Origin of the sequence: Pseudomonas sp. ANT_H12B, from assembly GCF_008369325.1 — a bacterium.
Taxonomy (GTDB): domain Bacteria; phylum Pseudomonadota; class Gammaproteobacteria; order Pseudomonadales; family Pseudomonadaceae; genus Aquipseudomonas.
This window is the reverse complement of the sequence record NZ_VOBI01000016.1, coordinates 115,344-159,900: the sequence shown is the minus strand read 5'-3', so window position 1 is coordinate 159,900 and position 44,557 is coordinate 115,344. Positions and strand designations below refer to the sequence as shown.

The following is a 44,557-nucleotide window of genomic DNA, read 5'->3' as shown; positions in this document are numbered from 1 at the left end:
CCGATCTCTCGTTAGCGGGAGGCGAATTCTACAGCGTTACTCGCTGCTGTCAACACCTCTTTTACACCGCTTTCGACCGAGAAGATCGAATCGTTAAAAGAGTCAAACAACCCTACTCTTTCAACTCTTTCTGGGCTTCGATGACCTGAAGCAACTCGCTGTCGAAAACTGCGCAACTCATTGTTTACCAAGGAGTTTTCCGTTTCGACTGCGCCGGAAGTGGGGCGAATTATAGACTTCCAGAATCTGCCGTCAACACCTATTTTCACAATTCTGTCATATAGGTCAAAAAAGCCCGAAAACACAAAGGCCGAGTCCTAAGGGGCTCGGCCTTCTGCCCTTCTACTTACAAGCTAGGGAATGCGAACTGCGAAGCTTCATGGCTCGCACGCTGCGGCCAGCGCTGGGTAATCGCCTTGCGACGGGTGTAGAAACGCACGCCATCCGGGCCATAGGCATGCAGATCACCGAACAGCGATCGCTTCCAGCCACCAAAGCTGTGATAAGCCACTGGCACCGGCAACGGCACGTTAACACCGACCATGCCGACTTCAATCTCATCGCAGAACAACCGCGCCGCTTCCCCGTCGCGGGTAAAGATGCAGGTGCCGTTGCCATACTCGTGATCGTTGATCAACTGCATCGCCTCTTCCAGGCTGTTAACCCGGACAACACACAGCACCGGCCCGAAGATCTCTTCTTTATAGATGCGCATCTCTGGCGTGACGTTATCGAACAGGCAGCCCCCCAGGAAGAACCCCTCCTCATGACCTGCCACGCTCAGACCACGACCATCAACCACCAAAGAAGCTCCGGCCGACACGCCGTCTTCTATATAGCCACTGACTTTGTCGCGGGCCTGACCGGAAACCAGTGGCCCCATGTCCAGACCGCACGAAGTCCCGGCACCGATTTTCAGCGCCTTGATCTGCGGTACCAACTTGGCCACCAACGCATCCGCCACTTGGTCGCCGACACACACCGCCACCGAGATCGCCATGCATCGCTCACCGCAGGAACCGTACGCCGCGCCCATCAGCGCGCTGACCGCGTTATCCAGATCCGCATCCGGCATCAGCACCGCATGGTTCTTCGCGCCACCCAGCGCCTGGACGCGTTTGCCGCGCTTGGTGCCTTCGGCGTAGATGTATTCGGCAATCGGCGTCGAGCCTACGAAACTCAACGCTTTGACTTCCGGCGCTTCGATCAGTGCGTCCACTGCTGCCTTGTCGCCGTGTACCACACTCAGCACACCTTTAGGCAGACCGGCCTCGATCAATAGCTGAGCGATCAACAGCGTCGAGCTCGGATCACGCTCGGACGGTTTGAGGATGAAGCAGTTACCGCAGACGATCGCCAGCGGATACATCCACAGCGGCACCATGGCCGGGAAGTTGAACGGAGTAATACCCGCCACCACGCCCAATGGCTGGAAGTCCGACCACGCATCAATGTTCGGGCCGACGTTACGGCTGTATTCACCTTTGAGAATTTCCGGCGCTGCGCAAGCGAACTCCACGTTCTCGATACCGCGCTTGAGTTCACCGGCAGCATCTTCCAGCGTCTTGCCGTGCTCTTCGCTGATCAGTTGAGCGATACGCGCTTCGTTCTGCTCCAGCAGTTGCTTGAAGCGGAACATCACCTGCGCACGTTTGGCCGGCGGAGTGTTGCGCCAGGCCGGGAACGCAGCCTTGGCCGAGTCGATGGCTTTCTGAATGGTTTCGCGGCTGGCCAATGGCAGCTTGTGAATCGCCTGGCCGGTCGACGGGTTGAACACATCGGCCGTGCGAACGTCTTCGGTCACCAGTTCGCCATTGATCAAATGCGGGATGAGGCTCATGCAGTGCTCCAGAAAAATTGTCCACAGGCGCCCATCAAAGGACTCCTTTATATAGAAGGGAAAATCAGTCGATCTTGTTCAGCACTTCGCCGACCGCGTCGAACAGACGATCAAGGTCTTGCGGCTTGCTGTTGAAGGTTGGGCCGAACTGCAGGGTGTCGCCGCCGAAGCGCACGTAGAACCCGGCTTTCCACAGCGCCATACCGGCTTCGAACGGACGCACGATGGCATCGCCGTCACGCGGCGCGATCTGGATCGCACCGGCCAGGCCGTAGTTACGAATGTCGATAATGTTTTTCGAGCCCTTCAGACCGTGCAGCGCATTTTCGAAATGCGGCGCGACTTCGGCCACGCTCTGAACCAGGTTTTCCTTTTGCAGCAGGTCGAGTGCTGCCAGGCCAGCGGCGCAAGCCACCGGGTGCGCGGAATAGGTGTAGCCGTGCGGGAACTCAACCGCATATTCAGGCGTCGCCTGGTTCATGAAGGTCTGGTAGATCTCGGAGCTGGCAATCACCGCGCCCATCGGGATCGCGCCGTTGGTGACTTGCTTGGCGATGCACATCAGGTCCGGGGTCACGCCGAAGCTGTCAGCGCCAAACATCGAACCGGTACGGCCGAAACCGGTGATCACTTCGTCGAACACCAGCAGGATGTTGTGCTGATCGCAGATCTCGCGCAGACGCTTGAGGTAACCCTGTGGCGGAACCAGTACACCAGCGGAACCGGCCATTGGCTCGACGAATACCGCGGCGATGTTTGAAGCGTCATGCAGTTCGATGAGTTTGAGCAGTTCATCGGCCAGGGCGATACCGCCCTCTTTCGGCATGCCACGGGAATAAGCATTGCTTGCCAGCAAGGTGTGCGGCAGGTGATCGACGTCCATCATCGCCTGACCGAACATTTTGCGGTTGCCGTTCACACCGCCAAGACTGGTGCCGGCGATGTTAACGCCGTGATAACCACGGGCACGGCCGATCATTTTGGTCTTGGTGGCCTGGCCTTTCAGTCGCCAGTAAGCACGAACCATCTTCACCGCCGTATCAGCACACTCGGAACCCGAGTCGGTGAAGAACACGTGGTTCAGATTGCCCGGGGTCAGGTCGGTGATTTTCTCGGCCAACTGGAACGACAACGGATGGCCGTATTGGAAACCTGGCGAGTAATCGAGGGTGCCGAGTTGCTTGGCGACCGCTTCCTGGATTTCCTTGCGAGTGTGCCCGGCGCCGCAAGTCCACAGACCGGACAGCGAGTCATAAACCTTGCGCCCCTTATCGTCGATCAACCAGCTACCTTCCGCCGCGACGATCAGTCGCGGATCGCGCTGGAAATTACGGTTGGCGGTGTAGGGCATCCAGTGAGCATCGAGCTTTAGCTGGCTGGCCAGGGAAGTCGAAGCGGTTTCAGGCAAATTCATGGGCAAAACCTCGCAGGGCAATAAGCGACATAGAGATCAAAAGCGTTCTTGCAGCTAAATTGACACGGGGATAAAGTCGGTGAAATCCAACTCTTCTAACGTTCAGTCAGGTCACCACTAAACTATGAGCAGCCGTCGCCCCGATCCGCTGGCGCAAGTCAGTGACTTTGATATCCGTTTGTTGCGCATCTTCCGCAGCGTAGTGGAGTGCGGCGGCTTCTCCGCGGCGGAGTCCGTTTTGGGCATTGGCCGTTCGGCCATCAGTCAGCAGATGAGCGATCTGGAACAACGCCTCGGTCTGCGTTTGTGCCAACGCGGTCGCGCCGGTTTTTCCCTGACTGAAGAAGGTCGCGAGGTCTATCACTCGGCGTTGCAGCTGTTAAGTGCACTGGAAAGTTTTCGCACCGAGGTCAACGGTCTGCACCAACATTTGCGTGGCGAATTGACCATCGGCCTGACCGATAACCTGGTCACCCTGCCCCACATGCGCATCACCCACGCGTTGGCGCAATTGAAGGAACGCGGGCCGGACGTGCAGATTCAGATCCGCATGATCGCGCCCAATGAAGTCGAGCAAGGCGTACTCGACGGTCGCCTGCACGTCGGCGTGGTGCCGCAGGCCAGCGCGCTGTCGGGGCTGGAATATCAACCGCTGTATAGCGAGCGCTCGCTGCTGTATTGCGCGGTCGGTCATCCGTTGTTTTATGTCGACGATAAACAACTGGATGACGAGCGCCTCAACAGCCAGGACGCCATCGCCCCGACCTTCCGTTTGCCTGCGGAAATCCAGGCGCATTACCAGGCGCTCAATTGCACCGCCAGTGCTTCCGACCGCGAAGGCATGGCGTTTCTGATCCTGACGGGGCGCTACATCGGCTACCTGCCGGATCACTACGCCAGCCTTTGGGTACAACAAGGTCGATTGCGCGCGCTTAAGCCCAAAGCACGGTTTTATGACCTGAGCCTTGCATCGGTCACCCGCAAGGGCCGTCGCCCCCACTTGGTGCTGGAAAGTTTCCTGGAGAGCCTGGCCGCGACGCGCTAGAAAGGCATTTATCAAGTCAGCACTTGTCTGAAGTCTGTGGGTGCGCTATCAACGCACTCGTTGCACCCACCTACCTGTTCGGAAGTGCCTATGACCTTTGAAGTCCCTGCTCACGGTGGCAAACCTGCCAGCCGCATTCGTCAGAAGAACGAAGAGACCATCATCAAAGCCGCCGAAGACGAGTTCGCCCGTCACGGGTTCAAAGGCACCAGCATGAACACCATCGCCCTGAATGCCGGGTTGCCCAAGGCGAACCTGCATTACTACTTCACCAACAAACTCGGTTTGTACGTGGCGGTGTTGAGCAACATCCTCCAGTTGTGGGACAGCACCTTCAACACCCTGACAGCCGAGGATGATCCGGCCGAAGCGCTGACGCGTTACATCCGCGCCAAGATGGAATTCTCCCGTCGTCAGCCGCAAGCCTCGCGGATCTTCGCCATGGAAGTGATCAGCGGCGGCGAATGCCTGACCGAGTATTTCAACCAGGATTATCGCGCCTGGTTTCAGGGCCGGGCGGGCGTGATCCAGGCGTGGATCGATGCCGGCAAAATGGACCCTGTAGACCCGGTCAACCTGATCTTCCTGTTGTGGGGCAGCACCCAGCATTACGCCGATTTCGCCACGCAGATTTGCCGTGTCAGCGGTCGCACCAAGTTGACCAAACAAGACATGGAAGATGCCGGCAACAACCTGATCCGCATCATCCTCAAGGGCTGCGGCCTGACGCCAACGATTTAAGACACTTATGCCTTTTACGCTCAGCGGTTTCTGCGAGTACCGCGAAGAGATTCGCAAAAGCCGTTTCATCACCTTCGCCGCACCGATCAGCAGCCCTGCTGAAGCCCAGGCGTTCATCGAACAGCACAGCGATTTGAATGCCTCGCACAATTGCTGGGCCTGGAAACTTGGCGACCAATACCGCAGCACTGACGATGGCGAGCCCGGCGGCACCGCTGGCCGGCCGATTCTGGCGGCGATCGACGCCCAGGATTGCGATCAGGTCGCTGTGCTGGTGATTCGTTGGTATGGCGGCATTCAACTCGGCACCGGTGGCCTCGCCCGGGCGTATGGCGGTGGCGCCAACAAGTGCCTGCAAGCGGCGCCGAAGGTTGAGTTGATCAGCCGGGTGCCGGTGAGTTGTGCCTGTGCATTTGGTGAGTTGGCACTGGTGAAGATTCGGGTGGCGGAACTGGGCGGATTGGTTGTGGAAGAAACGTTCACGGCCAACGGCGTAGAGTTGCAATTGGCGATCGGCGAAAGCCAGATCGATACCTTGCAAACGCAGCTGGCGGATTTGAGTCGCGGGCGCATTCTCTTGCAGCATTAATCGCACCAACACCGCCCACGCCCCTTTCGTCGACGTCACTTACTTGCCCACATCTACTGTGCACCCGGCTGTGGATAACCTGAGCACATCCGGCTGTAACCCTTCTGTCATGCGGCTTTGCGGGCTTTGATCACTTTTCGTCCAACGCACATCAAAAACGCTAAATCCACACAAAAACAAACAGTTAGAGCGGTTTATCACCTTTAGAAGAAAGCCACGCAATGCTTATGCCCGAGCTTCAGGCTTGCGCACAAATACTGTGGAGCAATCTGTGGATAACCCGTTCATGGCTGTCGCCGTCCCATGTCCGGCATGGCTTGCTGCGGGTTGCTCGTTTTTTGACCAAAACACCCTGAACAAAACCGGAGCCTGATCAACGGCTTCGCGCTCAAGTGGTGCCTGACTCGCCGCCGAGGGCTGCTGCATTCTGTTTATCAGCCACAAGCTCGGTGAAGTTCGCGCGTTGTGCCACAGTGCTACGGTGTTGCGCGGCGGTCAGGTGGCCGGGCATTGCGTGCCGGCCGAGTGTTCGGATCGGCAACTGGCACAGTGGATGGTTGGCGAAGCCGCTGCGCTGATTACGGATTATCCGAAAGTCACTGGGGCTAATGCATTCCTGAACGTGACGGGATTGTCCTGGCACAACCCGGACCCGTTCGGCTGTTCGCTGAAGGACATCGACCTTACCGTGCGCAGCGGTGAAATCGTCGGCATCGCCGGGGTGGCCGGCAATGGTCAGGACGAGTTGCTGGCCTTGCTCAGCGGCGAAGAACGATTGAGCCGCAACGATGGCGCGACGATCAGTTTCGATGGCCAACCGGTCGCCCATTTGCGACCCGATACACGACGCAAACTCGGCCTGGCCTTCGTGCCCGCCGAACGCCTGGGCCATGGCGCAGTGCCGGAACTCAGCCTGGCAGACAACGCCTTGCTCAAGGCTTTCCAGCAAGGATTTATCAGCAACGGGTTGGTCCAGCACGGCAAGGTCGAAGCCTTGGCCGAGGAGATTATCCGCCGCTTCGCAGTGAAGACACCCGACACCCGGACATCGGCGCGCAGCCTGTCCGGCGGCAACTTGCAGAAATTCATTCTCGGGCGGGAAATCCTCCAGCAACCGAAATTGCAGTGGTTGCGCACGCGTTCAATGCCAATGAAATCCTCATCAGCATCATGCTCAATTACATCGCCCTGAACCTGCTGCTGTTCTGTGTGCATGGGCCGCTGAAGGACCCGGCCGGGTTCAACTTTCCGGAGTCGGCGATGTTTGGCGACGCCAGCCGTTTGCCGCTGTTGATGGAGGATGTCCGGGTCCTTGCTCGCGTTGGTGGCGGTGTGGGTGTTGCTGCAGAAAAGCTTCGTCGGTTTCCAGATCAAAGTGCTCGGGCTGGACAAGCGCGCCGCCGGTTTTGTCGGCTTTCGCGAGAAGCGGCTGATTTGGCTGGTGCTGTTGATCAGCGGCGGTTTGGCCGGACTTGCAGGGGTTTGTGAAGTCACCGGGCCAATCGGCCAATTGGTGCCGCAAGTTTCGCCGGGTTACGGCTATGCGCGATCACCGTGGCGTTTCTCGGACGCCTGAATCCCAGATGAGCATGAATCTGCCGCAAGCCATCACCCAATTGTTCCAGGGGATGATGCTGTTTGGGGCGGTGATCGGTTTTATCGTCGCATTGAACAGCGGCAATCTCCGGCTCGGCGTGTTGCTGGCGATGTTGCCGTATGTGGCGACGATTTTGGTGTTGGTGCTGTTGTCACGCGATGCGGTGCGTACGCGGTTGTATGCGCCGGTGTCGTTGGGGAAACCGTGGCAGGCCGGGCATTAGAGACTGGCCGGGCTGGCCTCATCGCGGGCAAGCCCGCTCCCACAGGGTTCTGCAGCGACCAATAATCCTGCGGGCAACTCGGTCACTGTGGGAGCGGGCTTGCCCGCGAAGGCGTCCGGACAGGCAACACCTGAACAACGCCCCACGCCAATTCAAATAACAGGAAAATGACTAACAAAGAGCTGGCGCCATGGAGCAAGGCATACAGCTGCCAAGTGGCAAACAGGAATCTGCCCACTGCGTCATACCGCCCATACACCTGCTGCGGATCCCGAATCCGCAGCACCGCCCACACGCAGACAATCGACCCCAACAGATTCGCCATCAGCATGTGCATCGGCGCAAACGCCGGCAACTCACCGGGCAGGTCGAAGGCCTGACTCACACTCGCTAACAGTCCATGTAACGCCGCAAAACTCCACGGTGTGACAAACGCCACCGTGACGATCAAGTCGTACCACGCGCTGCCGCGCACCAGTTGACGATATTGCGTTGAAGTCCACATCCGTCTTGCTCCAGAAAATCAGGGAGCAACAAGGCTAAAGCCTGGAGTATGCTCCAGGGTCAAGCCCTCTCGAGACGTCATGATGCGCATCGGTGAATTAGCCCAGGCCAGCGCTGTCAGCCGCGACACACTGCGTTTCTACGAGCAGCGTGGCTTGATCGCCGCGCAACGCAGCGCCAACGGTTATCGCGACTATCCAGCGGACATGGTGCAACTGGTGCTGTACATCAAGACCGCTCAGCGATTGGGCTTTACCCTCGGCGAGATCGGCAACAGCGTCGCCGCGATAGGGCAGTCGCCCGATCCGGACAGCGCCGTCACCCAATTGCTGCAAGACAAACTCAAACTGATCGAAAACCGAATCGACGAACTCGGCGCGCTGCGTCAGGAGTTGCAGCAACGACTGGGTCAACGTTGTCCATTGAATCCGTGATTCTCATTTATCAAGGAAGCCACTTATGTCTACGGTAAAAACCGCACTCATCATCGGCGCCTCCCGAGGCCTGGGCCTCGGTCTGGTGAAAACCCTGCTGGCCGACGGTTGGCAGGTCACCGCCACCGTACGTAACCCGCAGAACGCCGAAGCCTTGCAGGCTTTGGGCAAGGTTCGGATCGAAAAACTCGACATGGACGATCAGCAAGCCGTCATCGCCCTGAGCCAGCAGCTCAAGGGTGAAGTGTTTGACCTGCTGTTCGTGAATGCCGGGGTCAAAGGCCCGGACGTTCAAACGCCGGGCGGCGCGACCCTGGCCGAAGTCGGCCAACTGTTCTTCACCAATGCAGTGGCGCCGATCAATCTGGCCCAGCGTTTTGTCGGGCAGATTCGTCCGGGTACCGGCGTGCTGGCGTTCATGAGTTCGGTGCTCGGTAGCGTCACCATACCGGATTCGCCGGAGCTGGCGTTGTACAAGGCCAGCAAAGCCGCGCTGAACTCGATGACCAACAGCTTCGTCACTCAGTTGGGCGAGCAGAAACTCACCGTACTGTCTCTGCATCCGGGGTGGGTGAAGACCGACATGGGCGGTGAAGGCGCCGACATCGATGTGGAAACCAGCACGCGTGGGTTGGTCGATCAGGTGAATGCATACACCGGCAAGGGCGGGCATCATTTTGTGAATTACCGGGGTGAAACCATTCCCTGGTAATCACCGCCGCACCCTGTGGGCGCTGGCCTGCCTGCGATAGCATCACCTCGGTATTGCTGAAAGACCGAGGTGCCTGCATTGCGGGCAAGTCGAATCGTCGCACCGCCGCTCCCACAGGGGTTTTGCATCATATGGTCGGGCGAGGCTTGCCCGCCGGCTGGATTTGTTTGAAACTCCGCACCTCGTCCCCCGCGGCGTCCCTGGATCAGCAGACAGGGTAATCACTGAGCTGGCTAACCTGAACCCAACTTTCAGAGGAGCCGGCCAACATGCCTGCGACCCGTACCTGGCTAAAAAATCCCCTCGCGATCTTCACTGCCAATGGCCTCGATGCCCGTGGCGGTCTGGTGCTGCAAGACGGTTTGATCGTCGAAGTGCTCGCCACTGGCCAGCAACCGTCCGCGCCCTGTGGACAAGTCTTCGATGCCCGCGAGCATGTGATCCTGCCGGGACTGATCAATACCCATCACCACTTCTATCAAACCCTGACTCGCGCCTGGGCGCCGGTGGTCAATCAGCCATTGTTTCCGTGGCTGAAAACCCTCTATCCGGTGTGGGCACGCCTCACGCCTGAAAAACTTGCCCTCGCCAGCAAAGTCGCGCTGGCCGAGTTGCTGCTGTCCGGCTGCACCACGGCGGCCGATCACCATTATCTGTTTCCCGAAGGTCTGGAAAACGCCATCGACGTGCAGGTCGAGAGCGTGCGCGAACTGGGTATGCGCGCCATGCTCACGCGCGGCTCCATGAGCCTCGGTGAAAAGGACGGCGGCCTGCCTCCGCAGCAGACCGTGCAGGAAGGCGAAGTGATTCTCGCCGACAGCCAGCGCTTGATTACCGAGTACCACGAACGCGGCGACGGCGCGCAAATCCAGATCGCCCTTGCGCCCTGCTCGCCGTTCTCGGTGACCCCGGAAATCATGTCGGCCAGCGCCGAACTGGCGAACACACTCGACGTGCGCCTGCACACCCACCTGGCCGAAACCCTCGATGAAGAAGACTTCTGTCTGCAACGCTTCGGCCTGCGCACCGTGGATTACCTGGACAGCGTCGGCTGGCTCGGCCCACGCACCTGGCTGGCCCACGGCATCCATTTCAACCCGGATGAAATCGCTCGCCTCGGCACCGCCGGCACCGGTATTTGCCATTGCCCGAGCTCGAACATGCGCCTGGCTTCCGGCATCTGCCCGACGCTGGACCTGACTGCCGCCGGCGCGTTGCTGGGCCTGGGTGTGGACGGCTCGGCGTCCAACGATGCATCGAACATGATGCTGGAAACCCGTCAGGCGCTTTACATTCAGCGGCTGCGTTATGGCGCCGAGAAGATCACGCCGGAATTGGTTTTGGGTTGGGCGACCAAGGGTTCGGCGCAGTTGCTGGGCCGTACCGATATCGGTGAACTGGCGGTGGGCAAGCAGGCGGATCTGGCGCTGTTCAAGCTCGATGAGCTGCGCTTCTCCGGTAGTCATGATCCGGTTTCGGCGTTGCTGCTGTGCGGTGCGGATCGGGCGGATCGGGTAATGGTTGGTGGCAAATGGCGGGTGATCGACGGGCAGGTTGAAGGGCTGGATCTGAAGGGGTTGATTGCGGATCACAGTCAGGCGGCTCGGCAGTTAATCAGCGGCGCCTGACCCAACGCTATCGCGGGCAAGCCCGCTCCCACAGGTTTTGCATCGACCTTGTGGGAGCGGGCTTGCCCGCGATGCTTTTAAAGCCCTAACAGCGACAACATGATGAACGTCGCAAACAGCACAAAGTGGGTCATGCCTTCGATAGCATTGGTTTCGCCATCGTTGAGGTTGATTGCGCTGACGATCAGGGTGAGGAAGATCATCACGGTCTGCACCGGGGTCATCGCCATCTGGAACGGTTGACCGGTGTAGAGCGCCATCGCTTCCATTACCGGCACCGTCAGGATCACCGTCGACAGCGACGCGCCCATGGCGATGTTGACCACCGACTGCATGCGGTTGGCCAGTGCCGCACGCAACGCGGTCAAAATCTCCGGCGCCGCCGAGATTGCCGCCACCACGATCGCCGTAATCACCGGCGGTGCGCCCGTGCCTTCCAGGCCCAGGTCGAGGGTCTTGGACATCACCTCGGCCAATGCGCCGATCACCACCACGCCGAACACCAATGTCCCGATGCTCAATGCCAGATTGACTGGTTCCGGCGCTTCGGCCGGCTCCTTCTTGCGGCGTTTTTCCGGGTAGCTGTAGCTGAAAAAATAACTGTGCGGCCCGACCTGCATCCTCAGAAACAAGGTGTAAAGCACGACCATCGCACCGATGGTGAAGGCCGAATAGAGCTTCCAGTTGGCCTCGGGAATGAACTCCGGTACTACCATGGAAACGCCCATCGCGGTGAGGATCATCACGCTGTAGCTGCGCGCCGAGTCATCGTTGTAGGACTGTTCGCCATGCTTGATCCCGCCCATCAACGCAGCCAGGCCGAGGATGCCGTTGATGTCGAGCATGACCGCCGAGTAAATCGTGTCGCGCACCAGCGTCGGCGACGCTTCGTTGCTCATCATGATCGCCAGGATCACCACTTCCACCAACACTGCCGCCAGGGTCAGGATCATCGTGCCATAAGGGTCGCCGACTTTTTCCGCGAGCAGTTCGGCGTGATGGGCGACGCGCATGGAGGCGATGACGATGAACGCGACCAGCACCAGGCCGGCCGTCAGCGCGATGGGCTGGCCGCTATGCAGCATCCAGTGCTCCATCGGGTAAGCGCCGCAAGCGGCGAGCAGGGCCAGCAGCAGAAACTTTTCTTGCTTGAGGAGTGTGAGCATTGCGGGCCTTTTTTCCGATTGGAGCGAAATCGGTGTGATGAGCTACTGACTGCGGGGCGGCGCTAACGTTTCGTTACACCTTAGCGCACCAGTGGATGGCGGCCGTGTCAGGCCATGCACTTTTATTGGCCTTGCGGGCCTCTTCGCGGGCAAGCCCGCTCCCACAGGACCTTCAGCGTTTTCAAAGATTGTGTATGAACAGCCTCCCATCATCGACATCGGCTCGCTCGACACCGATGACGCATCCGCCTGGCAATCAATCGCCACGCAAATCGACCGCGCCTGCAGCGAGTGGAGGGGTTTCTACATCAAGGGCCACCCGATCACCGCGTCGCGCATCGACGCCGTGCTCGACTGTGCCAAACGTTTCTTCGCGCTGCCCACCGCCGAAAAACTTAAGATCGACATCACCCAGACCCGCCACCACCGCGGTTCAAGGCGCCGGCGCCCACACCGATTACGGCGCGTTGGAGCAACGACCGTTACCTGTCGACGCCGCACCGGGTGATCAGCCCGCTGGGAGTGGATCGTTACTCGATCCCCTTCTTCGCCGAACCGCACCCGGACACGCCAATCGAATGCCTGCCCGGTCGTCAGGATGAACGGCACCCGGCGAAGTCTCCGCCCACCACCTGTACACAATTTCTGCTTTCGCGCTTCGCCGACACCTACGCTTATCGACGGGAACAGCAAGCGCTGTGATGAACCGGCTGGTCAGGTTTTACTAATTGTTTGCACGGGCATCTGTAGAATGCCCGCCATCTGCACCTGATGAGAAAAGACTATGTACGACTGGCTGAACGCCCTGCCCAAGGCAGAACTGCACCTGCACCTTGAGGGCTCGCTGGAGCCTGAGCTGCTGTTCGCCCTGGCCGAACGCAACAAGATCGCCCTGCCGTGGAGCGACGTCGAAACCCTGCGCAAGGCGTATGCCTTCAATAACCTGCAAGAATTTCTCGACCTCTATTACCAGGGCGCCGACGTATTGCGCACCTCTCAGGATTTCTACGACCTGACCTGGGCTTACCTGTTGCGATGCAAGGCGCAGAACGTGATTCACACAGAACCGTTCTTCGACCCGCAGACTCACACCGACCGTGGCGTGCCGTTCGAAGTGGTGCTCAATGGCATCGCCGCCGCATTGAAGGATGGCGAGCAGCAACTGGGCATCAGCAGCGGTTTGATCCTCAGTTTCCTGCGTCACTTGAGCGAAGAAGAAGCTGAGAAAACCCTCGATCAGGCACTGCCCTTCCGCGATGCGTTTGTCGCCGTCGGCCTGGACAGTTCCGAAATGGGTCACCCGCCGAGCAAGTTCCAGCGCGTGTTCGATCGTGCCCGTCACGAAGGTTTCCTGACCGTCGCTCACGCCGGTGAAGAAGGCCCGCCCGAGTACATCTGGGAAGCCCTCGACCTGCTGAAAATCCAGCGCATCGACCATGGCGTGCGCGCCATCGAAGACGAGCGCCTGATGCAGCGGATCATCGACGAGCAGATCCCGCTGACCGTGTGCCCGTTGTCGAACACCAAGCTTTGCGTGTTCGATCACATGTCCCGGCACAACATTCTCGACATGCTTGAGCGTGGCGTGAAAGTGACCGTGAACTCGGATGACCCGGCGTACTTTGGTGGGTATGTGACCGAGAACTTCCATGCGCTGTATACCGATCTTGGCATGACTCAGGATCAGGCCAAGCGCCTGGCACAGAACAGCCTGGATGCACGGCTAGTGAAACCCTAGTAAATGATCGTTCCCACGCTCTGCGTGGGAACGATCATCAGGCAACCGCTTCGCTCAACTCTTCCAGCGTCTTGCCCCGCGTCTCCATCCCGAACAGCCACACCACCCCCGCCGCAATCGCAAAGCACATGGCCCCCAACGCAAACACCCCGCCCTGCCCGGTAATCGGGAACACCAGCCCCGTCACCAACGGCCCCAGCAACGACCCCACACGACCAATCGCCGAAGCGAAGCCCGAGCCGGTGGCCCGCGCGGATGTCGGGTACAACTCCGGGGTGTAGGTGTAGAGCACCGCCCACATGCCGAACAGGAAGAATTGCATCAGAAGGCCCGAAGCGATCAGCAGGCTGACGTTGCCGCCAAACACCGCGCTTTGCCCATAAAGAAACGCCATCACCCCGCCGCCGAGCAACGTGACCACGCACACCGGCTTACGCCCCCAACGCTCTACCAGCCAGGCGGCCATCAGGAAACCGGGAATCCCGCCCAGGGAAATCAGCACGGTGTAATACACCGACTGGGTCACGGCAAACCCCGACTGTTGCAGCAAGGCACTGAGCCAGGAGGTCAGGCCGTAAAAGCCGAGCAAAGCGAAAAACCAGACGCTCCAGATCATCATCGTGCGCTGGCGGTACAGCGGCGACCAGATCTGGCGCAATGCAGAAAAGAAATTGCCCGGCTCACTCGCCACACGTGGCAGGCGAATCGGTGCAGGAAGCTCCGAACGTCCCAATGAAGCCCTGACCCGATCCTCGATGCGCAGCAATACCTTGTCCGCCGCGTCATGGCGGCCAGCCTGTTCCAGCCAGCGCGGTGATTCAGGAATAAAAAAACGAATTGCCAGCACAAACACCGCCGGCACTGCCAGGACGAGGAAGATGTCCCGCCAGCCAATCACCGGCAGCAGGAAATAAGACAACACCCCGGCCGCGACGAAACCCAGCGGCCAGAAACCGTCCATCAAAGCGATATAACGTCCACGTCCTTTGGCCGGAATCAGCTCGGAAAGCATCGACTGTGCGATAGGAAACTCCATGCCCATGCCGATCCCCAGCAGGATTCGGAACAACGTCAGCGTTTCGACCGTCTGGGCCGTGGAGCACAGGTAACTGGCGATGCCCCACAACACGATGCTCCACTGGAACACCGGTTTGCGTCCGAAGCGGTCGGCCAGCATGCCGGACAGTGACGCCCCCGCCACCATGCCGAAAAAGCTCGAGCTGGCGAGCAACCCGGCCTGTGCCGAGCTCAGGCCAAACTCGGTTTTGATCGAGCCGAGCAGAAAAGTCATCATCGCCAGATCCATGGAGTCGAAGAAAAACGCCAGGGCAATGATGATGAAAATGATGCGGTGATAACCGCTGATGGGCAGTCGTTCCAATCGTTCTGCCGCGCTGAAGCCTCGTATTTCCATGTCACATCCCCCAACCGAAAGTCCCTGGATCGAGTGTGCGCGATAGCGACCGGGGGTTATTGCTGGATGCGACCTGTCCACAACTCAGAGCGACGTCTGGGACTCCAGGCCCCGGACGTCGTGCTCAACGGGCTCTAAAGCGATACTTCCAACTCGTTTTCCTTGGCAAAACGATGGATTTCACGCTGCCCCGAGGTGGTGATCTGCAAGGCTTGCGAATGATTGGGCAGGCTCAACCAGCCGGACTGCATGAACAATTGCAGCAATGCCGCCCCCAGGGAGCCGCCCATGTGCGGGCGTCTTTCGCTCCAGTCGGGACACGCGCAGGCGACTTTGCCGTTGCGATGAGCCAGCGCCTGGATGAATACACCGCGAGAGGCCAGTTGCGTGGAGCCCTTGTGAGTGATCATGACCCGCTGATCGAACTGTTCGATCCAGCCCGCATCCAGCAGGCGCTGGTAAAGATCGGCGGCCAGGGTGCCGCCCAAATGATCATCGCAAAGCCTGGCACGCAACAATGACGAAGGAGCCGCCGGAGGTCTGCTGGTGGGCGTCGTGCGTTTGAAAATGTCCGGGAGTTCACGTGGCGTGCTGACCAGGGTGGCGCTGGCCAGTGCTTCTATCGCGGCACCGACTTCGGGGGCGGCAAGTCGGAAGAACCGCTTGCGCCCGCGGGATTCGACTTTCAACAAACCTCCGGCGGACAAACGCCCCAGGTGTGCACTGGCCGAAGACGGTGACAGGCCGGCCAACAATGCCAGCTCTTCGGTTTGCCGCGCCGAGCCGTCCATCAAGGCCCACATCATTGCGCTGCGCTTTGGGTCAGCCAGCAACGTGGCGATCTGGCTGATGCAAGGTGCATGTTCCATGTATTCACTCCCTGTTGAATCGTTTCGTCTACTGCTCAGAGACATCTTGACCAGTAATGTGTCGTCGGCCAAGACGTGGAAACCGCCATAAACCGGGCAAAGCCACCCACTCACACAGGCCGTTGCTTCGCAGATTTTGCAACGCTGCGGCGAATGACCGTGGGGCCTGGCCGACTCGGACGTGGACTCGCCATTGCGAGATCGACGGTGAGTACATGAGGCGGTCGCTAGTATATGCGGGTTAACCGCTGGTTCCTGCCCACGGGAAACCCTAGGTGCTGATAGTTCCTGAGTGAAATTTCTCTATTTGCCTGCGACTAATGATCGGCACCCGATAAGTTCGGATATTGACTGCTTAACCGAGTGCATCGGCTGGCGAGCATTTCGCGCAAAAGGTTCACAGGCTTACTCAACTGTGCGCGATGGGCGCACAGCAGATTCAGCGGTGCGCGCTCACAGAGCAGCTCCGGCATGAGCACTTTCAATCGACCGGCCAGCACATCGGCGGCCACATCGAGCCAGGATTTGTAGGCGATCCCGGCACCCGCCACGGCCCATAGGCGCACGACATCGGCATCGTCACTGAAGCGATCACCGCTGACGGTCAGGCTGACCTCGCGCTTGCCGTCGTGGAAACTCCAGTGATCGTGGACCCGGCTGCCGAGCATGAACAGCAGGCAATTGTGCTGAGCCAGTTGCTCCAGTTGCCGCGGCTCGCCATACCGGGCCAGGTAACTCGGCGCGGCACAGAGGACGCGGCGGTTCTGCGGGGCGATGGGCAACGCCACCAGGCTTGAGTCTTCCGGCTCGCCGTAACGCAGGGCGATGTCCACCGGTTGGCGGAACAGGTCGGCGATCCGGTCGCCCAGCAGCAACCGCACGGTGAGTTTCGGGTGCTCACGCTGAAACTCGTCCAGCCACGGCAGCAGCAGGTTTCGACCAAAGTCCGAAGGCGCCGACAGCTGCAAAACACCGCTGACCTGATCCTGACCGCTGGCCAACAGACGGCGGCCCTCATCCAGATTGCTCAGGGCGGCCCGAGCGTACTCCAGAAATCCTTCGCCTTCAGCGGTGAGCCGCAGGCTTCGGGTGGAACGGGCGAGCAATCGGGCGCCGAGTTGCTGTTCGATGCGCTTCAAGGCCGCACTGGCCACCGCCGCCGACATGTCCATCCCCCGCGCCGCCGCGGACAGACTGCCCAGGTCCGCCGCCCGAACGAACAACTGCAAGTCATCGAAACGCAGCATATTCAAACCCGATTATCAAAAAAATAATGAAAGAGACTGCTCTTTTAGCGGGTTTTATCTTCCATAGAAATAGCCAATCATCTGTCCCATCGAAATCATCCCGCTCCCGGAGTCGAACATGTCGCAGCCGTTTACCGCCATCGCCACCCTCATCGCCAAAGCCGGCCAGCAGGACACCCTCGAACAGCACTTGCGCGCACTGCTGGAACCGACCCGCGCCGAGGCCGGTTGCGGTCAATACGACTTGCACCAGGATCTCGCCAACCCTCAGGCCTTCTACATGATCGAGCGCTGGAGCAGTGACGAAGCCCTGCAAGCCCACGACGCCAGCGCGCATATCCAGAACTTCCGCGCCAAGGCCGGCGATTTCCTCGAACACTTCGACCTCAAGCGCCTGCGCCCCCTGGTCTGATCTTCCGCTCATTACTTTTTCAGGAGTCTCCATGAAAGCCATTGCCTACTACGCCTCGCTGCCGATCAGCGACGAAAAATCCCTGCAAGACATCGAACTGCCAGAGCCGGTCGCAGGCCCCAGGGATCTGCTGGTGGAAGTCAAAGCCATCTCGGTCAACCCGGTCGACACCAAGGTCCGCCAGAACGTCCAGCCTGAAGGTGGCGCAGCGAAAGTGCTGGGCTGGGACGTGGCCGGGGTGGTCAAGGCAGTTGGCAGTGAAGTGACGTTGTTCAAGGCCGGCGACAAAGTGTTCTACGCCGGCTCCATCGCCCGCGCAGGCGGCAACAGCGAACTGCACGTGGTAGACGAGCGGATCGTCGGCCATATGCCGAAAACCCTCGGTTTCGCCGAAGCCGCTGCCCTGCCGCTGACCGCTATCACTGCGTGGGAATTGCTCTTCGAACGCCTGCAAGTGCGCGAAGGCAAAACCGATGAAAGCCAGAGCCTGCTGATCGTCGGTGCGGCCGGTGGTGTAGGTTCGATCCTCACGCAACTGGCCAGTCAGCTCACCGGGCTGAACGTCATCGGCACCGCTTCCCGCCCGCAAACCCAGAGCTGGGTACGTGAGCTCGGTGCCGATCTTGTGATCGATCACAGCCAGCCGCTGAGCGAAGAACTCAAACGTGCCGGCCTCGATCATGTGACCCACGTCGCCAGCCTGACCCAGACCGATCACCACCTGGATCAACTGGTCGAGGCACTGGCGCCGCAAGGCAAACTGGCCCTGATCGATGATCCGAAGGCCCTCGACGTCACCAAACTCAAGCGCAAGAGCCTGTCGCTGCACTGGGAGTTCATGTACACCCGCTCGCTGTTCGAAACCGCGGACATGATCGAGCAGCACAAATTGCTCAACCGCATTGCTGAGCTGATCGACGCCGGGACGTTGAAAACCACGGTCGGCGAGCATTTCGGCACCATCAACGCGGCTAACCTGCGCCGTGCCCATGAACTGCTGGAAAGTGGCAAGTCCAAAGGCAAGATTGTGCTTGAAGGGTTCTAAGACGAGCTGACATCGGTGTCGTCCGTCAGTGGACGACACCGTCAGTCAGAGAGTTGAGCGTTGTCACAATAGCGATCGCATTCGGGTCTACAATCGAGGCCTCTGCGATGCAATCTTTTACGAAAGGAGGTCAGCAATGAAGATCCTGATAAAAGAAATGGCAAAATCCCAGTGGCAGGTCCGCCTGGACCAACATGCTGTGACATTCCGCAGCGAAGCCGAAGCTCGCGCCTTCACCCGCACCCTCGAAGCGCGCTTGCACGCACCCCATCAAATTCCCGACCATCAGCAGCGTGCTGCTGGCTGAGTCCATCCTCAGACCTGGGCTTGTGCCAGCGCCCGTGCATTTTGCAATCGTCGGGTGAGCATCGCTACGCTCACCACCAGAATCGCGCAAAGGCTGATGACTATGGCCATCGGCATGGCGCTGCCATCGTGTAAAACCCCGACCAGCGCTGCGGCACCGGCAGCGACGCTGAATTGCAGGCAACCGAGCATCGCCGAGGCGCTGCCGGCGCGGGCGCCCTGCCCGTTCATGGCGCAGGCCGAAGCATTGGGGAGGATGCAGCCGAGGCTGGCAATGCAGATAAACAGCGGAATCAGCAGTGGCCATAACTGCTCGGTGTGCATCGCACTGACGGCGAGCAAAGTCAGGCCTGCACCCAGGTAAATCCACACAGTTCGCGCCAGCAACACCGCCGGGCCACGCTTGGCCAGCAGTCGCGCATTGACCTGTGCCACCAGAATGAACCCCGCCGCGTTGGTACCGAACAGCCAGCCGAAATGCTCGGCCGGCACACCGTAGAGCTTGATGAAGACGAACGGTGAACCGGCGATGTAAGAAAACATCCCGGCGATGGCGATGCCACCGGTCAAGGCGTGGCCCAGGTACACCGGGTCCGACACCAGGCGAGCGTACTGACGCAGCGCGCCCGACAAGGGTTGACGCGGCACGTGGGCCGGCAGACTTTCCGGCAGCCCGAGCGCCACGGCCAGCGCCGCCAATGCACTGAAACCGGTCAGCACGAGAAAGATCGACTGCCAGCCCGTGGTATTGACCAGCAGCCCGCCCAGCATTGGCGCGAGAATCGGCGCCAGGCCCATCACCAGCATCAGTTGCGAAAAGACTTTCGCCGACCCCACCGCATCGCACTTGTCGCTGACAATCGCCCGCGCGATGACCATCCCCGCACAACCGCCCAACGCCTGGACGAAACGCGCGCCGATCAACCATTCGAGGTTTGGCGCATAGGCACAAGCCAATGACGCGACGGTGAACAGACCGACACCGGTCAACAAGGGAATGCGTCGCCCGAAACGATCCGCCACCGGGCCGTACGCCAGTTGACCGAGGGACAGGCCAAGGAAATATGCCGCCAGCGTCAGTTGAACGTGTTTTTCATCGGTGCCAAACGCGAGCGCCATCGCCGGGAACGCCGGCAGGTAGAAATCGATCGCCAGCGGGCCGAAAGCGCTCAGCGCGCCAAGAATCAAAATGGTACGGAAGTTCATCAGGCATCCAGTGGGGCGTAGGTCCGCAACGCGACAGTCTAGCCGCGCGTGGACGCCTTGAACATTCTGTTAGGTCGCTAACCATTAAAAACCCTCAGGCAACTGATGCCTGCCCGCTAAAACTCAGAATCTGTGGGAGTGAGCTTGCTCGTGATGGCAGTGGAACATTCAACATCTCAGTGACTGTTCTATCGCTATCGCGAGCAAGCTCGCACAGGGATTGCGCCTGACCTCAGGCAACTTTGGCGTCGTAGCCTTCTTCGGTGATCGCGGCGATCACCTGTTCGGTTGTCAATGCGCTTTCAACGCCAACTTCCTTGGCTGCCAGATCAACCCGCACGCTGGCTGCGGGATCTTTGGCTTGCAATGCCTGGGTGATCGCTCTGATGCAGTGACCGCAGGACATGCCTTGAACGTTGAACACTTGCATGGTGTAGCTCCTTTAATGAGGTTGCGAGCAGTCTCGGGCTTGCCACCATGGCAAGGTCAAGTTCTGAAGTAATCTGCCGGGCTGGCAATCGGCGCCGCGCTCGGCCAAGCTGCGCCCATCAATGACTCGACCTCAGGAGATTCAGCCATGCGCTGGTCAGCTCTCAGCCTGTTTGGCTTCCTCAGCCTGTTTGCCGCGACACCTTCGGTTCAAGCCGCCGGGGAGGACTATGGCGTATTGATCATTTCCCGCGAGCGCCTGGAAGTTGCGACCTCCTGCGAGATCGGCGTGTACATACACGATCAGCTGTCGGCGCGGTTGTTCCAGGAACAGAGCACCTCGTTCAACCTGCCGCCGGGCAATGTGTCCTTGCGCCTCAAACTGCTGCCGGGCCAGGCACCGGGTTGCAATCCGGGCATGCTCGCACCGGGTTCGCAGAACATCACGCTCAAGGCCGGTGACGTGTTGAAGTTCCGGATTGCGATGACGCAGGAAGGGATGTATCTCAAGCCTGCGGCCCTGGACTATTGATGATCGTTCCCACGCAGAGCGTGGGAACGATCATGCTGCGGTCTTTTGATCTGAATCATGGCGCTTGACCTTGCCCGCATGGCAAGGTTGATCCTGTAGGCATCTTCTACAGGGAGCGCGACCGATGTCCGAATCCACCACTTTCGATCTGCCGATTGCCGGCATGACCTGCGCCAGTTGCGCTGGCCGTGTCGAGCGAGCCTTGAGTAAAGTCATCGGCGCCTCCGCCGTCAGCGTCAACCTCGCCACTGAACAGGCCCGGGTTCAAGCGCCCAGCGACAGCCTCACGGCGTTGATGGACGCCGTGCACCAGGCCGGTTACAGCGTGCCGCAGCAGAGCCTGGAATTGAGCATCGACGGCATGACCTGCGCCTCCTGCGTCGGCCGGGTCGAACGTGCGCTGGCCAAGGTGCCGGGGGTCAAAAGCGTCAGCGTCAACCTGGCCAATGAACGTGCCCACCTTGAACTGCTCGGCCAGATCGATCCGCAAACCTTGATCGGTGCCGTGACAAAAGCGGGTTACAGCGCCAGTGTCTGGGAAGTCGAACACCCGCAAACCGACCATCAGCAACAGCGCCTGCACCGCGAGCGTTGGGCCTTGATCCTGGCGATCGTCCTCGCTTTGCCGCTGGTGTTGCCGATGCTGCTGCAACCGTTCGGCGTGCACTGGATGCTCCCGGCCTGGGCGCAATTCGCGTTGGCCACGCCGGTGCAATTCATCTTCGGCGCGCGTTTTTACGTCGCGGCCTGGAAAGCCGTGCGCGCCGGTGCCGGCAACATGGATTTGCTGGTTGCGTTGGGCACCAGCGCCGGTTATGGCTTGAGTATTTATGAATGGGCCACCGCCGCCGGGCGCATGCCGCACCTGTATTTCGAAGCGTCGGCGGTGGTGATTGCACTGGTGCTGCTGGGTAAATATCTGGAAAGCCGCGCCAAACGCCAGACCGCCAGCGCTATCCGTGCCCTCGAAGCCTTGCGCCCGGAACGGGCGATTCAGGTGATCGAGGGTCGTGAGCAAGATGTCGCCATCAGCGCCTTGCGCCTCAATGATCTGGTCATGGTCAAACCCGGCGAACGCTTCCCGGTGGACGGTGAAGTGGTCGAAGGCCAGAGTCACGCCGATGAAGCGCTGATCAGCGGCGAAAGCCTGCCAGTGCCCAAACAACCCGGCGACAAAGTCACCGGCGGCGCGATCAATGGTGAAGGCCGATTGCTGGTTCGCACTCAGGCGCTCGGTGCGGAAACCGTACTGGCGCAGATCATCCGCCTGGTGGAAGACGCTCAAGCGGCGAAGGCGCCGATCCAGAAACTGGTGGATAAAGTCAGCCAGGTGTTCGTGCCCGTGGTTCTGTTGCTGGCATTGGCCACCTTGGTCGGTTGGTGGCTCTACGGCGCCCCCATGGAAATTGCATTGATCAATGCCGTCGCGGTGCTGGTGATCGCCTGCCCTTGCGCTCTCGGGCTGGCCACGCCGACAGCGATCATGGCCGGGACCGGTGTAGCGGCGCGTTACGGGATTCTGATCAAGGACGCCGAAGCGCTGGAACGTGCTCATGAAGTCAGCGCGGTGGTCTTCGACAAGACCGGCACGCTGACCTCGGGGACGCCGCGTATCGCTCATTTGAGTGCTGTCGATGGAGATGAAGCCACCCTGCTGCAAATGGCTGGCGTCCTGCAACGCGGCAGTGAACATCCGTTGGCCAAGGCGGTTTTGGACGCTTGCGCCGAACGCAATTTGACCGTGGTCGATGTCACTGACAGCCAGTCGCTGACCGGGCGCGGCATTGCGGGCACCCTCAATGGTCGGCGGTTGGCGCTGGGCAATCGTCGTCTATTGGAAGAGAGCGGTTTGAACGCAGGTGAATTGGCTGATTCGGCCACCGCATGGGAAACCGAAGGCCGGACCCTGTCCTGGCTGATCGAACAAAGTCCCGAACCTCGGGTGCTGGGCCTGTTCGCCTTCGGCGACACCCTAAAACCCGGTGCACTGCAAGCCGTGCAACAACTCAACGCACGCAACATCAGCAGCCACCTGCTGACCGGCGACAACCGCGGCAGTGCCAAAGTGGTTGCCGAGGCCTTGGGCATCCGCGATGTCCACGCCGAAGTGCTGCCGGCGGACAAAGCGGCCACTGTGGCCACGCTGAAGAAAACCGGTGTCGTGGCGATGGTCGGCGACGGTATCAACGACGCCCCGGCCCTGGCCGCCGCCGACATCGGTATCGCCATGGGCGGTGGCACCGACGTCGCCATGCATGCGGCCGGGATTACCCTGATGCGCGGCGATCCACGGCTGGTTCCGGCAGCGCTGGAAATCAGCCGCAAGACTTACGCAAAGATTCGGCAGAACCTGTTCTGGGCCTTCGTCTATAACCTGATCGGTATTCCGTTGGCGGCGTTCGGTTTTCTCAATCCGGTGCTGGCCGGTGCAGCCATGGCGCTGTCGAGCGTCAGCGTGGTAAGCAATGCGCTACTGTTGAAAACCTGGAAACCCAAGGATCTGGAGGACACTCAATGAACATCGGCCAAGCGGCCCGCCAGAGCGGCCTGAGCGCGAAGATGATCCGTTATTACGAATCCATCGGCTTGCTCAAGGCTGCCCATCGCACCGACAGCGGTTACCGGGTGTACGGCGACGACGACCTGCACACCCTGGCGTTCATCAAGCGTTCCCGGGACTTGGGGTTTTCACTGGAAGAGGTCGGCAAACTGCTGACGCTCTGGCAGGACCGCCAGCGCGCCAGTGCTGATGTGAAGGCCTTGGCCCGCCAACACATCGACGAGCTGAACCAGAAAATCCGCGAACTCGGCCAACTACGCGACACCCTGCAGGACCTGGTTGAACACTGTCACGGCGATCACCGCCCGGACTGCCCGATCCTCAAAAACCTTGAGTCGGGCTGCTGCGCCGAACCCGCGCATCCCTGATTGCCAACCCCTTCAACACCAACAAGGTGCTGAGGGGAATGCCGTGGAACAGCAGCACCACGGCACCCGGCGTCCACCACGAATAGAACGGTGCGGCGATCAACATACCAACGCCGAACCCGGTCATTTGCAGCAGGGTCAGGAAGCTGAATATTGGCAGGCGCAAGCTGTCCGGCTCACGTTGCAGCCGCGACATCAGGCCGACTTCCGAGAAGCCATCACCCAATCCTGCCGGCAGCGAGAACAGCAGCAAACCGTAAAGGGTCTGCTGCTGGAACATCAGGATAAAGCCGCAGGACATCAGCAATACGCCGAAGAAAAACCGCCGCTCAAGGTGCACGTTTTCCGAGCCTTTCATCCGGCTGGCGATCCGTGCGCCGATGAGTTTCCCACCGGCCCAGACCGCCAGCATCAGCCTCAGCGTGGTGCTGGCGGACTCGGGCGTCAGCAGTCTGGAAATAATCGGAAAACCGACGTTATGCGCGGCACTGCCAAGGGTGTCGGCCATGGCAACCGCGAGCATTGCTGCCACCACCGGAGTACTGCGCAAGCCTTGGCCCAGGGCCGACCATTGACCCCGCCCATCGGCTGGCTCGGCACTGGCTGCTGGCCCGGTAAACCGCAACGGCACGATAAATAGCGCGGCCAGCAGATAAGTAATCACGTTCAACGCAAACACCGTTTCAAAGCCAAACGCGGCCACCAAAAGCCCTGCCACCAGGCTTCCACCCACCATGGCTGCCGACGACGCCGACGTGATCCAGGCGTTGGTCTTGAGCAGTTGCTCACCGTTGATCAGGTGCGGTAACTGACTGTTGAGACCGATGGCGAACATCGAATTGCCGAACCCCAGGCCGAAGGCAATCACCGGTAACAGCATCGCTTGCTGGGAGACTGGCAGTACCAGCAACAGGCCTAACAGCCCGGCGCGCAGGAGGTCGAAGGCAATCAATGGCATGCGCCCGGTCCAGCAACGATAAAACGCCGTGGCTATCAGGCTGGCAAAAATGCCTCCGGCCACGCGGCTGGCGAGGAAGATGCCGACGCTCATGGCGCTGTCGCTGAGGAGGTAGACGTACGTGGCCAGGGCGACCATGTTGAGGAAGGCGCCGAAGTCCGAGATCAGACGGGCGGCGACGATCAGTTGGGCGTTGCGGGTGGAGTTCACATTCAGTCCTTGAGTGTGGAGTGCTTTCGAATGCGGCCAGTATGTGGGAGCGAGCCTGCTCGCGAAAGCTGACTGTCAGGCAACATTGATGTTGGATGTGATTGCCTCATCGCGGGCAAGCCCGCTCCCACAATGATCTCCGGCACACACAATTTTGTGTCCGACACCGCTCCCACATTGAATCTCCAGCGCTTGGATATTTCGCTGGCAGGCACCCACAAAAAACCCGGCCGAAGCCGGGTTTTTCGTTAACCGATCACTGCATCCACGGCGGAGGCGGTTCTTCGGTTTTGCCAGGTGGCGCATCGTCAGCCGCGCGCACCGCTTGCTTGCGCTCTTCATCAAGGCGTGCGGCCTCGATTTCGCGGATAACACCGCCCACGTCCGCCAGCTCTTCCGGCTCGTCAAACTCACCGGTCAAGATGCTGGCCGGGTGCAAGGTGCCGGCCTCATACAAGGCCCACATTTCCTTGGCGTACTTGGTCTTTCTCAATTCCGGAGCAAATCGTCCGAAGTAAGAAGCCATGTTGCCCACATCCCGCTCCAACATGTTGAACGCGTGGTTGTTGCCCGCCGCATCCACCGCTTGCGGCAAGTCGATGATCACCGGGCCGGTCGGGGTCAGCAGCACGTTGAACTCGGACAGGTCACCGTGCACCAGACCGGTACACAACATCAGCACGATCTGCGAAATCAGAAACGCGTGGTATTCGCGCGCCTGATCCGGTTCCAGCACCACGTCGTTCAGACGCGGCGCGGCATCACCGTACTCGTCGGCTACCAGCTCCATCAGCAGCACGCCTTCAAGGAAGTCGTAAGGCTTTGGAACCCGCACGCCAGCGCCGGCCAGCCGGAACAAAGCCGCCACTTCGGCATTCTGCCAGGCGTCTTCGGTTTCTTTCTTGCCGAACTTGGAGCCCTTGGCCATTGCTCGAGCCTGACGGCTGTTGCGCACCTTGCGACCTTCCTGATACTCGGCCGCCTGACGAAAACTACGTTTATTCGCCTCCTTGTAGACCTTCGCGCAACGTAACTCGTTACCGCAGCGCACCACATAAACAGCTGCTTCTTTACCACTCATGAGTGGGCGCAGCACCTCGTCGACCAGACCGTCCTCGATCAGGGGTTCAATGCGTTTTGGAGTCTTCATCAGCTTTTATTGGGGGTCCTTTATTACCAAACACGCGAAAGTCATTCGTTATACGGCAATCCACTCATTCGGGGGAGGGGTTGCCGACCTATGAACGTTCCTGAGAACGTTTAGAAGCACACAAAGTGCCAGAAAATCCGGCAAACCCGACCACCCTGAGCGGTCACCCAAAATCATAGCCAAGCCTGCGTCACTTGTTGCGTAAGGGCAATGAGGGTTTTGGCGACAGAAGCTGACACCTCTATTCATACCCTTCGTAGGATTTTTCTTAATAGACTTCAATTTCCGTCTCCGCCAGCCGAAGTCATCAGAGACAAAGTGATTTGTCCGACAATCGTTCCAAGAACAAAAACGATGGCGCACTCACGGACCCGGGTCGATCAAACACGTTTACGACTGCCAATAATCCGCGAGTCATCTGCACTGCGTGGGCCTACAAGAGAAATCTGGAGCGCGGATGAACATCAAACAAAAGTTGACCTGGGCGTTTGCAATCATCGCCTGCTTGCCCGTGGTGCTGGTCGCCACCCTCGTTGTGCTGAATTTACGCAGCGATGCCAGGGAAGGTTTCGCCGACGGCAGTGGTCGCGAAATTCGTCAGGTCAGCAATGCCATGCAGCTGTTCTTTGACGGCATCAGCCAGAACGTCGATTACCTGGCGACCCAACCGCTGATCAAAAACTCCGACGACAGCCTCAAAACCTACATAGGCGCCAACGCCGAAAGCATTCCTCAGGGCGAGATGGACAAAAAGGTCTTCGCCCTCCTCCAGGACCTGGGCAACAGCCATCCGTCTTACGCCTACGCCATCCTCGGCACCGCAGCGGGCGGTTATGTATCCTGGCCGGACGATGCAAAACTGAACAATTACGACCCGCGCCAACGCCCGTGGTACAAGGCTGCCCAGGCCAAGCCCGGCAAGCCATTTCGCACCGAGGCTTATTATTGGGCTCAGGATGACGCGACTTACGTCAGCACCGTGCGCACCATCGACAACAAATTGGGCACCAACGGCGGCGTCGTCAGCATCGACGTGACGCTCAAACAACTCACCGAAATCGTCAAACAGATCAAGCTCGGTGAAACCGGTTACCTGATGCTGCTGGAAAACACCGGCACCGTGCTGGTGGATCCCAAGCAACCTGAACACAACTTTAAAGCCCTGAGCAGCCTCGGCGACGGCTACGCGCAACTGGCCAAGGCCGGTAAAGGGCTGGTGGAAGTCGAGCTGAACGGCGAACGCTACATGGCCAACGTCTGGCCGTCGGAGCAGTTGGGCTGGACCTTCATCGGCCTGATCAAGCAGACCGACGTAATGAGTTCGGCCACCCGACTGACCTGGTTGATCGCGATCATTGCCGCTGTGCTGGCCGTGTTCTTCGCCATCGTCGGCGCCAGTTTCGCCAGCCTCATCGTGCGGCCGATCCGCAGCGTGGCCAGTGGCCTGGAAGGCATCGCCCAGGGCGAAGGTGACCTGACCAAGAACCTGCAAATCCGCGGCAGCGACGAAACTGCGCAACTGGCTAACTGGTTCAACCAGTTTCTGGCGGCGATTCGCAATCTGATTCAGAGCATCGGCGGCGCCGCGACCAAGATCCTTGCCACCTCCAAGAGTTCGACCCAGGTGTCCAGCGACATGGCCGAAGCGGCCGGGCGCCAGCGTGAAGCGGTGGACATGGTGTCCACGGCATTCCACGAAATGGTCGCCACCGCCAACGAAGTGGCCCGCTCATGCAGCCAGGCAGCGGAATCGGCCGACAGTGGCCAGCGTCAGGCGCGCGAAGGTCAGCAGCAGATTGATGCGGCCGTGACCAGCGTCGATCGCTTGAGCCAGGAAATCGAACAGTCGGCGCAGTCGATGCAACAGCTGGAACGCGACAGCAACGACATTCAGTCGATCCTCGGGACCATTCGCTCGATCGCCGAACAGACCAACCTGCTGGCGCTGAACGCGGCCATTGAAGCGGCGCGGGCCGGTGAGCAAGGACGTGGTTTTGCGGTAGTGGCTGACGAAGTACGAGCGCTGGCCAAACGCACGGCCGATTCCACCGCGGAAATCGACGGGCTGCTGGGCAACCTCGCCAAGCGCACCAGCCAAGTGACTCAGCAGATGCACGCCAGCCTGGAAGTCTCCCAGCAATCGGTCACCCGCATCGGTGAAGCACGCAGCAGTTTTGGGCTGATTCGTGAGTCTGTGGATGTGATCCGCGACATGAACACTCAGATCGCTACCGCAGCAGAAGAACAGCATCAGGTGGCTGAAGACATCAACCGGCATATCAGCCAGATTCATGGTGATGCGCAATTGGTGGCGGAACTGGCGAACTCGGCGCGGCTGGATTCGCAGAGCTTGGCAGGGTTGTCGAATGAGCTGGATGGCTTGGTTCGACGCTTCAGAACTTGAGATGTTGATCGCTCCCACGCTCCGCGTGGGAACGATCAGTGTCTGAAGAGTTCACCGGGGGTAAACCCGAACAACCCCTTGAACGCCGCAATAAACGCCGAAGTCGAGTCATACCCGCAAGACAGCGCGGCATTGGTCACGCTGTCGCCCTCCTCCAGCAGGCTCAATGACGACAGCAACCGCATCCGCTGGCGCCACCCTCGAAAACTCAACCCGGTTTCGCGCTGAAACAGCCGCATCAAGGTCTTCTCCGAAGTGCCCAAGCGCTGCGCCCATTCCTGCAAGGTCACGTTCTGCTCGGGGTTTTCAATCAGCTCGTTGCACAAGCCGAGCAAACGTTCATGCCGGGGCAACGGCAGGGAAAACTCCACCTGCGGCAAACTCGCCAACTGATCCAGCAATACATTCACCAGCCGAGTTTCCTGGCTATCGCCCTGTGGATACTCCACGGGCAGCAAGCAAAAACGCTTGATCAGCTCCCGGGCCAACGGCGTCACTTCCAGCACCCGACAACGCCCGTCCGCCCACGCGCAATCCTCACGACGCACATACAGGCTGCGCATCTCGGCGCGCATCGAGGTCACCACTTGATGTTCCAGATCGGCAGGAATCCAGATCCCCCACTGCGGCGGCGCAAAGAAACTGCCCTCGGCGGTGTGCACACCGAGCACGCCACTGATGGCGTAGGAAAACTGCACCCAGTCGTGACGATGAGCCGGCGTCCATGAACCGGCGTTAAGACTTTCCACTCGGGCAAACAACGGACGCGGCAATGCCGTCAGCGCTGGAATGGACCGCTCGAGGGAAAGTTGTCCGTTGGACGTCATTGATGAGCCTTATGTCGCAAGACGGTAGATAACGCCGACGTTAGGCTAAGACTTCTTTTCTTACAAATGTATTCGCAACAGAGAATTCCTATGTAGGAGCGGGCTTACCCGCGATGGGGGACGGCTTATCCCGCGTCTCTGTTGTCTGACACACCGCTATCGCGGGCCGCTCCCACAGGTTTTCACCCACGTTCAACGATCAACGCTCGATAATCGCCGTCACACCCTGACCACCGGCAGCGCAGATCGAGATCAAGCCTCGACCCTTGCCCGCACCGTCGAGCAACTTGGCCAGGTTGGCGACAATGCGCCCGCCGGTGGCGGCGAACGGGTGCCCGGCCGCCAGTGAACTGCCTTTGACATTGAGCCGGCTACGGTCGATGGAACCCAGCGGCGCGTCGAGCCCGAGGCGGGTTTTGCAGTAGTCGGGATCTTCCCAGGCCTTCAGCGTGCACAGGACTTGCGCGGCGAAGGCTTCGTGGATTTCGTAGTAGTCGAAGTCCTGCAAGGTCAGGCCATTGCGCGCCAGCAAGCGCGGCACCGCATACACCGGCGCCATCAGCAGGCCTTCGGCACCGTTGACGAAATCCACTGCCGCCGCCTCGCCGTCGCGCCAATACGCAAGAATCGGCAAGCCACGCTCCTTCGCCCATTCCTCACTGCCCAGCAGCACCAGCGACGCACCGTCGGTAAGCGGCGTGGAGTTGCCTGCCGTCAGAGTGCCCTTGGCACTTTTCTCGAAAGCCGGTTTCAGTGAGGCGAGTTTGTCCAGCGTCAGGTCCGCGCGCAAATTGTTGTCGCGGGTCAGGCCGAGGAATGGCGTCATCAGATCGTTGTGCCAGCCTTCGATGTAGGACGCGGTCATTTTCTGATGGCTTTCGAGGGTCAACTGATCCTGTTCGGCGCGCGGAATGCTCCAGGTCTGCGCCATCAACTCGCAGTGCTCGCCCATGGACAGACCGGTGCGCGCTTCGCCGTTGCGTGGCAGTTCCGGGATCAGGTGACGGGGGCGCAGTTGCAGGAAGGTTTTCAGTTTGTCGGCGGTGGTCTTGGCGCGATTGGCTTGCAGGAGGATTTTGCGCAGACCTTCGTTGACACCGATCGGCGCGTCGGAGGTGGTGTCGACGCCGCCGGCAATGCCGCAGTCGATCTGACCCAGGGCGATTTTGTTGGCCACCAGCAACGCCGCTTCCAGGCCAGTACCGCAGGCCTGCTGGACGTCATAGGCCGGGGTGGTCGGCGACAGCCGCGAGCCGAGCACGCATTCGCGGGTCAGGTTGAAATCCCGGGAGTGCTTGAGCACCGCGCCCGCCGCCACTTCGCCCATGCGCAAACCGTGCAGGTTGTAGCGTTCGATCAGGCCTTCGAGTGCGGCGGTGAGCATCGCCTGATTACTGGCGGTGGCGTACGGCCCGTTGGAACGGGCGAAGGGGATACGGTTACCCCCGATAATCGCAACGCGGCGCAGCTGAGTCATGAAAAGCTCCTGGTGAAATATCTGGAAGTTAAACCGAATTCCTGTGGGAGCGAGCCTGCTCGCGAAGAGGCCAGCACATTCAACATCTATTTCGCCTGACACTCCGCCTTCGCGAGCAGGCTCGCTCCCACAGGGTTTGCATTTCTCTGATAGTCCTGCCAAACCGGGGTTCAACTACTCTGCTTTGATCAAGCGTAGGCCTAATCTCGTGGATCGAACGACTGATCGCCATTCGTGGTCCACACTTTGAACCCCAGCTGCTGGAGCGCGTTCCATGTCTGACCGCTATATCGACTTCGCCAATTCGTCCATCGGCCATCGTTTGGTCGGGGCCCTGGGTCTGCCGTCGCCGGTACGACTGGAGCGCTGGCAAGCAGGCCGGCTGCGCCCTGTCGAAGGGGCGCTGTTGTTTGGCGGTGGCCCGCTGACGGAGAAAATCAGCGCCTTCGCCAATCGCCTGACCGACGCGATTTACAGCTACGGCACCGAACCTTCACTGGCCACCGCGTGGATTCCCGGCCACGGCCCCAAACTCAAAGCCGTGGTGTTCGACGCCAGTGACCTGGTGCAGACCGATCAGCTCAAACAGCTGCGCGAATTCTTCCAGCCGCTGGTGAAAAACCTCGATCACAGTGCGCACATCGTGATTCTGGGTCGCGCGCCAGAGACGTTGAGCGATCCGTTCGCCGCCAGTGCCCAGCGTGCGGTGGAAGGTTTCAGCCGTTCGCTGGCCAAGGAACTGCGCAGCGGTGGCACCTTGCAACTGATCTATGTCGGCGACGGTGTCGAGGATCAACTGGAAGGCCCGTTGCGCTTTTTCCTCTCGCCCAAAAGCGCTTTCGTGTCCGGTCAGGTCATTCGCCTGAATGCCTGCGACACTCCCGTCCAGGACTGGACTCGCCCACTGGCCGGCCTCAAGGCGCTGGTCACTGGCGCTGCGCGCGGCATCGGTGCCTCCATTGCAGAAACCCTGGCCCGCGACGGTGCCGACGTCATTCTGCTCGACGTGCAACCAGCCAAGACCGACCTCGAAGCCCTCGCCGCACGCCTCGGCGGGCGCAGCATTACCTTGGACATTTGCGCCGACGACGCCGCCGCGCAGTTGGTCGAGCAACTGCCCGACGGCATCGACATCGTGGTGCACAACGCTGGCATCACTCGGGATAAAACCCTGGCCAACATGACTCCGGAATTCTGGGACGCGGTGCTCGCGGTCAACCTCAATGCGCCGCAAGTGCTGACCAAGGCATTGCTCGACAACGGCACCCTGCACGACAACGGCCGGGTAATCCTGCTGGCGTCCATCAGCGGCATCGCCGGCAATCGCGGGCAAACCAATTACGCGGCGAGCAAGGCCGGGCTGATCGGCCTGGCCCAAGCCTGGGCGCCGCTGCTGAGTGAGCGCGGCATCAGCATCAATGCGGTGGCACCCGGTTTCATCGAAACCCAGATGACCGCGCATCTTCCGTTCGGCGTGCGTGAGGCCGGGCGACGCATGAGTTCGCTAGGCCAGGGCGGCTTGCCACAAGACGTCGCCGAAGCGGTGGCGTGGCTCGCTCAACCGGGTACCGGGGCGTTCACCGGGCAAGCGCTGCGAGTGTGCGGGCAAAGTGTTTTGGGGGCTTAGGCATGATCATCGATTGGCACACACTCAACCGCGAACCGAGTCTGCCGGAGTTGTATGTGCGAGCGGCGACGCGACGCAAAATCACTGGCACCACCCTGCCCGATTCGGGTTTGCGCTGCTGGATCAATGTCGACCCTAAACACCTGGCGGACTATCGCAAGGTCTGCGGTTTTGCCGAGAACGGTTTGCTGCCACCCACCTATCCACACATCCTGGCGTTCGCTTTGCAAATGCAATTGCTGACGGCCAAGGAATTTCCATTTCCGCTGCTGGGGTTGATTCACCTGAGCAACCGCATTCGTATCTTTCGCCCAATGGGCGGCGTGAATCGTGTGCGCGTCAGCGTTCAGGTGCAAAACCTTCAGCCTCATGAAAAAGGCGCGACGTTCGACTTGGTGACGACACTTGACGATCAGTTGGGGGCGTTGTGGGAAGCTGAAAGCCAGATGTTGTGCCGCGCAGTCAAACTCGCAGGCGAGCCCGTCGAAGAAGTGTTGGCATCGACCCTGGAAATGTCAGAAGTGGCCCACTGGAAAGCGCCGTCGGACATTGGGCGGCAGTACGCCAAAGTGTCCGGCGACTACAACCCGATTCACCTGAGTGCCGTCAGCGCCAAACTCTTCGGTTTCCCGACGGCCATCGCCCATGGATTGTGGAACAAGGCCCGTACGTTGGCGGCGCTAAGTGAGCACCTGCCGGCAGCGAATGTCGAGATTGCGGTGCAGTTCAGGAAACCGGTGCGGTTGCCCAGTGAAGTGACGTTGCTGGCCAGCGCTGCGGGGTCCAGTGGGGATTTGCTGTTGGTGGGTGCAGGGGATTTGGAGCATATGGCGGGGCATTGGCGGCCGGTCGCCTGACCCGATCATTCCTGCGCTCTGCATTCGGCTCTTGGGACGCGGAGCGTCCCTGGCTGCACCACGCAGAGCGTGGGAACGATCTATCACTGACTCACTAAATTCAAGCGCGGCTGCGGAAACAGGTTATTCAACGTTTCCAACAACCGCACGTGATAAATCGGCTTGCGAAACAGGTCGAGCACCTGCAACCGCAACATGTCGCTGACATCCTCCATGTCCGCATGCCCCGACGTCACAATCACCGGCAAATGCTGGCGGGACGTGTGCTCGCGCAACCGCTTGATCAACGACATGCCGCTCTCCTCCGGCATCCGCAGATCAGTGATCACCAACGCAATATCAGGGTGGCGCGTCAGGTGTTGCAGCGCGAGTTTGACTGAGGTGGCGGTAAAGCAATTGAAGCCCTCGCCCTCCAGCAACTCCGCCAATTCGAGCAACGCATCCTCCTCATCATCGACCAGGAGAAGCTGTTGGCGTGGAAGTGAGGGAGCGTTCATGGGCAACACCTGCAATGGACGAAGCGCTGACGTTAGAAGCCCTGAGGCGCATTAGCAAGTTACGGTGTACCGCCCAATGCCGTAGTGATTCTTCCGAAGATATTCGTGATCGTAGTGCCCATTCCCGCGCTGAGTCCGGCAATCACCACCGCGACCATGGCTGCAACAATCGCGTACTCGATACCAGAAGCGCCCTCAGTGTCTTTGGCCAAACGTTTGTAAAAAGCGATTTCGGATTTGATCTTCTGAGCAATCTTGGTGAAGGACATGGCAGTTCTCCTGAAAGACGGAGGGTGTTGCACGGTCGCAACATGATTCCCCTTTGCCAGCATCAGCATTGTCGGCATTCCCCTAACCAACAACTGTAAGAACGAATTATCACTAAAGTATTAGTTGTCTTATTGACGCCAAAAAAGTCACGTTTTCACCCTGGCTACTTACTTTCGTTAGTTTCAGTCCCGTAATGGCTTTTTGCTCTAACTGAGCTACCTTCAAATAGCCAAATAGTTCCATGTTCATAGCTGCCTGATTGCGAAGTTGTCTCGTTGGATACGACGAGGTTTGAAGCAGCAGGAAAGGGAGAGCCGTCATGAACAGTCGTATCACTCTGGGCCTGGCCGGTTTGTTTCTGGTGGGCGCCATTATTGCCGGTTACTGGGGCCTCACGCTGAGCCGTCAACCCGTTCCCGAGCCTGTCGTGCAACCCGGGATCGTCACGCCTGCACCCATCGCCCAGACGCCAGCCCCCGCGGACGATCCCATCCGCCAACCGGTGGTGGTGCTGCTGCATGATGTGCCACCGTTCATGCCGATCAGCGCCGCCGACGTGACTCTGGAACAACTCCGTACCGTCCCGGCCGGCAGCCTGAGCCGCCTCGATCAAGCCATTGGCCGCACGCCCTGGCGCGCCCTCAGCGCCGGCACCTGGCTCAATGATGAAAGTTTCGAAGCCGGCGGCAGACTGGCGCGGATGATTCGTCCCGATGAACGCGCCCTCGCCGTCGCGGTGGATGAAGTGATCAATGCCGGCGGGCAACTGACACCGGGGGACTACGTCGATGTGCTGCTGTTTCTGCGCATGGACAACAACAACCTTCAGCCGTCGGCGCAACTGGTGGTGCCGGCCTTGCGGGTGCTCGGAGTAGGCGAACAGATGGGGTTGACCAACGACGGCCAACCCGCAAGCCCGGCCCGCAGCAACGAAGAAAAACTCAGGCAGGAACAAACGCGCGCCAGCGCCCGCAGTGTCTTGCTTGCCGTCCCCGAACAACTATTGAGTCGCCTGATGTTAGCGGCCCAGGCCGGCGTGTTGCGCCTGGCCGTACGCAGCGCCGATGAAAAGCGTCTGTCTCGTTACTGGGCTGGCGAAAGCGATTCATCGGCCAATCTTGCCAGTGCCAACCGCGAGTTGATCCAGTTCAGCCAGCTGGCCATGACGCCCCCACCCAAACCTGTCGTCACCTACGGCAGCACAACACCGCGCAAGTCGAGCGTGGAAGTCATCCGCGGCAACGAAATCACCCAACAAACCCCCTGAATCGAGCAAGGACGCATCTAAATGCGCAGTCGTTCCATGCCCCTGTTTCAAGGCCTGCTCTGGGTCTCTTTACTGAGCGGTGTGCCGCTTGGCGTAACGTTCGCAGCGTCAGGCAATTGCGCCGCGCTGGGTTCGTTGCCTGCGGTGCTGGAAGTCGGTGAAGGGCTGCAACAGGAGGTGCAATCACCGGTGGCGATCACTCGGGTGGCGGTGGGTGACCCGAAAATCGCCGATGTGCGAGTCAACGGTAATCAAGCGTTTTTGCTAACCGGAATGGCCTCCGGCGCTACCAGCCTGATGATCTGGACCGCCTGCGCCAGTGCTCCGCGCCAAAGCATGGTATTCGTTCAGGGCAAGGCCACCGCGGCGATGACCACCGCGACACGATTACCCTCTGATGACCCACTGCTACCGTCGCAAGTACAGACCGACATTCGTTTCGTCGAAGTCAGTCGGACCAAACTGAAAGAGGCCGGCACGTCGATTTTCGGCAAGGGCTCGAACAACTTCCTCTTCGGCGCCCCCGGTACGGTGCCCAACACGGCCGTGACGCCGGGCGTGGTGCCGCTGTTCAACATTGATCCCCGGATCGCGGTGCCCAGCATTCCGCTGCTCAACGACAGTTTCAACATTGTCTGGGGCGGTGGCAGCAGCAAATTCCTCGGCATCGTCAACGCCCTGGAAGGCAGCGGCTTCGCCTACACCCTGGCACGGCCGAGCCTGGTGGCCCTCAGCGGGCAGAGCGCTAGCTTCCTGGCCGGCGGTGAAATTCCGATCCCGGTGCCCAGCGCCAACAGCAACAGCTACTCCATCGAATACAAGGAGTTCGGCATCCGCCTGACGCTCACGCCGACCGTGGTCAGCCACGATCGCATCACCCTCAAAGTGGCGCCGGAGGTCAGCGAACTCGACTACAACAATGGTGTGACCATCGGCGGTACCACCGTGCCGGCGTTCACCATTCGCCGCACCGATACCAGCATCTCGCTGGCCGATGGCGAGAGTTTCGTCATCAGCGGTTTGATCAGCACTCACAACAGTTCGCAAGTCAGCAAGTTTCCAGGCCTGGGCGATATCCCGATTCTCGGTGCGTTTTTTCGCAACTCAGCGGTCAACCGCGAAGAGCGGGAGTTGCTGATGATCGTCACGCCGCACCTGGTTCAACCGTTGGCTGCCAACGCACAACTGCCGTCATTACCAGGTGAAAAGCTGCGCAACTATGACCCGAACTGGTATCGCCTGTACTTCCTCGAAAACGGCAACTTCGATAAACGCAGCGGATTATCGCAATGAGCCAGAGCCAGAACCTGAGCCAGACCTTCCTCGCGATCACGCGCAACAGCACCGACCTTGAGTGGCTGCAAGGCGCCCTCGCCCCGCTGGGCCAAGTGGTCAGCGCTGGCACTGGCAGCCTTGACGAATTGCTGGCGCTAGTGGACGTGACCTTCGCCAGCCTGGTGTTCATCGGCCTGGACCGTGAACACGTGGTGGCCCAAAGCGCACTGATCGAAGGTGTCCTGGAAGCCAAACCGATGCTGGCGATTGTCGCGCTGGGCGATGGCATGGACAACCAGCTCGTGCTCAATGCCATGCGCGCCGGTGCACGGGATTTCGTGGCCTATGGTTCGCGCTCCAGTGAAGTCGCGGGGTTGGTGCGACGGTTGGGCAAACGCCTGCCGCCCGTGACCCCAAACACCCAGCTGGGTAGCCTGACGGTGCTCTACGGTGTGCAGATCAACGCCGACGGCGCGCTGCTCGCCACGCACTTGGCGCAAGTGGTGCAAAAGAGCGGACAGCAAACGCTGTTACTGGACCTGGGCCTGCCACGCGGTGACAGCCTGGCCTTGCTCGGGCTGGAGAGTTCGTTCCACTTCGGCGATGCACTCCGGCACTTGCGGCGACTCGACGCGACGCTGATCGACAGCGCGTTCACCCACTGCGCCGCCGGGTTGCGGATCCTCGCCTACGCCAGCCACGATATGCCGCTGGAACATACCAGCACCGCCGAGTTGTACATGCTGCTCAGCGCCCTGCGCCAACACTTCCAGCACATCGTGGTGAACTTGACTGGCCAGCCGGACAGCGAAGCGCTACGCACCTTCGTCACCCATTGCGACAAGTTGCTGTGGTACACCGATCAGAACGTACTCGACTGCCGTCGCAACCTGGCGGTACTCAACCAGTGGCGGGAAAAAGGAATGAAGCTCGATCACGCCAGACTGCTGGTGGACCGCTACCTGCGCAACGTCGCACCGGATTCCGACACCCTGAGCAAAAGCTTCGGCATGGAGATCATCGCGACCCTCGTCTACAGCCCGGAAGTTCGGCTCAACGCAAAGAATCAAGGTATGACGCTGTTTGAACTGGCCCCCCGCGAAGCCCTGACTCAAAGCCTGGGCGCCCTCGGTTGTCGGTTGGCCAAGCGCTCCGAGGACCTGGCCAAGCCCAAGTCTGGCTGGTTCAACCGGTTGAGAGGTGCGCAATGAGCGGTGAAAAACTCTTCGGTGCCCCTGTGCGCGCCACCAGCGGCAACACCGATCACGAAGGTCTGAAACTGGTGCTGCACCGCTACATCATCGACGCCATCGAGGAGTCCGGCAAAAACCTGCTGGAGGATTCACGGCAGGTGCTCTCGCAATTCGTCATCGACAAGGTTGCCGAGTACATCGCCCGGCTGCACCTGGCGATTTCCCGCTATGAAATGGAGCGCCTGGCCGAAGAAATCGTCGATGAACTCACCGGTTTCGGCCCCTTGGAAGTGCTGCTGCGGGACCCGTCGGTGACAGATATTCTGGTCAACGGCCCGCACCGGGTGTTCATTGAACGCGACGGCGTACTGCATCAAAGCGACCTGCGTTTCATCGATGCGCATCACGTCGAACGGGTCATGCAACGGATTCTCGCGCCCCTCGGTCGACGACTCGATGAGTCGTCGCCAATGGTCGACGCACGACTGCCCGACGGTAGCCGGGTCAACGCGATCATTCCGCCGATTGCGCTCGATGGTCCCTGCCTGTCGATACGTAAATTTCGCAAGGACATGCTCAAAAGCTCGGACCTGATGGCGATGCAAACCATCGATCAGGCGATCTTCGACTTTATTCAGGAGGCCGTGGGCAAGCGCTGCAACATCCTGATCAGCGGCGGCACCGGCACTGGCAAAACCACGCTGCTGAACATTCTCAGCCAGTTGATCAACCCTCACGAGCGAATCGTCACCATCGAGGACGTCGCCGAACTGCAACTGGGCCACCCTCACGTGGTGCGTCTGGAAACCCGACCGCCGAATGCCGAAGGCCATGGCGAAGTGAAGGCCAGTGACCTGATTCGCAACGCCCTGCGGATGCGACCGGACCGAATCATTCTCGGCGAGATTCGCGGCGTCGAAGTGGTGGACGTACTCACCGCAATGAACACCGGCCACGACGGTTCCATGAGCACCGTGCACGCCAACAACGCCCAGGATGCGCTGTTGCGCCTGGAGACATTGGTGGGCCTGACGGGCCGCACCATCGCCGAACGGACCTTGCGGCAAATGATCTGCGCCGCACTGGATGTAGTGATCCAGCTGACGCGCATGCCCGACGGCCGCCGCTGCGTCAGCGAAGTGGTGGAGGTGATCGGCTTGCGCGATGACGTGTATGTCACCAACACGTTGTTCCGGCTCGACCGGCGCAGCGGTTTTGGATTCCTGCGCGAAGCGGTCAACCCCGCCGGCGACAAACTGCGCCGTGAGTTGGCGCTCTCTCCCCCTGCGTACTGAAGGCCACGGCATGCTCAAACCGGTGCTGCTCATCCTCATTTGCCTGGTCTTGCTCGGACTGTCGATCCGCCTGTTTTATCGCGGTTTGCGCCAGACCGGCACCGACCGGGTACTGGCGCGCCTGACCCAGGGGCAACCGCAGCCGGTACTGACGAAAACCTCCTGGGCGGGTCTGGATCGGGCCTTTCTGCGGGCCGGCCTTGGGCGTCCCTCCGAGCGTCTGGGGGTGTGGCTGCTGCTTTGGGCCTTTGGCATCTTGCTCGGATTTGCCGCCGGTGGCTGGTTCGGCTTGCTGGTGCTGTTACTGCTACCGCCGCTGATACTGCGTCTGTATGTCAATTGGCGTTATCAGCGCCGACTCCAGCGCATGATCGAACAACTGCCGCAAATGCTCGATCACACCGTGCGCAGTCTGAAGTCCGGGCGCACCCTGGCCGATGCGGTGCTGGGCGCCATCGACACCGCTGAAGACCCGCTGAAAAACGCCATGGGGCGGGTTCAGCGCAACGTGCAGTTGGGGGTCAGCCTGCCGGATGCCGCGACTGACCTTGCCGAGCTGTATGAGAAAGACGAACTTCGCCTGTTCGCGCTCGGGTTGAAGGTCAATCACCGCTATGGCGGCAATGCCAGCGAATTGCTGGAAAACCTGATCAAGATGATCCGGGAGCGCGAGCAGGCTGCGCGCCAGCTCAGGGCCATGACCGGTGAAACCCGGGTGACCGCGTGGGTCCTGGGCTGTTTGCCGATTGGCCTGGCCGGCTATTTCCTCGCGACCAACCCACATTACTTGCTCGCCATGTGGCACGACGACTCGGGGCAAATCATGCTCGCGTCCGCGTTTGGATTGCAGGTGATCGGCAGCCTGGCGCTCTGGCACATGTTGCGTAGCGTATGAAAGTGCCATTGCTGATCTGCGCATTGCTGTTTCTGGGGGCAACGTTGTTGCTGCTCAGCGGTTTGCTGGAGCACCGTCGGCGGGTTCGCCAGGTGGCACAACGACTTGATGGCAAACTGGCAAACGATCACCGCGTCGATCAGTGGCTGCAAATGCTGGGCAGCAGCCGGATCGGTCAGCGCTCGGTCAACCTGGATAACGAAACCCAGGCATTGCTTAACCGTCTCGGCTGGCGCAGCGCCCGGCGACGGTCACTGTTCGCGGCCTCCCAGATAGGCGCCCCGGTGCTGGCGCTGGCCCTGACTTTGCTGATCCAGGGCGTATTCTTCCCTCACACAGACAACCACTGGATGGCCCCGGTGCTCGCCACCGGCATCGGCTATCTATTGCCCAAACGGTTGCTGGCCGCTGCCGCGCTGCGTCGGCAAAAACAACTGGCGACCGAGATATCCACCTTCATTCCGCTGCTGCGCATCCTGTTCGAATCGGGCATGGCGGTGGAGCAGTCGCTGCGAGTATTGAGCAATGAAGGCAAACAATTATTGCCGGCCCTGACCCATGAACTGCGTCTGGTATTGGTCCGGGTCGATTCCGGCCTGGAACTGGGCGAAGAACTGCACAAAGCCACGCGATTGCTGGCCGTCGACGAGTTCACCGACACCTGCGTCATCCTTGAGCAGTTGATCCATCAGGGGGGCGGTGCGATGAAATCCCTGCTGACCCTCAAGCAATTGCTCGATGACCGGCGCCTGACGCGCTTGCAGGAATACATCTCCAAGATGTCCGCCAAAATGTCCGTCGTGATGATGTTGTTTCTCTTCCCGGCGTTATTGATCGTACTGGCCGGCCCGGGCTTCACCGCCCTGTCCCATGCCTTTGGTTCTTAGAGGGATCGTTATGAAAGCAATAATTGCCGGTTTGATGCTGCTGTTATTAGGCGGTTGCGCGAGCAACGGTGCGACGCCCTGGAGCGCCCTGACCAACACGGCCAGTTGCGCCAAGCTGACTTCCGAGGAACAGCTGTCGCTGAACCTTGCCGATGACATGGCCAATGACGGCAAACTGCACGCCAGCCTCGCCAACCTGCAAAGCCTGCCCGACAACCTCGCCGACGTGCGCTTGCGCAAGGCCAAGGTCTATCGACTGTTGGGCCGCAGCGAAGCCGAGCCGTTGTACCGCAGCCTGCTCGGCAGTTGCCTGGCCGCCGAAGCCGAACACGGCCTGGGCCAACTCGCCGCCGCCAAGGGCGACAACGGCCTGGCACAAGCTCACTTGCAGCGGGCCGCACGGCTAGCGCCGACCGACGAGAAAATCCGCAACGACCTCGGCGTGGTGTACCTCAATCAATTACGCGTCGAGGATGCGCGCTTTGAATTCCTGACAGCCATGGAACTCAAGCAAAGCGATCAACTGGCAGCGTTGAATCTGGTGACGCTACTGATCTACCAGGACGACTGGAGCCGCGCGGCCGAACTCGTCAGCCGTCTCGGCCTGAGCCCTGCCCAAGTCACCGAAGCCCAGGCCCGCGCGCAAAGACTCAAGACACCGAGCAAGTCCGGCCCGACCGCCGTAAACCATGTCGCTGTCGCCACACCGACGATTCAATAAGGAGAGGCTTTTGATGAAAACGACCATCCTCTGCTGCCTCGGCCTGCTGGCCTTGCCCCTCACCGCTCACGCCATCGACCCCGGCCCCGCTTCGGCCCAACAACAGGAAACCGAAGGCTGGCTGCAGCTGCAAAGCAGCAACAAGGCGGCTTCCCAGAAACCGCAAACCTCAACCGCGACCGAGCGCGAGCTGAGCATGCAGCGTTGGTTGAAAAGCTATCAGCATGAGATCCCGGAGTACTTTGATCAGTATGAGAGCGGGCAAGTGGACGGTGGGACGGGGGGGTAGTCTTGATCCAGGCAATTTCGATCGAGACACTTCTTTTGTAGCAGCTGCCGATCAGCTGCTACAGATCGCGTTACGGCTTAACACACTCCAAAAAGTGAGTTGAGGTCGTTACCGCTAATGCGCAGTCACCCCCTGATGCAATCCAGAATGGCTGGGTAACAAAGCCAGCGCCAACTGCGTCCGATTATGCATATGCGTCAGCCGCAAAACCTGCGACACATAAAGCTTCACCGTGTTCTCGGTAATCCCCAACTCACAGGCAATCTGATAATTCGTCTGCCCTTTCCCCACCAACCGCGCCACCTCCAACTGCCTTGGCGACAGGTGACTGAAAATCGCCGGAATCTCAACCCGACCCACAGCGATGACATCCTCATCAGTGAAAACCGATAACCGCGGCCCACGCCGAACCTTATCCAGATCCTGATACAGATCATCGATCGACTCGGCAAGGTACTGCAGCTTCTGATCCAGATGCCCCAGCTGCACACTCTTCTGCCGTTCCTGCAAAACCACTGCCTGACGCGCAATCCCTTCGAGCAACTCACCCAGGTTAATCGGCTTCTGGTAGTAATCGGCAAACCCGGCCCGCAAGGCCTTGATCACATCCTGCTTGTCCGCGCGCCCAGTGAGCATGATCGCTTCAAACACACGGTGCTTGCCGGATAACCGTTGCAGCGCCTGGACCAGTTGAATCCCGTCCAGACCGGGCATGTGCAAATCGCAAAGCACCAGGCCAATCGCTTCGTCTTCATTGAAACGCTCGACGGCCTGATTGCCAGTCTCACAAGACACGCAACGGTAACCGCGGCCTTTAAGAAACTCACAGAGTTCTGCGGCAATAAACGGTTGGTCGTCGACCACAAGGATTTTTACTGCCGAAGAAAGCTTGTTCACGTGCGACTCCCTGCAAGGTCAAAGTTGACCGTTCCTCTACCAGCCACAGGCTGTACAACTACTGAATTGAAAGTAGTCGTACTTTCCGACTCTGTATATAGAACTGTCGGCTAGTGAAACCAGGCAAGTGTGAGCAACAGGCCCACCAATACGAAGGGTGCAAAGGGCTGTTTCTTTGACATTCCAGGCCCCAGGTATCGAAGATGATTTCTAAGCCCTTGGCCCATATGAAGCCAGACTCTTGGCGCCAGCAGCAGCCACAGCACACTGGCCAATCCGGCACCGATGAACACGCCGAGCAGGTGCATGCCGTCTGTCGCCAGCCCCAGGCCGGTCATCAATTTCACATCGCCTGCGCCCAAGCGTCTCAGCGCATAACCGGGCAAGGTGAAAGCCAGCGCCAGCAAAAAAGCCCAGCCGCCCTGCGCCGCCTCGGCCCCCAGCCAGGTCGTGCCCGTCCACAGGAGATACGCCAGCGCCAACGCCGCTGCGCCAAGGGTCAGGCCATTGGCGATGTGTCGTTCTCGAGCATCCTGTGCTGCGCATAGCGTCAGCCAGATCAGTAATACAAAGCTCTGCATCCGGTAAAAAACGTCCGTTTTGGCTGAATGATTCTATGCTGATATCACGTCGTGAATATCAGGGTAGACGCAGTCATGAAAATAGGCCTCCCCCGTAAGCAAAAAGGCGCTGTAGCGATTGAGTTTGCTTTGGTGTTTCTCATCTTTTTCGCCGTGTTCTATGGAATCGTCACGTACAGCTTGCCACTGCTGCTGATGCAATCGTTCACTCAGTCGACCGCCGAAGCGGTGCGCCGAAGCGTGGCGCTGGATCCGAGCAGCCCCGGATACGACATCGCGGTAAAAACCGTTGCCACGACAGAACTGAGCCGACAACTGGCCTGGATTCCTGCCGCACTGAATTTCAATGTCGCCACCGACGCCAGCGCCACCTACGTGGGTGGGGTGTTGAAGGTCAGCATCAACTACCCCACCAGCAAACTGCAGCAGGTCATCCCGTTTCTGAACCTGCCGGGAATTGGCCAAGTACCCAAGCTGCCGGCCAACCTCAGCGCCAGTTCGAGCCTGCAATTTTGAGTTCCGCAGACAAACTCTTCGGGCGCCTGCTCAACCGCCATCCGCCTCAGCCAGTGGACACGCCAGACACCCTGAGCGTGCAAAGTGTCGGCTTGCAGATGCATCTGGATGCCGAAGGTCGAGTGACTCACCTGACCGGCCCGCTGCGGCATGTGCTGGCCCAGCAGACGCCTGCGGCGCAAGCACCGCACTTGCTCGATTTCCTCATGCCTCACAGCAGCCTCACCGTTGAAGGTTCGCCGGTCGACTGGCAGGGACAGACTCTGGACCTGGACTTTTACAGCCTCAATGGACAACCCCTGCACTTGCGTGGCTGGGTCCAGCCATTGGCCGATGCCTGGCTGTTGCAGTTGCTGGACATCGGCGACTTGTTGCTCGATCGCCGGCAATCACGCAGCCGCGAGCAATGCCAATTACTCGCCGCGCAGATCGGCGAACAGTTGCG

General features: G+C 59.9%; 43 protein-coding genes and 4 pseudogenes (1 of these 47 running past the window's edge). 30 read left to right on the top strand and 17 right to left on the bottom strand.

The window, feature by feature from the left end; genetic code table 11:
* Positions 1–346 precede the first annotated feature (346 nt).
* Positions 347–1,840, bottom strand: coding sequence for a CoA-acylating methylmalonate-semialdehyde dehydrogenase (locus tag FQ185_RS22750; protein ID WP_149419390.1), 1,494 nt, complete (start codon positions 1,838–1,840; stop codon positions 347–349).
* Positions 1,841–1,904: 64 nt separating this feature from the next.
* Positions 1,905–3,254: an aspartate aminotransferase family protein gene (locus FQ185_RS22745; protein WP_149419389.1), complete on the bottom strand. Its 1,350-nt coding sequence runs from the start codon at positions 3,252–3,254 to the stop codon at positions 1,905–1,907.
* Positions 3,255–3,378: 124 nt separating this feature from the next.
* Here FQ185_RS22745 and FQ185_RS22740 point away from each other — a divergent pair, with 124 nt between their 5' ends.
* From FQ185_RS22740 to FQ185_RS22720, 5 genes and pseudogenes are all read left to right on the top strand, one after another.
* The gene (locus tag FQ185_RS22740; RefSeq protein ID WP_149419388.1) at positions 3,379–4,299 is read left to right on the top strand and encodes a LysR family transcriptional regulator; all 921 of its coding nucleotides are present in this window, start codon (positions 3,379–3,381) and stop codon (positions 4,297–4,299) included.
* A 90-nt stretch (positions 4,300–4,389) separates the two neighbouring features.
* The gene (locus FQ185_RS22735) at positions 4,390–5,040 is read left to right on the top strand and encodes a TetR/AcrR family transcriptional regulator (RefSeq protein ID WP_149419387.1); all 651 of its coding nucleotides are present in this window, start codon (positions 4,390–4,392) and stop codon (positions 5,038–5,040) included.
* Positions 5,041–5,047: 7 nt separating this feature from the next.
* Positions 5,048–5,629 carry a YigZ family protein gene (locus FQ185_RS22730; RefSeq protein ID WP_149419386.1) on the top strand — a complete coding sequence of 194 codons (582 nt, stop codon included), beginning with the start codon at positions 5,048–5,050 and terminating at the stop codon, positions 5,627–5,629.
* Positions 5,630–6,032: 403 nt separating this feature from the next.
* Positions 6,033–6,752: pseudogene (locus FQ185_RS22725) on the top strand (ATP-binding cassette domain-containing protein); the annotation flags it as partial.
* 3 nt (positions 6,753–6,755) lie between these two features.
* Positions 6,756–7,269 (top strand): annotated as a pseudogene (locus tag FQ185_RS22720) (ABC transporter permease); the annotation flags it as partial.
* 262 nt (positions 7,270–7,531) lie between these two features.
* On the opposite strand, the gene FQ185_RS22710 reads toward FQ185_RS22720, so the two are convergent.
* A complete protein-coding gene (locus tag FQ185_RS22710) occupies positions 7,532–7,954 on the bottom strand; it encodes a hypothetical protein (RefSeq protein WP_149419385.1) in 423 nt (140 codons plus the stop codon).
* 82 nt (positions 7,955–8,036) lie between these two features.
* Between FQ185_RS22710 and FQ185_RS22705 the strand changes: the two genes are divergently transcribed.
* From FQ185_RS22705 to FQ185_RS22695, 3 genes are all read left to right on the top strand, one after another.
* Entirely contained in the window at positions 8,037–8,387 is a 351-nt protein-coding gene (locus FQ185_RS22705; RefSeq protein WP_149419396.1) for a MerR family transcriptional regulator, read from the top strand.
* A gap of 25 nt (positions 8,388–8,412) precedes the next feature.
* Complete coding sequence (locus FQ185_RS22700) at positions 8,413–9,099, top strand: SDR family oxidoreductase (protein WP_149419384.1); 687 nt, start codon at positions 8,413–8,415, stop codon at positions 9,097–9,099.
* A gap of 269 nt (positions 9,100–9,368) precedes the next feature.
* The gene (locus FQ185_RS22695) at positions 9,369–10,727 is read left to right on the top strand and encodes an 8-oxoguanine deaminase (RefSeq protein WP_149419383.1); all 1,359 of its coding nucleotides are present in this window, start codon (positions 9,369–9,371) and stop codon (positions 10,725–10,727) included.
* Positions 10,728–10,804: 77 nt separating this feature from the next.
* Here FQ185_RS22695 and FQ185_RS22685 read toward each other — a convergent pair whose 3' ends face one another.
* Positions 10,805–11,893 carry a calcium:proton antiporter gene (locus FQ185_RS22685; RefSeq protein ID WP_149419382.1) on the bottom strand — a complete coding sequence of 363 codons (1,089 nt, stop codon included), beginning with the start codon at positions 11,891–11,893 and terminating at the stop codon, positions 10,805–10,807.
* 190 nt (positions 11,894–12,083) lie between these two features.
* Here FQ185_RS22685 and FQ185_RS22680 point away from each other — a divergent pair.
* Positions 12,084–12,595: pseudogene (locus FQ185_RS22680) on the top strand (2-oxoglutarate and iron-dependent oxygenase domain-containing protein).
* A gap of 82 nt (positions 12,596–12,677) precedes the next feature.
* Positions 12,678–13,631 (top strand): adenosine deaminase, encoded by a 954-nt coding sequence (locus FQ185_RS22675; protein ID WP_149419381.1) that lies wholly within the window; start codon positions 12,678–12,680, stop codon positions 13,629–13,631.
* A gap of 37 nt (positions 13,632–13,668) precedes the next feature.
* On the opposite strand, the gene FQ185_RS22670 is transcribed toward FQ185_RS22675, so the two are convergent.
* The 3 genes from FQ185_RS22670 to FQ185_RS22660 all read right to left on the bottom strand — a co-directional run bounded on the left by FQ185_RS22670 (position 13,669) and on the right by FQ185_RS22660 (position 17,161).
* Positions 13,669–15,045 carry an MFS transporter gene (locus FQ185_RS22670; RefSeq protein ID WP_149419380.1) on the bottom strand — a complete coding sequence of 459 codons (1,377 nt, stop codon included), beginning with the start codon at positions 15,043–15,045 and terminating at the stop codon, positions 13,669–13,671.
* Positions 15,046–15,179: 134 nt separating this feature from the next.
* Positions 15,180–15,914 (bottom strand): helix-turn-helix transcriptional regulator, encoded by a 735-nt coding sequence (locus FQ185_RS22665; protein ID WP_149419379.1) that lies wholly within the window; start codon positions 15,912–15,914, stop codon positions 15,180–15,182.
* A 317-nt stretch (positions 15,915–16,231) separates the two neighbouring features.
* A complete protein-coding gene (locus FQ185_RS22660; protein ID WP_149419378.1) occupies positions 16,232–17,161 on the bottom strand; it encodes a LysR family transcriptional regulator in 930 nt (309 codons plus the stop codon).
* A gap of 118 nt (positions 17,162–17,279) precedes the next feature.
* Between FQ185_RS22660 and FQ185_RS22655 the strand changes: the two genes are divergently transcribed.
* The 3 genes from FQ185_RS22655 (at position 17,280) to FQ185_RS30235 (ending at position 18,925) form a co-directional block, all read left to right on the top strand.
* Positions 17,280–17,573, top strand: a complete 294-nt coding sequence (locus tag FQ185_RS22655; protein WP_149419377.1) for a putative quinol monooxygenase — start codon at positions 17,280–17,282, stop codon at positions 17,571–17,573.
* A gap of 31 nt (positions 17,574–17,604) precedes the next feature.
* Positions 17,605–18,618 carry a zinc-binding alcohol dehydrogenase family protein gene (locus tag FQ185_RS22650; protein ID WP_149419376.1) on the top strand — a complete coding sequence of 338 codons (1,014 nt, stop codon included), beginning with the start codon at positions 17,605–17,607 and terminating at the stop codon, positions 18,616–18,618.
* 136 nt (positions 18,619–18,754) lie between these two features.
* Complete coding sequence (locus FQ185_RS30235) at positions 18,755–18,925, top strand: hypothetical protein (protein WP_178113582.1); 171 nt, start codon at positions 18,755–18,757, stop codon at positions 18,923–18,925.
* A gap of 8 nt (positions 18,926–18,933) precedes the next feature.
* Here the strand turns inward: FQ185_RS30235 and FQ185_RS22645 are convergent, their stop codons facing one another.
* Positions 18,934–20,130, bottom strand: coding sequence for a multidrug effflux MFS transporter (locus FQ185_RS22645; protein WP_149419375.1), 1,197 nt, complete (start codon positions 20,128–20,130; stop codon positions 18,934–18,936).
* A gap of 232 nt (positions 20,131–20,362) precedes the next feature.
* Positions 20,363–20,560 (bottom strand): heavy-metal-associated domain-containing protein, encoded by a 198-nt coding sequence (locus FQ185_RS22640; protein WP_149419374.1) that lies wholly within the window; start codon positions 20,558–20,560, stop codon positions 20,363–20,365.
* 147 nt (positions 20,561–20,707) lie between these two features.
* Between FQ185_RS22640 and FQ185_RS22635 the strand changes: the two genes are divergently transcribed.
* The 3 genes from FQ185_RS22635 (at position 20,708) to cueR (ending at position 24,019) form a co-directional block, all read left to right on the top strand.
* Positions 20,708–21,091 carry a hypothetical protein gene (locus tag FQ185_RS22635; RefSeq protein ID WP_149419373.1) on the top strand — a complete coding sequence of 128 codons (384 nt, stop codon included), beginning with the start codon at positions 20,708–20,710 and terminating at the stop codon, positions 21,089–21,091.
* Between the two features lie 124 nt (positions 21,092–21,215).
* Positions 21,216–23,609 (top strand): heavy metal translocating P-type ATPase, encoded by a 2,394-nt coding sequence (locus FQ185_RS22630; protein WP_149419372.1) that lies wholly within the window; start codon positions 21,216–21,218, stop codon positions 23,607–23,609.
* The gene (cueR, locus tag FQ185_RS22625) at positions 23,606–24,019 is read left to right on the top strand and encodes a Cu(I)-responsive transcriptional regulator (protein ID WP_149419371.1); all 414 of its coding nucleotides are present in this window, start codon (positions 23,606–23,608) and stop codon (positions 24,017–24,019) included. The genes FQ185_RS22630 and cueR overlap by 4 nt, the downstream gene beginning before the upstream one ends.
* On the opposite strand, the gene FQ185_RS22620 is transcribed toward cueR, so the two are convergent.
* Complete coding sequence (locus FQ185_RS22620; protein ID WP_149419370.1) at positions 23,973–25,187, bottom strand: MFS transporter; 1,215 nt, start codon at positions 25,185–25,187, stop codon at positions 23,973–23,975. The two genes, cueR and FQ185_RS22620, sit on opposite strands and share 47 nt — an antisense overlap.
* A gap of 256 nt (positions 25,188–25,443) precedes the next feature.
* Positions 25,444–26,337 carry a PA4780 family RIO1-like protein kinase gene (locus FQ185_RS22610; RefSeq protein ID WP_149419369.1) on the bottom strand — a complete coding sequence of 298 codons (894 nt, stop codon included), beginning with the start codon at positions 26,335–26,337 and terminating at the stop codon, positions 25,444–25,446.
* 457 nt (positions 26,338–26,794) lie between these two features.
* Between FQ185_RS22610 and FQ185_RS31140 the strand changes: the two are divergent.
* Positions 26,795–27,883 (top strand): annotated as a pseudogene (locus tag FQ185_RS31140) (cache domain-containing protein); the annotation flags it as partial.
* A gap of 90 nt (positions 27,884–27,973) precedes the next feature.
* Positions 27,974–28,741 (top strand): methyl-accepting chemotaxis protein, encoded by a 768-nt coding sequence (locus FQ185_RS31135; RefSeq protein ID WP_371916927.1) that lies wholly within the window; start codon positions 27,974–27,976, stop codon positions 28,739–28,741.
* A 35-nt stretch (positions 28,742–28,776) separates the two neighbouring features.
* On the opposite strand, the gene FQ185_RS22600 is transcribed toward FQ185_RS31135, so the two are convergent.
* Complete coding sequence (locus FQ185_RS22600; protein ID WP_149419367.1) at positions 28,777–29,568, bottom strand: helix-turn-helix transcriptional regulator; 792 nt, start codon at positions 29,566–29,568, stop codon at positions 28,777–28,779.
* Between the two features lie 199 nt (positions 29,569–29,767).
* Positions 29,768–31,045: an acetyl-CoA C-acetyltransferase gene (locus FQ185_RS22595; RefSeq protein ID WP_149419366.1), complete on the bottom strand. Its 1,278-nt coding sequence runs from the start codon at positions 31,043–31,045 to the stop codon at positions 29,768–29,770.
* Positions 31,046–31,319: 274 nt separating this feature from the next.
* Between FQ185_RS22595 and FQ185_RS22585 the strand changes: the two genes are divergently transcribed.
* Together FQ185_RS22585 and FQ185_RS22580 are read left to right on the top strand one after the other, a co-directional pair.
* Positions 31,320–32,672: a 3-oxoacyl-ACP reductase gene (locus tag FQ185_RS22585; RefSeq protein WP_149419365.1), complete on the top strand. Its 1,353-nt coding sequence runs from the start codon at positions 31,320–31,322 to the stop codon at positions 32,670–32,672.
* Between the two features lie 2 nt (positions 32,673–32,674).
* Positions 32,675–33,529: a MaoC/PaaZ C-terminal domain-containing protein gene (locus FQ185_RS22580; RefSeq protein ID WP_149419364.1), complete on the top strand. Its 855-nt coding sequence runs from the start codon at positions 32,675–32,677 to the stop codon at positions 33,527–33,529.
* Positions 33,530–33,612: 83 nt separating this feature from the next.
* On the opposite strand, the gene FQ185_RS22575 is transcribed toward FQ185_RS22580, so the two are convergent.
* Together FQ185_RS22575 and FQ185_RS22570 are read right to left on the bottom strand one after the other, a co-directional pair.
* Positions 33,613–34,026 (bottom strand): response regulator, encoded by a 414-nt coding sequence (locus tag FQ185_RS22575; protein ID WP_149419363.1) that lies wholly within the window; start codon positions 34,024–34,026, stop codon positions 33,613–33,615.
* A 59-nt stretch (positions 34,027–34,085) separates the two neighbouring features.
* Positions 34,086–34,295 carry a Flp family type IVb pilin gene (locus FQ185_RS22570; RefSeq protein ID WP_149419362.1) on the bottom strand — a complete coding sequence of 70 codons (210 nt, stop codon included), beginning with the start codon at positions 34,293–34,295 and terminating at the stop codon, positions 34,086–34,088.
* Between the two features lie 320 nt (positions 34,296–34,615).
* Here FQ185_RS22570 and cpaB point away from each other — a divergent pair, with 320 nt between their 5' ends.
* Genes cpaB through FQ185_RS22530 form a run of 8 tightly spaced genes read left to right on the top strand, consistent with a single transcriptional unit; the run spans position 34,616 to position 42,118 of the window.
* A complete protein-coding gene (cpaB, locus tag FQ185_RS22565) occupies positions 34,616–35,563 on the top strand; it encodes a Flp pilus assembly protein CpaB (RefSeq protein WP_149419361.1) in 948 nt (315 codons plus the stop codon).
* Positions 35,564–35,584: 21 nt separating this feature from the next.
* A complete protein-coding gene (locus FQ185_RS22560) occupies positions 35,585–36,856 on the top strand; it encodes a type II and III secretion system protein family protein (RefSeq protein ID WP_149419360.1) in 1,272 nt (423 codons plus the stop codon).
* On the top strand, positions 36,853–38,049 hold the full coding sequence (locus FQ185_RS22555; RefSeq protein ID WP_149419359.1) for a pilus assembly protein: 1,197 nt from the start codon (positions 36,853–36,855) through the stop codon (positions 38,047–38,049). The genes FQ185_RS22560 and FQ185_RS22555 overlap by 4 nt, the downstream gene beginning before the upstream one ends.
* Positions 38,046–39,326 carry a CpaF family protein gene (locus tag FQ185_RS22550; RefSeq protein ID WP_149419358.1) on the top strand — a complete coding sequence of 427 codons (1,281 nt, stop codon included), beginning with the start codon at positions 38,046–38,048 and terminating at the stop codon, positions 39,324–39,326. Before FQ185_RS22555 ends, FQ185_RS22550 begins: the two co-directional genes overlap by 4 nt.
* A gap of 10 nt (positions 39,327–39,336) precedes the next feature.
* Entirely contained in the window at positions 39,337–40,221 is an 885-nt protein-coding gene (locus FQ185_RS22545) for a type II secretion system F family protein (RefSeq protein WP_149419395.1), read from the top strand.
* Positions 40,218–41,108: a type II secretion system F family protein gene (locus FQ185_RS22540; protein ID WP_149419357.1), complete on the top strand. Its 891-nt coding sequence runs from the start codon at positions 40,218–40,220 to the stop codon at positions 41,106–41,108. Before FQ185_RS22545 ends, FQ185_RS22540 begins: the two co-directional genes overlap by 4 nt.
* 10 nt (positions 41,109–41,118) lie before the next feature.
* Positions 41,119–41,829, top strand: a complete 711-nt coding sequence (locus FQ185_RS22535) for a hypothetical protein (protein ID WP_149419356.1) — start codon at positions 41,119–41,121, stop codon at positions 41,827–41,829.
* Between the two features lie 13 nt (positions 41,830–41,842).
* Complete coding sequence (locus tag FQ185_RS22530; RefSeq protein ID WP_149419355.1) at positions 41,843–42,118, top strand: DUF3613 domain-containing protein; 276 nt, start codon at positions 41,843–41,845, stop codon at positions 42,116–42,118.
* A gap of 114 nt (positions 42,119–42,232) precedes the next feature.
* On the opposite strand, the gene FQ185_RS22525 is transcribed toward FQ185_RS22530, so the two are convergent.
* Both FQ185_RS22525 and FQ185_RS22520 read right to left on the bottom strand, forming a co-directional pair.
* The gene (locus FQ185_RS22525; protein WP_149419354.1) at positions 42,233–43,015 is read right to left on the bottom strand and encodes a response regulator transcription factor; all 783 of its coding nucleotides are present in this window, start codon (positions 43,013–43,015) and stop codon (positions 42,233–42,235) included.
* A gap of 110 nt (positions 43,016–43,125) precedes the next feature.
* Entirely contained in the window at positions 43,126–43,596 is a 471-nt protein-coding gene (locus tag FQ185_RS22520; protein WP_149419353.1) for a prepilin peptidase, read from the bottom strand.
* Positions 43,597–43,671: 75 nt separating this feature from the next.
* Here FQ185_RS22520 and FQ185_RS22515 point away from each other — a divergent pair, with 75 nt between their 5' ends.
* Positions 43,672–44,112: a TadE/TadG family type IV pilus assembly protein gene (locus FQ185_RS22515; protein ID WP_149419352.1), complete on the top strand. Its 441-nt coding sequence runs from the start codon at positions 43,672–43,674 to the stop codon at positions 44,110–44,112.
* Positions 44,109–44,557: the 5' end (the start) of a PAS domain-containing sensor histidine kinase gene (locus tag FQ185_RS22510; RefSeq protein ID WP_149419351.1), read on the top strand. Its footprint extends 2,305 nt past the window's final position; only the first 449 of its 2,754 coding nucleotides appear in the window; its start codon is at positions 44,109–44,111; its stop codon lies beyond the right edge, outside the window. The genes FQ185_RS22515 and FQ185_RS22510 overlap by 4 nt, the downstream gene beginning before the upstream one ends.

Excerpts from the sequence above, each read along its gene's own strand:
- FQ185_RS22750 (WP_149419390.1), bottom strand. The coding sequence starts at position 1,840 with ATGAGCCTCATCCCGCATTTGATCAATGGCGAACTGGTGACCGAAGAC.
- FQ185_RS22745 (WP_149419389.1), bottom strand. The coding sequence starts at position 3,254 with ATGAATTTGCCTGAAACCGCTTCGACTTCCCTGGCCAGCCAGCTAAAG.
- FQ185_RS22740 (WP_149419388.1), top strand. The coding sequence starts at position 3,379 with ATGAGCAGCCGTCGCCCCGATCCGCTGGCGCAAGTCAGTGACTTTGAT.
- FQ185_RS22735 (WP_149419387.1), top strand. The coding sequence starts at position 4,390 with ATGACCTTTGAAGTCCCTGCTCACGGTGGCAAACCTGCCAGCCGCATT.
- FQ185_RS22730 (WP_149419386.1), top strand. The coding sequence starts at position 5,048 with ATGCCTTTTACGCTCAGCGGTTTCTGCGAGTACCGCGAAGAGATTCGC.
- FQ185_RS22710 (WP_149419385.1), bottom strand. The coding sequence starts at position 7,954 with ATGTGGACTTCAACGCAATATCGTCAACTGGTGCGCGGCAGCGCGTGG.
- FQ185_RS22705 (WP_149419396.1), top strand. The coding sequence starts at position 8,037 with ATGCGCATCGGTGAATTAGCCCAGGCCAGCGCTGTCAGCCGCGACACA.
- FQ185_RS22700 (WP_149419384.1), top strand. The coding sequence starts at position 8,413 with ATGTCTACGGTAAAAACCGCACTCATCATCGGCGCCTCCCGAGGCCTG.
- FQ185_RS22695 (WP_149419383.1), top strand. The coding sequence starts at position 9,369 with ATGCCTGCGACCCGTACCTGGCTAAAAAATCCCCTCGCGATCTTCACT.
- FQ185_RS22685 (WP_149419382.1), bottom strand. The coding sequence starts at position 11,893 with ATGCTCACACTCCTCAAGCAAGAAAAGTTTCTGCTGCTGGCCCTGCTC.
- FQ185_RS22675 (WP_149419381.1), top strand. The coding sequence starts at position 12,678 with ATGTACGACTGGCTGAACGCCCTGCCCAAGGCAGAACTGCACCTGCAC.
- FQ185_RS22670 (WP_149419380.1), bottom strand. The coding sequence starts at position 15,045 with ATGGAAATACGAGGCTTCAGCGCGGCAGAACGATTGGAACGACTGCCC.
- FQ185_RS22665 (WP_149419379.1), bottom strand. The coding sequence starts at position 15,914 with ATGGAACATGCACCTTGCATCAGCCAGATCGCCACGTTGCTGGCTGAC.
- FQ185_RS22660 (WP_149419378.1), bottom strand. The coding sequence starts at position 17,161 with ATGCTGCGTTTCGATGACTTGCAGTTGTTCGTTCGGGCGGCGGACCTG.
- FQ185_RS22655 (WP_149419377.1), top strand. The coding sequence starts at position 17,280 with ATGTCGCAGCCGTTTACCGCCATCGCCACCCTCATCGCCAAAGCCGGC.
- FQ185_RS22650 (WP_149419376.1), top strand. The coding sequence starts at position 17,605 with ATGAAAGCCATTGCCTACTACGCCTCGCTGCCGATCAGCGACGAAAAA.
- FQ185_RS30235 (WP_178113582.1), top strand. The coding sequence starts at position 18,755 with ATGAAGATCCTGATAAAAGAAATGGCAAAATCCCAGTGGCAGGTCCGC.
- FQ185_RS22645 (WP_149419375.1), bottom strand. The coding sequence starts at position 20,130 with ATGAACTTCCGTACCATTTTGATTCTTGGCGCGCTGAGCGCTTTCGGC.
- FQ185_RS22640 (WP_149419374.1), bottom strand. The coding sequence starts at position 20,560 with ATGCAAGTGTTCAACGTTCAAGGCATGTCCTGCGGTCACTGCATCAGA.
- FQ185_RS22635 (WP_149419373.1), top strand. The coding sequence starts at position 20,708 with ATGCGCTGGTCAGCTCTCAGCCTGTTTGGCTTCCTCAGCCTGTTTGCC.
- FQ185_RS22630 (WP_149419372.1), top strand. The coding sequence starts at position 21,216 with ATGTCCGAATCCACCACTTTCGATCTGCCGATTGCCGGCATGACCTGC.
- cueR (WP_149419371.1), top strand. The coding sequence starts at position 23,606 with ATGAACATCGGCCAAGCGGCCCGCCAGAGCGGCCTGAGCGCGAAGATG.
- FQ185_RS22610 (WP_149419369.1), bottom strand. The coding sequence starts at position 26,337 with ATGAAGACTCCAAAACGCATTGAACCCCTGATCGAGGACGGTCTGGTC.
- FQ185_RS31135 (WP_371916927.1), top strand. The coding sequence starts at position 27,974 with ATGGCCGAAGCGGCCGGGCGCCAGCGTGAAGCGGTGGACATGGTGTCC.
- FQ185_RS22600 (WP_149419367.1), bottom strand. The coding sequence starts at position 29,568 with ATGACGTCCAACGGACAACTTTCCCTCGAGCGGTCCATTCCAGCGCTG.
- FQ185_RS22595 (WP_149419366.1), bottom strand. The coding sequence starts at position 31,045 with ATGACTCAGCTGCGCCGCGTTGCGATTATCGGGGGTAACCGTATCCCC.
- FQ185_RS22585 (WP_149419365.1), top strand. The coding sequence starts at position 31,320 with ATGTCTGACCGCTATATCGACTTCGCCAATTCGTCCATCGGCCATCGT.
- FQ185_RS22580 (WP_149419364.1), top strand. The coding sequence starts at position 32,675 with ATGATCATCGATTGGCACACACTCAACCGCGAACCGAGTCTGCCGGAG.
- FQ185_RS22575 (WP_149419363.1), bottom strand. The coding sequence starts at position 34,026 with ATGAACGCTCCCTCACTTCCACGCCAACAGCTTCTCCTGGTCGATGAT.
- FQ185_RS22570 (WP_149419362.1), bottom strand. The coding sequence starts at position 34,295 with ATGTCCTTCACCAAGATTGCTCAGAAGATCAAATCCGAAATCGCTTTT.
- cpaB (WP_149419361.1), top strand. The coding sequence starts at position 34,616 with ATGAACAGTCGTATCACTCTGGGCCTGGCCGGTTTGTTTCTGGTGGGC.
- FQ185_RS22560 (WP_149419360.1), top strand. The coding sequence starts at position 35,585 with ATGCGCAGTCGTTCCATGCCCCTGTTTCAAGGCCTGCTCTGGGTCTCT.
- FQ185_RS22555 (WP_149419359.1), top strand. The coding sequence starts at position 36,853 with ATGAGCCAGAGCCAGAACCTGAGCCAGACCTTCCTCGCGATCACGCGC.
- FQ185_RS22550 (WP_149419358.1), top strand. The coding sequence starts at position 38,046 with ATGAGCGGTGAAAAACTCTTCGGTGCCCCTGTGCGCGCCACCAGCGGC.
- FQ185_RS22545 (WP_149419395.1), top strand. The coding sequence starts at position 39,337 with ATGCTCAAACCGGTGCTGCTCATCCTCATTTGCCTGGTCTTGCTCGGA.
- FQ185_RS22540 (WP_149419357.1), top strand. The coding sequence starts at position 40,218 with ATGAAAGTGCCATTGCTGATCTGCGCATTGCTGTTTCTGGGGGCAACG.
- FQ185_RS22535 (WP_149419356.1), top strand. The coding sequence starts at position 41,119 with ATGAAAGCAATAATTGCCGGTTTGATGCTGCTGTTATTAGGCGGTTGC.
- FQ185_RS22530 (WP_149419355.1), top strand. The coding sequence starts at position 41,843 with ATGAAAACGACCATCCTCTGCTGCCTCGGCCTGCTGGCCTTGCCCCTC.
- FQ185_RS22520 (WP_149419353.1), bottom strand. The coding sequence starts at position 43,596 with ATGCAGAGCTTTGTATTACTGATCTGGCTGACGCTATGCGCAGCACAG.
- FQ185_RS22515 (WP_149419352.1), top strand. The coding sequence starts at position 43,672 with ATGAAAATAGGCCTCCCCCGTAAGCAAAAAGGCGCTGTAGCGATTGAG.